54 protein-coding genes and 1 riboswitch are annotated in these 57,671 nt (G+C 26.7%); of the genes, 50 read left to right on the plus strand and 4 right to left on the minus strand.

Annotation, left to right across the window (positions count from 1 at the left end; genetic code table 11):
* Nucleotides 1-280: 280 nt before the first annotated feature.
* The 3 genes from AYC61_RS00150 (at nucleotide 281) to AYC61_RS00160 (ending at nucleotide 3,623) form a co-directional block, all read left to right on the plus strand.
* Nucleotides 281-1,936 (plus strand): glutamine--tRNA ligase/YqeY domain fusion protein, encoded by a 1,656-nt coding sequence (locus AYC61_RS00150; RefSeq protein ID WP_066494893.1) that lies wholly within the window; start codon nucleotides 281-283, stop codon nucleotides 1,934-1,936.
* A gap of 132 nt (nucleotides 1,937-2,068) precedes the next feature.
* A complete protein-coding gene (locus AYC61_RS00155; RefSeq protein WP_066494902.1) occupies nucleotides 2,069-2,746 on the plus strand; it encodes a DinB family protein in 678 nt (225 codons plus the stop codon).
* 235 nt (nucleotides 2,747-2,981) lie between these two features.
* Nucleotides 2,982-3,623, plus strand: a complete 642-nt coding sequence (locus tag AYC61_RS00160) for a carboxylesterase family protein (RefSeq protein WP_066494915.1) — start codon at nucleotides 2,982-2,984, stop codon at nucleotides 3,621-3,623.
* 37 nt (nucleotides 3,624-3,660) lie between these two features.
* Here the strand turns inward: AYC61_RS00160 and AYC61_RS00165 are convergent, their stop codons facing one another.
* Nucleotides 3,661-4,170 (minus strand): DUF6512 family protein, encoded by a 510-nt coding sequence (locus AYC61_RS00165; RefSeq protein ID WP_066494923.1) that lies wholly within the window; start codon nucleotides 4,168-4,170, stop codon nucleotides 3,661-3,663.
* 207 nt (nucleotides 4,171-4,377) lie between these two features.
* Here AYC61_RS00165 and AYC61_RS00170 point away from each other — a divergent pair, with 207 nt between their 5' ends.
* Nucleotides 4,378-5,433, plus strand: coding sequence for a leucine-rich repeat domain-containing protein (locus tag AYC61_RS00170; RefSeq protein WP_066494925.1), 1,056 nt, complete (start codon nucleotides 4,378-4,380; stop codon nucleotides 5,431-5,433).
* A 178-nt stretch (nucleotides 5,434-5,611) separates the two neighbouring features.
* Here AYC61_RS00170 and AYC61_RS00175 read toward each other — a convergent pair whose 3' ends face one another.
* Complete coding sequence (locus tag AYC61_RS00175; protein WP_066494927.1) at nucleotides 5,612-6,133, minus strand: DUF2179 domain-containing protein; 522 nt, start codon at nucleotides 6,131-6,133, stop codon at nucleotides 5,612-5,614.
* Nucleotides 6,134-6,766: 633 nt separating this feature from the next.
* On the opposite strand from AYC61_RS00175, the gene AYC61_RS00180 reads away from it, so the two are divergent.
* From AYC61_RS00180 to AYC61_RS00375, 42 genes are all read left to right on the plus strand, one after another.
* Nucleotides 6,767-8,719 carry an HD domain-containing phosphohydrolase gene (locus AYC61_RS00180; protein ID WP_066494929.1) on the plus strand — a complete coding sequence of 651 codons (1,953 nt, stop codon included), beginning with the start codon at nucleotides 6,767-6,769 and terminating at the stop codon, nucleotides 8,717-8,719.
* Nucleotides 8,720-9,108: 389 nt separating this feature from the next.
* The gene (locus AYC61_RS00185) at nucleotides 9,109-9,987 is read left to right on the plus strand and encodes a helix-turn-helix domain-containing protein (RefSeq protein WP_066494932.1); all 879 of its coding nucleotides are present in this window, start codon (nucleotides 9,109-9,111) and stop codon (nucleotides 9,985-9,987) included.
* 54 nt (nucleotides 9,988-10,041) lie between these two features.
* On the plus strand, nucleotides 10,042-10,380 hold the full coding sequence (locus AYC61_RS00190; RefSeq protein ID WP_066494933.1) for a hypothetical protein: 339 nt from the start codon (nucleotides 10,042-10,044) through the stop codon (nucleotides 10,378-10,380).
* 105 nt (nucleotides 10,381-10,485) lie between these two features.
* On the plus strand, nucleotides 10,486-10,626 hold the full coding sequence (locus tag AYC61_RS21525; RefSeq protein WP_162265415.1) for a hypothetical protein: 141 nt from the start codon (nucleotides 10,486-10,488) through the stop codon (nucleotides 10,624-10,626).
* Nucleotides 10,627-11,421: 795 nt separating this feature from the next.
* A complete protein-coding gene (locus AYC61_RS00195) occupies nucleotides 11,422-11,652 on the plus strand; it encodes a hypothetical protein (RefSeq protein ID WP_156456275.1) in 231 nt (76 codons plus the stop codon).
* 29 nt (nucleotides 11,653-11,681) lie between these two features.
* Nucleotides 11,682-13,331 carry a MutS-related protein gene (locus AYC61_RS00200; protein WP_066494936.1) on the plus strand — a complete coding sequence of 550 codons (1,650 nt, stop codon included), beginning with the start codon at nucleotides 11,682-11,684 and terminating at the stop codon, nucleotides 13,329-13,331.
* Between the two features lie 551 nt (nucleotides 13,332-13,882).
* A complete protein-coding gene (locus AYC61_RS00205) occupies nucleotides 13,883-14,959 on the plus strand; it encodes a PRK06851 family protein (RefSeq protein WP_066494938.1) in 1,077 nt (358 codons plus the stop codon).
* A 390-nt stretch (nucleotides 14,960-15,349) separates the two neighbouring features.
* Nucleotides 15,350-16,093, plus strand: a complete 744-nt coding sequence (locus AYC61_RS00210; RefSeq protein WP_066494941.1) for a hypothetical protein — start codon at nucleotides 15,350-15,352, stop codon at nucleotides 16,091-16,093.
* A gap of 268 nt (nucleotides 16,094-16,361) precedes the next feature.
* The gene (locus tag AYC61_RS00215; RefSeq protein WP_066494944.1) at nucleotides 16,362-17,108 is read left to right on the plus strand and encodes an acyl-[acyl-carrier-protein] thioesterase; all 747 of its coding nucleotides are present in this window, start codon (nucleotides 16,362-16,364) and stop codon (nucleotides 17,106-17,108) included.
* Nucleotides 17,109-17,625: 517 nt separating this feature from the next.
* Complete coding sequence (gene aroF / locus AYC61_RS00220; RefSeq protein ID WP_066494947.1) at nucleotides 17,626-18,438, plus strand: 3-deoxy-7-phosphoheptulonate synthase; 813 nt, start codon at nucleotides 17,626-17,628, stop codon at nucleotides 18,436-18,438.
* A 10-nt stretch (nucleotides 18,439-18,448) separates the two neighbouring features.
* A complete protein-coding gene (locus tag AYC61_RS00225; protein ID WP_066494954.1) occupies nucleotides 18,449-19,345 on the plus strand; it encodes a glycosyltransferase family 2 protein in 897 nt (298 codons plus the stop codon).
* A gap of 49 nt (nucleotides 19,346-19,394) precedes the next feature.
* Nucleotides 19,395-20,876 (plus strand): B12-binding domain-containing radical SAM protein, encoded by a 1,482-nt coding sequence (locus AYC61_RS00230; protein WP_066494957.1) that lies wholly within the window; start codon nucleotides 19,395-19,397, stop codon nucleotides 20,874-20,876.
* A 4-nt stretch (nucleotides 20,877-20,880) separates the two neighbouring features.
* A complete protein-coding gene (locus AYC61_RS00235; protein ID WP_066494960.1) occupies nucleotides 20,881-21,570 on the plus strand; it encodes an ABC transporter ATP-binding protein in 690 nt (229 codons plus the stop codon).
* 14 nt (nucleotides 21,571-21,584) lie between these two features.
* Entirely contained in the window at nucleotides 21,585-22,667 is a 1,083-nt protein-coding gene (locus AYC61_RS00240) for an FkbM family methyltransferase (RefSeq protein ID WP_066494965.1), read from the plus strand.
* 42 nt (nucleotides 22,668-22,709) lie between these two features.
* On the plus strand, nucleotides 22,710-24,065 hold the full coding sequence (locus tag AYC61_RS00245) for a radical SAM/SPASM domain-containing protein (protein ID WP_066494969.1): 1,356 nt from the start codon (nucleotides 22,710-22,712) through the stop codon (nucleotides 24,063-24,065).
* The gene (locus AYC61_RS00250) at nucleotides 24,062-25,330 is read left to right on the plus strand and encodes a radical SAM/SPASM domain-containing protein (RefSeq protein ID WP_066494987.1); all 1,269 of its coding nucleotides are present in this window, start codon (nucleotides 24,062-24,064) and stop codon (nucleotides 25,328-25,330) included. Before AYC61_RS00245 ends, AYC61_RS00250 begins: the two co-directional genes overlap by 4 nt.
* 9 nt (nucleotides 25,331-25,339) lie before the next feature.
* Nucleotides 25,340-26,152 carry a CPBP family intramembrane glutamic endopeptidase gene (locus AYC61_RS00255; protein WP_066494991.1) on the plus strand — a complete coding sequence of 271 codons (813 nt, stop codon included), beginning with the start codon at nucleotides 25,340-25,342 and terminating at the stop codon, nucleotides 26,150-26,152.
* Between the two features lie 8 nt (nucleotides 26,153-26,160).
* Nucleotides 26,161-26,844, plus strand: a complete 684-nt coding sequence (locus AYC61_RS00260; RefSeq protein ID WP_066494997.1) for a hypothetical protein — start codon at nucleotides 26,161-26,163, stop codon at nucleotides 26,842-26,844.
* A gap of 12 nt (nucleotides 26,845-26,856) precedes the next feature.
* Nucleotides 26,857-28,221, plus strand: coding sequence for an efflux RND transporter periplasmic adaptor subunit (locus AYC61_RS00265; RefSeq protein WP_066495000.1), 1,365 nt, complete (start codon nucleotides 26,857-26,859; stop codon nucleotides 28,219-28,221).
* 8 nt (nucleotides 28,222-28,229) lie between these two features.
* Nucleotides 28,230-29,405, plus strand: a complete 1,176-nt coding sequence (locus AYC61_RS00270; RefSeq protein WP_066495003.1) for an ABC transporter permease — start codon at nucleotides 28,230-28,232, stop codon at nucleotides 29,403-29,405.
* A 24-nt stretch (nucleotides 29,406-29,429) separates the two neighbouring features.
* A complete protein-coding gene (locus AYC61_RS00275) occupies nucleotides 29,430-30,812 on the plus strand; it encodes a radical SAM/SPASM domain-containing protein (protein WP_066495004.1) in 1,383 nt (460 codons plus the stop codon).
* A gap of 24 nt (nucleotides 30,813-30,836) precedes the next feature.
* Entirely contained in the window at nucleotides 30,837-31,094 is a 258-nt protein-coding gene (locus tag AYC61_RS00280) for an acyl carrier protein (protein WP_066495007.1), read from the plus strand.
* Nucleotides 31,091-32,011: an SPASM domain-containing protein gene (locus tag AYC61_RS00285; protein WP_066495009.1), complete on the plus strand. Its 921-nt coding sequence runs from the start codon at nucleotides 31,091-31,093 to the stop codon at nucleotides 32,009-32,011. The genes AYC61_RS00280 and AYC61_RS00285 overlap by 4 nt, the downstream gene beginning before the upstream one ends.
* Nucleotides 32,008-32,982, plus strand: coding sequence for a peptidase U32 family protein (locus AYC61_RS00290; protein WP_066495012.1), 975 nt, complete (start codon nucleotides 32,008-32,010; stop codon nucleotides 32,980-32,982). The genes AYC61_RS00285 and AYC61_RS00290 overlap by 4 nt, the downstream gene beginning before the upstream one ends.
* A gap of 12 nt (nucleotides 32,983-32,994) precedes the next feature.
* Complete coding sequence (locus AYC61_RS00295) at nucleotides 32,995-34,347, plus strand: B12-binding domain-containing radical SAM protein (RefSeq protein WP_066495014.1); 1,353 nt, start codon at nucleotides 32,995-32,997, stop codon at nucleotides 34,345-34,347.
* A gap of 1 nt (nucleotide 34,348) precedes the next feature.
* Nucleotides 34,349-35,098 (plus strand): sugar phosphate nucleotidyltransferase, encoded by a 750-nt coding sequence (locus tag AYC61_RS00300; RefSeq protein ID WP_066495017.1) that lies wholly within the window; start codon nucleotides 34,349-34,351, stop codon nucleotides 35,096-35,098.
* A complete protein-coding gene (locus AYC61_RS00305) occupies nucleotides 35,095-36,333 on the plus strand; it encodes a DUF6365 family protein (protein ID WP_066495020.1) in 1,239 nt (412 codons plus the stop codon). Before AYC61_RS00300 ends, AYC61_RS00305 begins: the two co-directional genes overlap by 4 nt.
* A complete protein-coding gene (locus AYC61_RS00310) occupies nucleotides 36,317-37,096 on the plus strand; it encodes a hypothetical protein (protein ID WP_066495022.1) in 780 nt (259 codons plus the stop codon). The genes AYC61_RS00305 and AYC61_RS00310 overlap by 17 nt, the downstream gene beginning before the upstream one ends.
* A 71-nt stretch (nucleotides 37,097-37,167) precedes the next feature.
* The gene (locus tag AYC61_RS20865) at nucleotides 37,168-37,317 is read left to right on the plus strand and encodes a hypothetical protein (RefSeq protein WP_156456276.1); all 150 of its coding nucleotides are present in this window, start codon (nucleotides 37,168-37,170) and stop codon (nucleotides 37,315-37,317) included.
* A gap of 84 nt (nucleotides 37,318-37,401) precedes the next feature.
* Nucleotides 37,402-38,364 (plus strand): peptidase U32 family protein, encoded by a 963-nt coding sequence (locus AYC61_RS00315; RefSeq protein WP_066495024.1) that lies wholly within the window; start codon nucleotides 37,402-37,404, stop codon nucleotides 38,362-38,364.
* Between the two features lie 2 nt (nucleotides 38,365-38,366).
* Entirely contained in the window at nucleotides 38,367-39,167 is an 801-nt protein-coding gene (locus AYC61_RS00320; protein WP_066495027.1) for a hypothetical protein, read from the plus strand.
* 16 nt (nucleotides 39,168-39,183) lie between these two features.
* Entirely contained in the window at nucleotides 39,184-39,399 is a 216-nt protein-coding gene (locus AYC61_RS00325) for a hypothetical protein (RefSeq protein WP_066495030.1), read from the plus strand.
* An 11-nt stretch (nucleotides 39,400-39,410) separates the two neighbouring features.
* Entirely contained in the window at nucleotides 39,411-40,532 is a 1,122-nt protein-coding gene (locus AYC61_RS00330) for a beta-ketoacyl synthase N-terminal-like domain-containing protein (RefSeq protein ID WP_066495032.1), read from the plus strand.
* Nucleotides 40,529-41,053: a hypothetical protein gene (locus tag AYC61_RS00335; protein WP_066495038.1), complete on the plus strand. Its 525-nt coding sequence runs from the start codon at nucleotides 40,529-40,531 to the stop codon at nucleotides 41,051-41,053. Before AYC61_RS00330 ends, AYC61_RS00335 begins: the two co-directional genes overlap by 4 nt.
* A 13-nt stretch (nucleotides 41,054-41,066) precedes the next feature.
* Entirely contained in the window at nucleotides 41,067-42,779 is a 1,713-nt protein-coding gene (locus AYC61_RS00340) for an ABC transporter ATP-binding protein (RefSeq protein WP_066495047.1), read from the plus strand.
* A gap of 299 nt (nucleotides 42,780-43,078) precedes the next feature.
* Nucleotides 43,079-43,576: a hypothetical protein gene (locus AYC61_RS00345; RefSeq protein WP_066495049.1), complete on the plus strand. Its 498-nt coding sequence runs from the start codon at nucleotides 43,079-43,081 to the stop codon at nucleotides 43,574-43,576.
* Between the two features lie 4 nt (nucleotides 43,577-43,580).
* Entirely contained in the window at nucleotides 43,581-44,075 is a 495-nt protein-coding gene (locus tag AYC61_RS00350; protein ID WP_066495052.1) for a hypothetical protein, read from the plus strand.
* Between the two features lie 68 nt (nucleotides 44,076-44,143).
* On the plus strand, nucleotides 44,144-44,620 hold the full coding sequence (locus AYC61_RS00355) for a hypothetical protein (protein ID WP_066495055.1): 477 nt from the start codon (nucleotides 44,144-44,146) through the stop codon (nucleotides 44,618-44,620).
* The gene (locus tag AYC61_RS00360) at nucleotides 44,613-45,122 is read left to right on the plus strand and encodes a GNAT family N-acetyltransferase (RefSeq protein WP_066495058.1); all 510 of its coding nucleotides are present in this window, start codon (nucleotides 44,613-44,615) and stop codon (nucleotides 45,120-45,122) included. The genes AYC61_RS00355 and AYC61_RS00360 overlap by 8 nt, the downstream gene beginning before the upstream one ends.
* A 234-nt stretch (nucleotides 45,123-45,356) precedes the next feature.
* Nucleotides 45,357-46,076 (plus strand): 4'-phosphopantetheinyl transferase family protein, encoded by a 720-nt coding sequence (locus AYC61_RS00365; protein WP_242866716.1) that lies wholly within the window; start codon nucleotides 45,357-45,359, stop codon nucleotides 46,074-46,076.
* Between the two features lie 165 nt (nucleotides 46,077-46,241).
* A complete protein-coding gene (galU, locus tag AYC61_RS00370; protein ID WP_066495070.1) occupies nucleotides 46,242-47,120 on the plus strand; it encodes a UTP--glucose-1-phosphate uridylyltransferase GalU in 879 nt (292 codons plus the stop codon).
* Between the two features lie 463 nt (nucleotides 47,121-47,583).
* The gene (locus tag AYC61_RS00375) at nucleotides 47,584-48,000 is read left to right on the plus strand and encodes a PH domain-containing protein (protein WP_066495071.1); all 417 of its coding nucleotides are present in this window, start codon (nucleotides 47,584-47,586) and stop codon (nucleotides 47,998-48,000) included.
* A 219-nt stretch (nucleotides 48,001-48,219) separates the two neighbouring features.
* Here the strand turns inward: AYC61_RS00375 and AYC61_RS00380 are convergent, their stop codons facing one another.
* Nucleotides 48,220-48,972 carry a methyltransferase domain-containing protein gene (locus AYC61_RS00380; RefSeq protein ID WP_066495078.1) on the minus strand — a complete coding sequence of 251 codons (753 nt, stop codon included), beginning with the start codon at nucleotides 48,970-48,972 and terminating at the stop codon, nucleotides 48,220-48,222.
* Nucleotides 48,973-49,406: 434 nt separating this feature from the next.
* Between AYC61_RS00380 and AYC61_RS00385 the strand changes: the two genes are divergently transcribed.
* From AYC61_RS00385 to hypD, 3 genes are all read left to right on the plus strand, one after another.
* Entirely contained in the window at nucleotides 49,407-50,798 is a 1,392-nt protein-coding gene (locus AYC61_RS00385) for a sigma-54 interaction domain-containing protein (protein ID WP_066495080.1), read from the plus strand.
* Nucleotides 50,799-51,003: 205 nt separating this feature from the next.
* Nucleotides 51,004-51,897 carry a glycyl-radical enzyme activating protein gene (locus AYC61_RS00390; RefSeq protein ID WP_066495083.1) on the plus strand — a complete coding sequence of 298 codons (894 nt, stop codon included), beginning with the start codon at nucleotides 51,004-51,006 and terminating at the stop codon, nucleotides 51,895-51,897.
* Between the two features lie 3 nt (nucleotides 51,898-51,900).
* Entirely contained in the window at nucleotides 51,901-54,261 is a 2,361-nt protein-coding gene (gene hypD, locus AYC61_RS00395) for a trans-4-hydroxy-L-proline dehydratase (RefSeq protein WP_066495085.1), read from the plus strand.
* A gap of 329 nt (nucleotides 54,262-54,590) precedes the next feature.
* On the opposite strand, the gene pruA is transcribed toward hypD, so the two are convergent.
* A complete protein-coding gene (gene pruA / locus AYC61_RS00400; RefSeq protein ID WP_066495088.1) occupies nucleotides 54,591-56,222 on the minus strand; it encodes an L-glutamate gamma-semialdehyde dehydrogenase in 1,632 nt (543 codons plus the stop codon).
* Between the two features lie 236 nt (nucleotides 56,223-56,458).
* A riboswitch (molybdenum cofactor riboswitch) is annotated at nucleotides 56,459-56,580 on the minus strand.
* A 441-nt stretch (nucleotides 56,581-57,021) separates the two neighbouring features.
* Between pruA and AYC61_RS00405 the strand changes: the two genes are divergently transcribed.
* The gene (locus AYC61_RS00405) at nucleotides 57,022-57,603 is read left to right on the plus strand and encodes a class I SAM-dependent DNA methyltransferase (protein WP_066495092.1); all 582 of its coding nucleotides are present in this window, start codon (nucleotides 57,022-57,024) and stop codon (nucleotides 57,601-57,603) included.
* Nucleotides 57,604-57,671 lie beyond the last annotated feature (68 nt).

Consider the following 57,671-nt stretch of genomic DNA (forward strand, 5'->3'; position numbering starts at 1 on the left):
TTCGAATTCACTGAAATCTTCTAATTCAGAAACTTATAGCATATTATCGGGAGTTATACGAATAATCAGGGATTAAAATTAAAAACTTTTAATAGGGCAGAATCTATACTGTAAAATACAACATGGAAATTTATGTTCTATTATTAAATTCGATTATTGAGGATGTGAGGAATAAATGGGGCAAGTAAATTAATATATATAAAAGTATTAATAACCCTTCAAATTTACCAGCAGAGCTAATACAAAACTCATAATAATCTATTAAAAAGGAGAATGTATTATGTATGATGGTATAGTAAATAGTAATTTTATTGATAAAATTGTAAAGAAGGAATTAGAAGATGGTACTATAAAAAAAGTAATAACAAGATTTCCTCCCGAACCAAATGGATATCTTCATATAGGTAGTGCTTATGCTATAAATATTAGTTATTCACTAGCTAAAAAATATAATGGAAAATTCAATCTTCGTTTTGATGATACTAATCCTGTAAAAGAGGATATAGAATATGTAAAAGCTATTGTTGAAGATTTTGATTGGATGGGTATTGATTATGGAGAGCATCCTTACTATGGTTCTGATTACACGAAGCAAACTTATGAGTATGCCAAAGAGCTTATAAAAAAAGGCAAAGCATATGTATGTGATCTTTCACCTGATGAAATTAGGGAATATCGTGGTACATTAACAGCAGTTGGTAAAAATAGTCCATATAGAGAACGTACTATTAAGGAAAATTTTGAGCTCTTTGAATTGATGAAAAATGGGAAGTTTAAAGAAGGAGAAAAAGTTCTTAGGGCAAAAATTGATATGAGTAGTTCTAATATTGTTTTAAGAGATCCTGTTATATTTAGGATTTTACACAAAGAACACTATAGAACAGGGAACAAATGGTGTATATATCCAATGTATGATTTTGCTCATCCGATACAAGATTATATTGAAGGAGTAACACATTCATTATGTTCGAATGAGTTTATCAATAATAGAGCTCTTTATGAATGGACTTTAAATAATCTTGACTTAGAAGGGAATATACCAAAGCAAATTGAATTTGGCAGAATGAATTTAACAGGAGTTGTGACAAGTAAAAGATATCTAAAAAAATTAGTAGATAGTGGAATTTTAGAAGGATGGGATGACCCGAGACTACCAACATTAAAAGGTTTAAAAAGAAGAGGTTATACTAAGGAAGCAATTTTTGATTTTTTAAATGAAATAGGTGTTCCTAAGAGTGAAAGTACTGTTGATGTAAGTATGTTAGAACATGCAATAAGGCAAGACCTCAATAACAAAGTTTGTGGAGTTATGGCTGTTATTAATCCACTAAAAGTTATTATAACAAATTATGATGAAAATAAAATTGAGCAATTAAAAGCTGAAAATAATCGAAATAATGACGAACTAGGATATAGGTATATGCCTCTTACTAGAGAAATATACATTGAGCGAAATGATTTTAGTGAAAATCCACCTAAGAAATATAAAAGATTAGTGCCTGGGGGAGAAGTAAGACTAAAACATGGATATTTTATAAAATGCAATGAAATTATTAAAGATGAAGAAGGAAATATAACAGAACTTCATTGTACCTATGATCCAGAGACAAAGAGTGGAACAGGGTTTAAAGGTAGAAAAGTTAAAGGAACAATACATTGGGTAAGTGCTAGTAAGGGAATAAATAGTACTATCCGATTATTTGAAGCTTTATTCAAAGAAGCACCTTCTATGGATAGATTACTTGATACTATAAATCCAAATTCAAAAAAAGTGGTTGATAATGTTATAATTGAACCAGCTGCAATTGACTTAATAAAAAATGGAGAGAAAAGATTTCAATTTATACGAAATGGTTATTTTATAATTGATGACAAACTAACGACTCAAGATAAAATGATTTTTAATGAAATAGTACCATTAAAAAGTTCTTTTTAATATAGTAAAAAGCATTCTCATAAGTTTCGAAGAGGATGCTTTATTTATTTCAATGTTTTTCTAAATTATGCCATAGAGGTGTCATATTTATGGTAAAATAGTTTTATATTATAAAATTATGGAGGGATAAATATGTGTGATAAAAAAGCCGTATGGAATTCAAACCAAAAAAAATTAAAAGAGCTGCTAAAAAATAAACAAAGATTTAATGAGTTTATGGATTCATGCTTGTATCAGCATAATATGGTTCATTCTTCTGAAATGTCTGGTATTGAAGAAACAACCTTGGAAGATGATTTGTGGGAAGGATTGACTGAAGCTGCTTTTAGAACAAAAGTTAACAACAAAGGCAGAACTATAGCTTATGGAATATGGCATTCTTCAAGGATAGAAGACATAACTGTAAATATATTATTAGCTGATGATACACAAGTTATTAATTCAGATAATTGGCTTGATAAAATGAATGTAAGTATATGTGATACTGGCAATGCTTTGTCACCAGAAGAAATTCTAGAATTTAGTAGAACTATTAACATGAACGAATTAAAAAAATATAGGCAGGCTGTTGGAAGAAAAACAATTGAAGTATTAAAAAAACTAACAAGAGATGATCTTAATAAGAAGATTGAAAAGGGTAGATTAAAACGTGTTTTAGATGAAGGTGCAGTTTTAAATGTAGAAGCTTCAATGTGGCTTATTGATTTTTGGGGCAAAAAAAATGTTGCAGGAATATTGCTTATGCCTGTTACAAGACATAATTTAGTTCATTTTAATGAGTCAATGGCTGCTAAAAAGAAAAAGCATTAATGATTATATAATAATATATAAAACTAAATAAAAATGTGGTGAAAATTAATTGCATACTTTTGAGTATGCGTTTTGTATAGATTTAAAACTATTTTGAAATTAAAAATAAAATATGAATAGCAAATAATAATAAAAGGTTTTTTGCTAGTATAGAATTATATATAATTTACAAAATAAACAGGCAAAAGAGATAGAAACAGTAATAAAACCAAATTTTTAGGGGGGAGCAAAAAAGATGCTTGAGGAAAAAAGATGTTTAAACAAAATGATAAATCAAACTATGAATTATCTAATTCATTTACCAAGTGATTATGATGCTCTTAATAATAGAAAGTGGCCTGTTATTCTTTTTTTGCATGGAGCAGGAGAGAGAGGCGACAATTTAGATGATATAAAGAAGTATGGTATACATAGATATTTAGATGAAAAAAATCTACCATTTGTTGTTGTATCACCTCAGTGTCCTAAAGACACTTTTTGGGATGTTCATATAAAAGAATTAAATGCTATTATTGATGAAATAAAAGAAAAATATGATATAGATTCTAATAAAATCTATCTAGTAGGCATTAGCATGGGAGCATTTTGTGCATGGAATTTTGCCATGCAGCAGACAAAGTTATTTTCAGCTATGATAGTAATAGCTGGTGGTGCAATGCTACCTAAATATGCTTATAGAATAAAGCATATCCCTATCTGGGTTGTACATGGAAAAAACGATAAAGAAGTTCCTGTTGAAGAATCCAGAAAAATAGTTACTGTCTTAAAGGATTTAGGTGCAAATGTGAAATATACAGAATATCCAAATGCAGGACATGAACTTTGTACGACAATATTTGAAAATGATGAAATATACAAGTGGCTGTTGTCAAAATGATATTTTAAATAAAAAAGCACCTAATAAGGTGCTTAAATTAAGATTCAGGTATAAATATCTTTAGATTAGGTGGGTAATATGTAAAATATGAAAATAATATCACAATAAGAATTATTAATAAAAATATTAACTTGTTATACTTCTTAAAACTCTTAGGGTTGGTAATAATTTTTCTAAAAATAAGCTGACCTATAAATACTATTATGTAGGTTATTAGAATATCAACCCAAACGATGCTTCTACCAGTAAAATATGTATAACCATAGTGAAATAAGGGTATTAAAGCTGTCATTATAATAGTTGATATTCCTCTAGCAACAAAGAAATTTTCATAGTTCCTAAAACTACGTAAATATTCTATGACACCATAAACTAAACCAGCATAAAATATCATCTTTAGATGTTCCCAAACACTTTCATTAACTGGAACAAAAGGCTTTAGAAAGCCAAAACCTGTTAAATCATAAAGACTGTGAATGCATGATGCTAGTATGAAAATGACAAATGAACTTTTTATTATATACCATAAATTAAATTTATTCTTCATGTTAATATTCTATGCAAAATTTCAGGTGTTATTATATTATTTTGTTTTTTTAATATTTAAATACAATTTCAATATTCTTAATCTTTATTCATTTACATTTATCGAGAAAAATACTTTAATTGAAACAAATTCGATATGGATGTATAATTTTACTATATGCTGTTGATTTGAACTAACTATTGAGCATTTCAAGAAGGAGTTGTTTAGATGGACAAAGATCAATTAAGTGATTATAAAAAAAGTTTTTATTTTTATTCTATATCTTTAATAGGATGCTTATGGTTATATATTGTTAATTATAAATACATATGTAAAGAAAATCTTGTGGTTATAGCTTTAGTAACATTAGCTCAAAATATTGTTTTATGGAAGGAACATAAAAAAGAAAAAGTTGTATTGTCCGTATTATTTTTATTTAAATATATTATCATAAATAATCATATAAATTTTAGAGATCATATATTATTATGTATATATTTAACTATAATGGCAAGTATTTATTTATATAAATATTCTTCTAAGCATAGGTTATCAAAGGTGTTGACAGTGATACTAATAGTTTTATTAGTTTTTTACTTTGATATAAATTCTCATAAACAATCTTTAATAAAAGATATCTATTTAGAAAATATTGTACAAAAGCATCTTAAAGATTATTATCCTGGTAGAAAAGTTGAATTAACTAAGGAAAATTTAGATAAAATAACAAGAATTTACATTAGTGAACATGATGCAATTATTAATTTAGAGGGGTTAGAGAGTTTAACAAATTTACGCTCATTATATATAAAATGTAATAAAATAGAAAACGTCTATGTTTTAGGCAAACTGTCTCAATTAACTAATTTAGATATTTGTGATACATCAATAGACTGGTCTGAAATTAAAGAATTAAAAGCATTGGAATATTTAGATTTAAGTTATATGGAGTTTGAAAAATTAAATCAGGATGCTTTTCCCATTCTAAAAGAAATACATATTCAAGGCTTAGAAGCTAATGATTTATCATTTATAAAAGACTTAAATACACTAGAAAAAATAGATATATGCTTTTCACAGTTAGAAACATTAGATTGTTTAGAATGTTTAACTAATCTAGAGATGATAGATTTTTATAAAGTGAAAGTATCAAATATAGATATATTAAAAGAAATGAAATCTTTAAAAAAGATAGAAATTACTGAATGTGAAATAAACGGTATAGATGAATTTAAAAAGGAGTCAAAGGTTAGAGTAATCAAAAGAAGAAAAAATAGATTTTAGTAATCAGAATAAAATAAGAAATTATTAGAAATATCATATATTTTATTATTGTAAAATATTAATTTATTATAAAAAAGATATAAAAATAGACCACTAAATTAATGCGGTCATATGTGTAAAAGAAAATAAAACAATAATAATATACTTTTGTAAACCAAAGAGAAAATTGTTTCTTAAATTATTTTTTTAATATACCATATCCACCATATACAGCTTTGATTTCATTTACAGTAATAACAATATTTTTTTGATGATTTTTAACTGTTTCTATAAATTCATTAGTTCTTTTACGTTTTACATGAGAAATCAATACATATCGGTTATAGTTCATACCTTCGCCTTGAATTAAAGTTACGGCAAAACCATGATTACGAATAATTTCAGCTAATTCCTTTCCATCCTCTTCTTTAACTATCATTTCAACTCTTGCTGTGCCTACACCAATCTTTTCTTCAACAATAGATCCTACATAATTGCCTAATGCAAAGCCGATTGCGTAAATAATTACCTTTATAGGATCTTCAGTAACATCTTTTAACACTGTAGAAACAAGTATGACCCATATAAATACTTCAAAAAAACCTATAATAGCTCCTTTTATTCGCTCTCCTTTTGTGATTAACACAATTCTAGTTGTACCTAACGTAACTTCAAAAATCTTAACAAATAATATTAATAAGTATGTTAGTATTTTAATCACCCCTCTTATTTTCTAGTAAAATTTTTATTGCTGATGGTATTATATTATCTTAATTTGTACATGTCAACATATTTAGTATTAAAACTATATTATGATTTTTATATATATTTTTTTTCTCTTATTCGAATAATGAGTATAAAGTTAATTTGATAAAAAATATCATTTTATCTTATAAAAGTACAATTATTTTATTATATTTTATATAAATGAACAGTATATAATATTTTTATGTTGAAGCGAAAAATTAGTAAAAAAGTACTAAAATAACCCGTTTTGTCAAAGAAAATTTTAATTAAATAAGATATAATTAACAATTATATTGTTTTAAAACATTTATTGAAAGATATAGAATTTTAATAAAGTTATAGTTCGACATAATAATACGATTATAGACAGAATTTTCATTTTATTAGTATCTTTAAAGATTTTGCTAGAAACATTTAAAAATCAACTATATCTTATATAACAATATATCAAACTGCTATTCTTGTGATAAAGAAGAATTATAGAGAAGATAAATTACATAAATTGAGACCAAGAACCTAAAAATTGCAGCTATATAGAGTATTTTTGAGGTTATATTTTTTATTTAATTGCTACTAATTTTTAAACTAGATAAAAGGAGTACTAATAATGATAAAGAACATTATGGAATATTTAGATAATACGATGATTGAATTAGATTACGATAATAAAGTTCATAAGATAACGCTTAACTACAAACATGAGTGCAGTGACTTAAATTATTTTATTGGTAAAAAAATAAGTGATATTTTTCCAGAGTTGTATGCAAAATATATTACAGATTTATTAGTACAATCAATATTTTGTGGTAATGTAGCATGTGGGGAATTTGACTATACTTGCGGTGAATTCACAAAAAATATAAAATTTAAATTTATAATTAAAGACAGCAAAATATTGATAGTTTTTAATAATGAAAAAACTATAAAAAATAAAAAAGTGGAGAAGTATGTTGAGAATTGGAAAGAGCATATATATATAGATAATATTGATTATAATACTCTAATGAACAAGATTTTAATATTAGTAGGAAATGAAGAAAGTATGCATAAATGTTTTAAGCTTATTGGAGAAACGATAGGAGTTAACAGAATATTTGCATCTGATTTTAATATACAAAAATGTAGTATTAGTAACATTTTAGAGTGGACAGACTGTAAAGAATTTTATGGAACAAAAGATTTTCAAAATATTTCACTTGACTCAATTAAGTGGTTTAGTGATGAAATGAAGACAAAAAAAATAATTAAATACACAGATGTTAAAAATATAAATAATGATAATATAAAAAAACTATTCTTAAAGCAAAATATTAAATCTACTTTAATAGCACCTGTATATATTGATAATAAATATAAAGGTTTTGTCGGATTTGACCAATGTGACATGTGTAGGCATTGGAATGATAGTGAAATTAATTTACTATATATATTGGCAGCTATTACCACTAAAAGTATAAAACAAGAAATAGCAAATGATGACTTTAAAATAAAACATGAGCAACTACTAACAATAATTACGGAAGATAAAAAGAAAGAAGAAAAGATGAAATATATAAACAGTGTTGATTTTGTTACTGGACTTTTTAATAGAGTGTATTTTGAAGACATAATAAAAAATATTGATATCGAAGAAAATTTGCCAATATCTATGATAATGGGAGATGTTAATGGTCTTAAAATGACTAACGATATATTTGGACATCAAGAAGGTGATAAATTACTAAAATCGATTGCTGATGTTATAAAAGCTTCATGTAGAGAAGGAGATGTAGCTACAAGATGGGGTGGTGATGAATTTGTTTTGTTACTAAAAAACACATCAGATAAAGAAGCATTAAAATTATGTAAATCTATTAAAGAAAAGTGTATTGATTCTAAAAAAAATTTGTCGAAGTATAGCATTTCTTTAGGTTATTCAACAAAGAATAAAATAGATGAAGATATTATGATGATATTGAAACAAGCAGAAGATTTTATGTATAGGAAAAAACTATTAGAAGGCAAGAATTTAAGAAGTTTAGGAATAGAAACTATGCTAGAAACTTTATTTGAAAAAAGTTATGAAACTAAAGGACATGTGGCTAGAATAAGAGAAAATTGTACTAAGATTGGAAAGTTGATGAATTTCTCCTCAAGTGAAATTCATCAATTAAAAATGTTAGCAATTTTTCATGATATAGGAAAAATTGCTATAAGAAAAGAGGTATTAACAAAACCATCCAGACTTAATAAAGAAGAATGGGATGAGGTGAAAAGACATTCGGAGATAGGATATAGAATTACACTATCTGTACCAGAGTTATCACAAATAGCAGAAAGTGTTTTAAGTCATCATGAAAGATGGGATGGTAAAGGATATCCTCAAGGATTGAAAGGTTATGAAATTCCTATTCTTGCTAGGATAATTTCAGTTATAGATGCTTATGATGCTATGACTAATGATAGACCTTACCGCAAAGCGTTGTCTTTTAATGAAGCAAAACGTGAACTTAAGAAAAATGCAGGAACACAATTTGACCCAATGATTGTACATACATTTTTAGATAAAGTTATTATCTAGACGATCTAATATAGACAATTAGTTAAGTAAAATATATTGAAGCTTTTGTTATAGAGTTGAGTAAAAGAAAAATTAGTTTAAATTTATCTATACTTACTGTTATTAATTCTAGGTAACATAATAATAGTATTTAATAATATACCCTAGTATTAAAACTATTAATGAACAGATATATTATATTGATTCAGGGGTTTGTCTACAAAATAATATGATTAAATTTTTTTACGAATAGACTAACCACCCGGTACCCGGGTGGGCTATTTATGGATAATTGTTAGTAAGAGAAATATCATTATTAATTTTGTACTTGGTAGGATGCATGCAATTCCTAGATTATAATATAAATCAGTGCATATATTATTGTTCTAACAAGGGAGGGGCATTGCTGAATGATAGATGGTAGTCAAAAATATATACAAGCTGTCATAAGGAATATTAATAAGCATGCATTTTATTGGCATGATTCTATAGCAATTATAAATGTCTTAAAAGGAACTATAAAATTAAACAAGAAGACAAAAGAATATACTCTTAAGCGAAATGATATAGTGATTATAAATGTAAGGGAAGTTTATGATTTAGAAGGTGTTAGTAAAGATAATATGGTTTTGTTTATTTTTATTAATGAAATATTTTGCAGAGTCAAAATAAAAGACTTTGACAATATAGTAATAAATTGCAACACTGTAGTTAAGAAAAATCACAATCAACAACAATATAAGAAATTACAAAATTATGTTTTAGAGTTAGTATTTGCATTGACTGGCAAAAAAGATAGTAAATATAATAAAAACATACTTGTGATTACTAAAAAATTATTGATATTTATCGTAGAGCAATTTGACTACATAAAATTTGGTTTGAATTTTAAGAAATTTGATAGTAAACATATTGAAAGGTATAAATGTATATATGAATATGTTTTTACTGTCAATGGACAATTAAGAGAAGCTAGTCTTAAAGAGATAGCAGATTATTTTGGTATGAATTATGATTATTTAAGAAAAGATATTAAAAAAAAATTCGGACATCCCTTCAAATGGTTAAAATTCTCAATTATGGTTGAAAATGCTTTTAGGTTACTGTTAACTACTGATGCAAATATTATGAATATTGGATATGATTGTGGTTTTTCAGACCCAAAATATCTGATAAAATATTTTAAGATGTTTTATAACTGTACTCCATCTACGTTACGTAGAAAATATAAAAATAAGTATGAACAAAATTATCAAGAGTTTTTTAACAGTGAATATAATCTGAATTAAAACATTACATAACAATTATCAATAATAATAATTAGAAAGGAATAATTAGAAAGTATGATTAACAATAGTATAATGCAATATTTAGATAATGCAATAATTGAACTAGACTTCAATTATACTATATTAGATATGTTTTTTGCAGATGAAGCTCAAAATAAGCATATTAACTATTTTTTAAATAAAAAAATAAATGATATTTATCCAATAGAGTATTCAGTATATTTGATAAATTTACTACTTGAATCAGAACATAATCAAATTTCAAGGGGAGAAATTATATATAATAATGGAAAAATAACAAAACATATTCAAATTAGAATTATCAAATTCCAAAATAAATTTTTATTAATGTTTAGAGCGAGTAGAACTGAAATTAACGAAAAGCTAAGTTAAATTTTATTTAAATTTCAGATTGAGCAAATGGATAAATTCAAATAAGTTGTTTTATTTGCAGACAAATAGAATAAATAGTTTTAATAGAGGAATGCTAATTTAGAGGTGAAAAATATGGCTAAAAATAAAAACAACAGTAACATACAGAGAAAGTTAAACAATGCAGTTAATTCTGTTCCTGGAGACAACCGTAATCAAAATCATAATACGAAAAAAGAAGCGTTAGGACCTAATACTAAAAGATGATAAATATAACTTAGAGATTTTTTTTATATTATTGTCATTATCTAAAATGAAACAAGTAGCAAAGTTTTTGCAATTTACTAAGAAGACTAACGAATAATTTTGTGTAAAAAATATTAAATATCTATATGCCATTACTAATATGTAAATCCCTTCTGTAATAAGAAGTATGAAAACTGGTATAAATAAGTATACTAGATTTTATTATAAAAACTCCTTTATAATTTTCCATATAATTAATCTTATCCATTAATACCAAATATCAATCTTATTAATTATTCATCTTCACGCTTCATTAAAGTATAGTAATGGCTAAATATTATCATTTGAACAAGATTCGGAGAAATAAATTAACTACATGTTAGTAGTATATGCCTACTACTACCGTTTATATTTTAACCGCCTCGTTATCCCCCCCATTACATATGTAACATGTATGAACAATATAGATTAATCAAGTGAAAGATATTTATTAAAATGGAAATTAAATTATAAGCTTAATTTTTAGATAGTAGACAAACTTATAAAAATCTTTGCATTGGTTATTAATCTAGACTTTCTAATATCTTTGTATTTCTACATTTATATTTAATTTCTTAGTACTTCTCTTGTAATGTTTCTTTTAATTTTTCATATATTTTTTTGAGTTTTATTAATTCTTTACCGAATAGCATTTTATTGTTGTGTACATTTTTTCACAGCATTTTTTATTGCCCTTTTGTATCATTCATTACATTTCGTGAAATAGTTGGTAAAAATACAAATGATACAACTAACTTAGAATTATTTTATGATATAATGAAGTATCAAATACCGTCAGTTTTGATTATAAATTATGGTGAACCGTTTTCAGAGGTTAAAGATATAAGAATAGTAAAAGAAATAAAAGGTTGTAATATTCATGTTACACAAAGAAAGTTTAGTATTAAGGGATTTGTTAATGAGAACGCTATGAATTTGTGGATGCTGGCTTTTGGTAAAACAGAAGAAAATGTAGAAAAGTGTTTAGAAGCTTTTTTGAAAATATAAATAGTTTTTTATTAATAGGAGGAAAATATATGCAAGTAGTAACTATCATTAGTATACTTATTATTGTATATCTTGTAATGAGGCTGCAACGAAGAAATAATATTAAAAAATTACGAGCTAGGATAAGAAAACAATATGGTAAAAAGCCTGTATCAGCTAAATACAGTGAAAGAATTAGTTATCATTGGAGTGAATACACACAATCAATATTAGATGATGAAAAGATAGATGATGTAACATGGAACGATTTGGAAATGAACAATATATTTTGCCGAATTAATAATTGTTGTTCCTATGTAGGTGAGCAGATATTATATTCTAAACTCCATTGCCTGCCTAAAAATAAATTATATAGAGAATTATTTGAAAAAAAAGTTTCATTTTTTAAATCTAATGAAAAGGAAAGAGAAGAAACACAGATTTTACTTAGTTGTCTCGGGAAAAAAAATAACGACTATTATTTACCGCAATTTATGGCAAAATTAGATTCAAACAAAATTTCGGGCATATTGAAATATAAGGTGATGCAGATATTGTTAGTATTATCAGTAATTCCAGCAATTGTCCTATTAGATCCGAAATTCTTATTTATTTCGCTTGGTATTCTTTTTGTGAATATGATAATTTATGCCACAGGAAAGATTAAGTATGAGGTTCATCTTGAAATGTTAAAAACTATCGTTGGTGTTATAAATACTGGAAATAAAATTGCTGATACTAAGAAGCTCTCATATGAAAATAAATTTTTTGACTTAAAGAAAAAAGTTGTTCCATTTAAAAAATTATTAAATATGATCAGCATAATTCAAATGAAAAAGGATGCTGGATTTTCTGGAGATTTTCTAGGATTGTTATACGATTATCTAATTGGTGCGACTTTATGGGATTTTGTGAAGTATGACCAAATTGTATCTAAGTTGAAGGATAAACAACAGGAATTTATGGAGTTATATAAAATACTTGGTGAGATTGATATGGCAATAACTATAGCTTCATTTAGGGAAAGTCTTCCTCTATATTGCACGCCGACATTTAGGGAAGAACATGTACTACAAATGAAGCAAATATATCATCCATTGATTGACGAACCTGTTTTTAATACAGTTAATTTAGATAAGAGTTGTATTATTACTGGTTCTAATGCATCGGGTAAATCTACCTATATAAAAACTGTTGCAATAAATGTAATTCTCGCACAAAATATACACACCTGCATGGCTAAACAGATGGTTTTACCATATGCAAGAGTTATCACTTCAATGGCTGTACGTGACGATTTAATGGCAGGAGAAAGTTATTACATAAAAGAAATTAAGTATTTGAAACGGATTATTGAAAATTTAAGCGAAGAAAGATTAATTATTTGCATAATTGATGAGATTTTACGGGGAACCAATACTGAAGAAAGAATTGCAGCTTCAGCTTCGATACTAAAGTTTTTATACCAAAAGAATTGTTTTGCCATTGTTGCTTCACATGACTTTGAGTTAACACAAATTTTAGATAATGTTTATGATAACTATCACTTTACTGAAAAAATACAAGAAAGAGACATTTCTTTTGATTATAAAATATATAATGGAGCATCAACTTCAAAAAATGCAATAAAACTTTTGAAGTATGTAGGATTTCCTGATGAAATAATTGCAGAAGCGCAAAATATTGATTGGTGTGTATAACTGTATGATTGATTAGAAATCATAAAATATATTACACTAAAAAAATAGAGAGATTCATTATTTGAACTTAAAAAGTACAAACAAGAAATTTAATCAAATTTACAAAGAGAAGGCTTTAAAATGCTTTCTCCTTTTTATTTTATAGACGAATGTTGAACAAGTATTAGTAAGAATTAGGCCTCTAGCTACCTTTGTAGGCGTATTTTTCTTTTTTATCAGGTGATTACAATGAAGGTTCTTATGCAGGAAGTTATTCATATAACGGCTAAATAATATGCTGTATAGTTCTGAATTAGAAGGTTTCAGTGAATTCGACGGCATACCAATTGGCATGTCATCCATTTAATGGATACATTATAATCAGATCTTAATAAATGAATCTCCTATTCAATTTTTCATAGGGATTAAGCGATTCTCATAAAATCATAAATTTTAGTTCTCTACTTATAGTTTTCTATGAATAATCTAGGTTTAATAAAACCAAAATGAATACAATAGGATAATATGTAATAAATATAATTATAGTATTAATAAAAAAGGGGAGATAATACATGGCTAAGGTTAGAGATATGTTTCCAGGAGGGAATACAGCAGAAGGATTTTACTCATATTATGACTATATTATTGAGAAAGATGCAAATAGGAAAATCGTTATAAAAGGTGGACCTGGAGTTGGTAAATCATCATTGATGAAGAAAATTGGTGCTGAGATGTTAGATAGAGGATATGATATAGAGCTACATCATTGTTCTTCAGATAATGAGTCACTAGATGGGTTAGTGATACCAAAGCTAAGAGTAGCATTTTTAGACGGAACAGCACCACATGTTGTAGATCCAGTTAACCCTGGTGCGGTTGATGAGATAATAAATCTAGGTAATTATTGGAATTTTGAGAATATGGAGAAAGACAAGAATGATATAATTAGATGTAATAAAGAAGTTGGAAGACTTTTCAAGAGAGCTTATAAATATCTAGCTGCTGCGAAATATAGTTATGAAACTATAGAAGATAAAAATAAAGAAGCTTTAGAATTTGGATTATCTAATGTAGTATGTGATACATTGATTAAAGAAATATTTTGTGGTCAGGACCCTAGTGTTATCCAAGGTGAACAGAGACATATGTTTGGTAGTGCGTATACACCAAATGGCTGGATAGAGTATACAGAGTCTTTTTTACAAGATGCAGAAAGAGTGTATTTTTTAAAAGGAGATATAGGTACAGGTAAAACTACTATAATGCGTAAGGTTTATAAACGTGCAATTGAGTTAGGGTATTTTGTCGAGGTTTACCATACACCATTAAAACCACACAAGATTGAATCAATATATATACCTAAGCTTAAAGTAAGCTTAACCAGTAGCAATAGTTATAGAACTAACAATTTTAAGGTTATAGATTTAGAAAGCTTCTTAGTTGAAGATATTGTAAGTAAATATCAAAAGGAGATAGAAGCGGATAGAAAAATATTTGAGTTTTTGATATCTACAGCAATATCAAATATATCTACAGCAAAAAAAATGCATGATATTATGGAAAAATATTATATTCCTAATATGGATTTTGAACAAGTTGATAAACTTAGAGAACGACTTATCCAAAGAATATTAAAATATGAGAAATAAATTGAGCTTAAAATACATGGTTAGAAATATTTAAAGACAGGAATTTAAAATTAATCGTCGATTCCCAATAGTACAAAAAGTCCTTGGGATCGACGATTGGTTTGAAATAGAAAAAGCATTAATACTACATGATATTTACATGCTTACAAAAATAAGAAGCTTGTAATGTTGGAAAAAGTTTTTTGAAATTTCAATAAAAAAGTATATGGGTCAAATACAGTAGGAAAATATATAAGATAAAAGAGGGAATACTAAACATAAAATAAAAAGAATGAAGAGTATCATATGAAAGTATTTAAAAAATTAAAAATTATTTTATTGATAACAATTATATTATTTTATATTTTCACAAAAACTCCCTTGTATTATCAAGTAAGGAGCTATGTAGTAATGTATTTTTTTAGTAACTATGAAAAGCAAAATAGCTTATTAACAAAGGAAAATATAGAAATTAAAATCCCTGGTGGGTTAAGTACATCAAAAAAAGATTGGTATCCTTTTGTTTTATTTTTTAATGATGATGTAGGTTTTTCAAGATATATGAAGAAAAATTTATCATTAACTATACTTTATAATTTTGGCGCATTTGATACAATTGAAGGTTCTTCTAATTATTATAATCCACAATCAGATTATTACAGCAGTTTTTATGGTAGCTATATTGTGAAAAATAATGGAGATGACAAACCTTTTGCATTTACATTAAATAATGAACCAATACTTAATGAAATTATAGCTGTACCCAAATATGATCTTAATTATTTAGTTCTTCAAAGCTTAGGGTGTGAAGAAAGTAAAATTAAAATTGAGTATAGTATTGATAATATTAAGAACAACGAACTATATGCAGGGTATGGAGGTTGGACGATAATTGATGCGGTTATTAAAACTAATAGTCCAATACATAAGTTTATAGAGAAAAAAAGAGCATATATTCAGTATGGAAAACCTATGAAAAAATATGTTGTAAAAAATGATTTTTGTGAAATAGAGCTTAAAGGTAGAATTGTTGCAAAATATTTCAAAAAATGGGGTGTAACTATATTCCTATATGTTATGGCACCTGATAATAAAACTGTTAACGAATGTGATGAAAATATATTATCAAAAACTGTTATTAAGAAGCAGTTGTAGGGGACGGTGGCGTTGTTTTCACCACAATAGATTTTTCATTATTAGAGTACCTAAAAGAATAAGTCTGAGAGAATGATATATACTAGATAAGTGTTTTTAGAATAATTTATTAATTTAGTTATAGAGGGATTACACTGTTTTTTAATGGTGGATTTTGACATTGATTTGAGATATAATTATGTTGATTAGGATAAAATTTAAGATTGTTTGGGAGAATTGTATAGTGATATTTTCACTAACAAGTATTACATAAAAGGGGTGGCAAAATTTGAAGCAAGAGTGGGAAGAACAGTTTAAAATACGTGGTTATGAAGTTGATTATCATAATGAGCTAAAGGTTAGCTCTATATTTAATTTCATGCAAATAGCAGCTGCAAAACATGCAGATAATTCGAATTATGGTATTGAGAAACTTAAAGATAGCGGTATATATTGGGTACTATCTAGGATGAAAGTAAGAATATATTCCTATCCTACATATGAAACTAACTTGAAAGTTTCGACGTGGGCAAAAGGTACTGATAGACTTTTTGCTTTAAGAGATTATGTTTTGACAACTGATCAAGGTATAAAGGTAGCTGAGGCATCATCAACATGGCTTGTTATAGATAGTGTAAAAAAACGTCCTCAAAAACTAAACAAGCTTCCTTCAGAATTTATAATGATAGAAGGTAAACATGCTATTGATGAAATACCAGGGAAAATAAAAGAACCAGAAAAGTTAGAACATTCTTATGATAAGCATGTTGGATATACTGATATTGATATGAATAAACATGTTAATAATGAAAAATATGTGGAGTGGGCGTTAAATTCTTTTGATCAAGATTTTTATAATAAGAAAAGATTAAGTAAAATACATATTAATTTTTTGTCAGAGTGTCAAATGAATCAAAATATTCAATTGAACAGAGGTAAATATCCCGAAAATACCGACTCATGGTATGTAGAAGGAGTTAATTGTATTTTAGATAAAAAAGTATTTCAAGCTAAAGTAGAATGGGAAAATAGATAGGTAAATACATTAAAAGTCATGATTTTTTAAATAAAAATCATGACTAATTTTTTTACTTTTTTTTCATTGAACACATCTTCAACATATAAGTTTTATAAAAATAACATACATTATTTACGTATATTTTATCATTATTAACATTTTGTAACAATTACAAGAATGGCTAATTTGTAAAATTTCATACAATATTAACATAATAAATAAAAAATGAAATAATTAATCATTTATTACTTAAAGTTTAATATTATAATGTAAAAAAAAGTTTTATATGCTAAAAAAAATGTAAAAATACAAAATATTTTAATAATAAAAGAAATTTTATGAATAGGTTAAATTTGAATTAAAAATAATAACATGTTAATATAGACATGAAATTCATAAAAAACCATAGAAATATTAATATTACATATTTAGCTTAAATTAATAAAATTAATAAAATTAATATAATAATTAGAAAATACTATAAAACGGCATTAACAAGAAATATTAACAAATAAAATCTTAAGTGGTGAATTAAATGGAAAAAAGAATTATTCACAGTACACATAGAAAAAAAGTAAATATTGGTCTTGGCGATAATCAATTAGCAATATCTCAAGGTGGAAAACCAATAATAATTTCAGGTCCATGTGCAATTGAGAACGAAGAAATGATTTTTGATATTGCAAAGGCTTTAAAGAGAATTGGTTGTTCAGTCCTTCGTGGAGGTGCGTTTAAGCCTCGAACTAGTCCATATTCTTTCCAAGGGCTAGGTATTAAAGGCTTAAAATATTTATATGCTGCTGGTAAAAAATACGACATGCCTGTAGTATCAGAAATCATGGAAGAAAAATATTTAACAGAAGCTATTGAGTATTTGGACATTATTCAGATTGGGTCTAGAAACATGTACAATTATCCATTATTAACTGCTGTAGGTAAAACCGGTAAGCCTATTTTATTGAAACGTGGGATGAGTGCAACCATTGATGAGTGGATTTTAGCAGCTGAATATATTGCTAAAACGGGTAATACAAACATAATTATGTGTGAGCGTGGCATAAGAACATTTAATACTAGTACAAGAAATACTTTAGACTTATCAGCTGTTACAATAATAAAGCAAAGAACTCAATTACCTGTAATAGTAGATCCAAGTCATGGAACTGGAGATAGAAGTCTAATTATGCCAATGTCAAGAGCTGCACTAGCATGTTATTCAGATGGTATTATGGTAGAAGTTCATAATAACCCATCTAAAGCAATGTCTGATGGTGAACAATCACTAAATTTACATGAATATGAAGTTTTAATTAATAATGTTCAAGGAATATCAAAATTACAAATATAAGGAGGCTACAATGGATATTTCTATAGTCATTCCAACATACAATAAATACAAATATTTAGAAGCTACTTTGAAAAGCTTAGAAAAACAGAATGTTATTGATTTGAAGTATGAAATAATAATTGTTGACGATGGATCTACTGATGAGACAAAAGAAATAATAACTTCTTGCATGGATAAGAATCCCAATATTAAATACTATCATCAAAAAAATCAAGGAAGATCAATTGCAAGAAATACAGGAATTAAGGTGTCAAAGGGAAAATACATATTGTTTTTAGATGATGATCGAATTGTTTGTGAGGATTTTGTCCAAGCTCACTATGATTGTTTAAAACAAGGTAGCAATAAAAAAATAATAAGTTTAGGTGCTAGATATAACATTTATAGATCGAATTTTGAAAAGAAACACAAAGAATTTGTTGATATGATAGATAATAATACATCTGAATTCACGCAAAAATCAAGACTTGCATATTATTGGAGAAAAATACAAAAAGGCTTTGAAAATAAAGAAATTGCTTGGATAACTTTTACTACTGGAAATGTTGGTATGTCAAAAGAATTTCTGTTACAAGTTGGATCGTTTGATGAAAGATTTAAAGGATGGGGTCTTGAGGATACAGAATTAGGATATCGCTTATTTAAAGCTGGAGGAATATTTGTTAAGAATGATTGTGCTAAAAATTATCACATTGAACATGCAAGAAACAAAAAAGTTAGAGAAGAAGATGAAAAGAGAAATCATGAGTTATTTTATGATTTGCACAAAGATAAACAAATAGAATATTTCAAGAAATTAGTCAGAGCTGAAATAGGCATTGATGAATTTATAGCTTTGTCCAAAAATGAAATAGATGATATTGAAACAAATGAACGTGAACGTGATATAATTTTTAACTTATCTTAAAATCAATATATAGCTTAAATTATTATAATTAAACATTAGAGGTGTAAAAATGAATATATTATTGATAATGATTAATGCACTTAATTCTCAATATCCGCCAATTGGACAGTATAATATTGTAGATTATTACAAAAAAAAATACCCAGATAGAGATGTTAATTTTGATGTAAAAGTATTTTCGAAGTTAAATGGAATGAAAATATTATCATTATTAAAAAGCAAGAAATATGACGTAGTTGGATTTGGATGTTACATATGGAATTTAAGTAGCATATTACCTTTTTGTAGAATTATTAAAAAGAAATTTAGAGATATTGCTCTTATACTTGGTGGACCAAGTATAACTTATGATGAAGATGAACAATTAGAATTATTAAGAAAGGGATTTGTTGATTTCTTAATCATTGGTGAAGGGGAATTAACTATGATGAATATAATCAACAAATTATATTTAAAAGAGGATATTAAATCATCTAATATCAAAATTGAAGGAGCAGTATATAAGAGTAAGAACAATGAAATTATTAAAAACTTGAGGACAAAAGATAATATTGTTGATTTAGATGAGGTTGTAAGCCCATTTATTTTACACGATGAACTAAAAAGTTACTATAAAAAATTTGGTGTTGTATATGTAGAGGGTAGTAGAGGTTGTCCTTACAAGTGTTCTTATTGTGCTGGTTCAAATCCTTTTTTTAGATGTAAAGATAATGATAAAATTGTTGATGAATTGAAAACTTTGGTAAAAAAAGGGTACAGTAATTTTTCATTCTTAGATGGTACATTAAATTACAATATTGAGAGAACAAAGACATTATTCAAGAAAATATTAAAAGAAGGTTTGAATATTAATATTGGGTTTGAATTAAAGATTGAATTAATCGATGATGAATTATTAGATTTAATGAAAAAAGTAGGGGTTAATAACCTTGAAATTGGACTTCAAACATCTAATACTAAAACATTAAAACTTATTAATAGGTATCATGATGAAGTTGCTTTTTCTAAAAATATTAAAAAAATTGTAAATAAAGGGATTAGCAGTGTAATTGATTTGATAATCGGTTTACCTGGGGAAGCACTAAGAGATTATTTTAATTCTTTGAATTATTGCTTCAATTTAGGGAATTTAAACATAACTGCGAATCTATTAAAATTATTACCAAATACAAAGCTATATTCACAAAAAGATATTTATGGATATGAAATTGATGTTAATAACTTAAATAAGGTTGTTTTATCTAATACTATGACCAAAGAAGATTTGATTTTTTCACAACGGACTATATTCGTAATTAGAAGGTTTTGGTCTATGGAATCTATGAAATTTAAAAATGTTATTAGAAATATTGTTAATGAAAAGTTTCAAGGTGACTTTGCAAAGTTCATCATTATATTAACTAATCATATTTTCATGTCAAATCATGTACAAGATGTGTTAAGTATGAAAAGTAAAGAAAAAATTGAATATTTGTATAAGCAAAATTTAAGTAACTCTAATATAACTAATCAGAATAAGGATATAGGATGAGCATATGATAATTGTTCAAGATTTAGTAAAAACTTATGGACAGGAAAATGAAAAGCTCGTTGAGGTTATAAAAGGAATGACATTTGAAATTAAAGATGGAGCTTTTGTATCTATAGTAGGACCATCTGGATCTGGAAAATCAACTTTATTAAGTATGCTTGGAGCTTTAAATACACCTACATCTGGGAAAATAATATTTGATGGAATTGATATATCAAAGCTATCCGAAAATTCATTAGCAGAATTAAGACAAAAAACCATTGGTTTTGTTTTTCAAAGATTTCATTTACTTCCTGATGATACAGCACTTGAAAATGTGCAATTACCAATGCTTTATAATAATAAAATCAGTCAAAAAGAATCAATAAAAAGAGCAAAACAATTACTTAATCAAGTTGAATTATCTCATAGGATAGATCACATACCGATGAAAATGTCTGGTGGAGAATGTCAGAGAGTTGCTATAGCTAGAGCACTTGTAAATAATCCTAAGTTTATTTTAGCGGATGAACCTACAGGTAATCTAGATACTGAATCAGGGTATAAAATTATAAATTTATTAAAAAAAATAAATAATGAAAAAGGAATAACAGTAATTGTTGTAACACACAATATGGAAATTGCTTCTCAAACAGATAAAATGATTGTGATTAAAGATGGGTTAGTAGAAAGGATTCAATTTAATGATAAGTAGAGAGTTGGTGTAAGATGAGTTTAAATCATACTATTGAATTGATAATCCGTTTAATTCAAAAGGATAGGGAAAAAATAATAAATCAACAAAAAAAGCTACAAGAAGAATTAGCACAAGTAAGTTTAAAATATCAAAATTCAAAAGCAGTAATAGATCGTAGTAAGATTGATGCTTTTGATGAAATAAATAAAGTCTGTGAATATTATATTTCAAGAGAATATGTTAAAACAATTGCAAGAAATACACTAATAATGTATATGTCTAGAGCTAAAGATTTTCAAAATGTATATGACAAACTTGCTGATATTGAATCTAAAAATGTTTATAAATGGAGATTAACATATCTTTTAGCATTAAATTTTTTAGAATTAGAGCAGGTAGATAAATATATACCAAGACCTGTACATAAAACTAAATTGAATAATGAAAAAATAGTTATAAATGAAAAAATAGTACAAGTATCTAATTATAAAATTAGATCTAATGAGTCTGTTGTAAATGAAATTTGGAGAAATAATCAATACTTATTAGAAGATATTTTATACCCTCAAAAGGGTGATATTGTATTCGATTTAGGCGGCTATCATGGAGAAACAGCTATTTGGTTTTACGACAAAATAGGGAAAAATGGACATGTGTATGTCATGGAACCATTCAATGAAAATAGGAAAATTATATATGAAAATATTAATACAAATAAGTTGTCAAAGAATATTACAGTAATTCCTTATGGAATTTGGTCTAGTAGCTGTAAATGTAAAATGGATGGAAACGGATTAAATATGAAGGTAGTTGATAATGAAAGCTGCAATTCTGTTATTGAAATGACAACACTAGATTTTTTATTTGAAGATAGAAAAATCGATCATATAGATTTTATTAAAATGGATATTGAGGGAAGCGAACTTGAAGCTTTAAAAGGAGCAGCAAAGATTATTAAACGTTTTAAACCAAAGCTTGCAATTTCTATATATCATAAAGCTGAGGATTTAATAGAAATACCAAATTTTATATTAGAGCTTGTACCAGAGTATAAGTTATATATATCGCATAAATGCAATGATTGGTGTGAAACTATTTTATTTGCAAAAGTATAATTTACTATTTTTACTTTTGTAGTGTTATTCATAGGAGGGCGTATGAAAATAGTCAAAGATAAAAATACTGATGAAATTAAATATAATTCACATGTATTGCTTTTTAATACTTACATGGGATCATGGGTGAAGTTATCACAACATGCATATGAAATGGCGAGTAGTATATTAAACAAAAATCAAGATGAAGCAATAACTACGCTGAAACAGGATTATAATATTTCTGATGAAACAGCAAATAGCTTTTTACAATTTTTATTGAAGAACTATTTTATTTCTAAAGAAACTGAGAATATTAAGAAAATCCACGGCACTAAAACTGATGCTATAAGAGTGAAAATGTGTTATTTTCACATTACAGAAAACTGCAATTTTAAGTGTTCTTACTGTTCATATGATGCAAATAGCACGAGTAAAAAAGAATATTCTACAAATCAATATAAAAGTTTAATTAGGAAATTACAGTTAGATGGAATTGAAGAATTGGTGTTATCTGGTGGAGAACCACTATTAAGAAAAGATTTAGAAGAATTATTAAAGTTTTCTGAGGGAAGATTTAAAAGCATTGGATTAGTTACCAATGGCTCGCTAATTGATGAAAAAAAGGCTGAGTTATTAACAAAATATGTTAACAAAATTCAAATTAGCATTGATAGTGGTATTGAAAAAATAAATGATGCTACAAGAGGAAAAGGTTCTTTTAAAAGAGCTATTAAAGGTTTAAAAAAACTCAAATCAGCTGGACATAAAAATATCTTAATATCTCCAACTATCACAAAAATAAGTTTAGAGAATATTGAGTCTATTGTAGAACTAGCTAATGAGTTTGATGTTTATTTAGAGTTAAATTTCTTTACACCTTATGGAAGAGGTATAGAAAATTACGATAAACTTAAAATTAATAACGAAGATAAGGTAGAAGCTCTTATTAGATCTTGGAAAAAAGCAGATGAATTAAATTATACTAGATACAACATCAATACTTACTATAAAAAGAAATCAAAGATTTCTCTTTCATGTGGTATTTGTAAAGATCAAATAACTGTTGATGCAAACGGTGACATATATCCTTGTCCACTGTTAATGTCAGATAAATTTAAGATAGGTAATTTATTTAATGAAAAATCTTTAAACAAAGTTATTGAAAAAAGTGTTATATCAAAACAAATATTGACTAGAAATGTTAATTCTATAGATGAATGTAGTGCATGTGAAGTTAGATATTTCTGCAAAGGTGGATGCATGGCATACGATTATCAGCAATCTGGTAATCTGTTTGAAAAAGGTGGAGATTGCAGTGCAATAAAGAATTTATATGAAGAATTAATATTAAATACTGATAGCAAAAGAGACTTATCATTGAAGTTAAAAGATATAAGTTCGAGGGTGATGAGATGAATTTATTAAAAGAAATTATCAAATTAGATAATTATAAAAAATACCCATTACAAAATGGAATGTTATATATTGATGATAATAATAAAAAATGGTTTAAGCTAGATTCTAAAACTGCTCAGACCTTTGAAAAGTTTAATGGAAAACGTTTTAGAGACTTTTATAAAGATTTAAACCCTCAAAGTAGACTAAGAAGGAAAAGAATTTTAGCATTAGCTTCAATGTTGTTTACTGAAAATAAAGAAACAAAAATAGAAAATGTTAACAAAAGTGCATTTTTCGTAATAACAAGAAAATGTAATCTAAAATGCATACAATGCTATATTGCAAATGATAAAGTTTCAGATGAAGTAGAGCTTAATGTTGATGAAATTGAAAATGTATTTAAAAAACTAAAAGAATATAATTTTACTTCGTTAGTTATTTCAGGCGGAGAACCCTTGTTAAAGGATGAAATTGAATACATTTTAAAGCTTGCTAATCAATACTTTGAACATGTAAGTATTAATACAAATGCAACTTTACTTACACCTAGATTATGTAAATTAATATATGAATATAAGATAAGCGTTATGGTTAGTCTAGAAGGAATGTCTGAAGAATTAAACGACCAAATAAGAGGTAAAGGAACAAAAAAAAGAATATTGGCAGGCATAAAATTACTTAAGGAGCATCTGGTAAAAGATATTACTTTAGCAATGACATTAACAAACATCAACATTAATGACAACCTTAACTTATATAGATACTGCTTAGAAAATAATATTAAGTGTTATTTCTCAGTATTTTTCGAAAGTGGACGAGGACGTTGCAACAGTGAATTATTAAGCGTTGATCCACTAGTGCTTGCAAATAATTTTGAAAAAATGATGGCATTTGAAAATAAGGTATTAGATGAACTAGGTGTTATTGTTGAGGAAGATACGATAAATCCTTTACTTAGAGGATGTAAGAGCAAGTGTGGTGCAGCTTTGAGTATGTTAAATATTATGCCAAATGGAGATGTTTATCCTTGTCCTAATATGATAGAAAAAGAACACTTACTAGGAAATATAAAAAATAGTTCGGTTGAAGAATTAATGACTTCTGAGGCAGCAAAGGTTTATCAAGCAAGGGATTTATATACTGTACAAGAGTGTTCTGATTGTGAAGTAAGACTATTATGCGGTGGAGGATGCATGGCAAATTCTTATATAGATACAGGTTCTATATACACTAAAGATCCTTTGTGTTTATTTTACAAAGAGGTATTTAGTAAGGCGTTATAAGGGGGATATATGAATAGATTGCAAAAGTTATTTAAAATTATAGCTATTATAGTATTATCATTTATTGGTTTTATAATAATAGATAGTATTTTTAGCATAGCGGTACATTTTTTATTAAATAAATCAGGAATTAAAGTAAAAAATTATTTTAGCTGGTGGAATTTTGCGATACTTATAACTAGGACTTGTATAACATTTTTGTACATAAAAATTGTATTTAAGATAGTAAAGGTTAATAAAAAAAGTTTCCATACAAATAAAAAGAATTTATCAGTAGTAATTTTATCAAGTATAGTTTTTGGTATGCTGTTGATATCAATAATAATTGGGTTGAGATATTCATTTGACATGATAGACAGTATACATATAAAAATAATCTCTGCTGAAAGCATTTCACTTGGAATAATATGTACATTAGTTTCAGTGACTTATGAAGAATTAATTTTTCGATTATTTTATATTAATATTTTAGAAAACATTAAATTAAATGACAAAATCATTATGTTTGTGACATCAGCATTATTTACTGTTTTACATCCATTAAGTGTACAAGGATTACTAGGATGGATTACATTATTCCTATTTGCATTAATTCTATATTACGTATACAAAAAAATTAATTTCTATGCTTGCGTAAGTATACATTTTGGATGGAACTTTATAAGCAGTGGTGGAAATATAATAAAAATTAAGTATTTAACAAATACAGACATACAACTACTATTTTCAAAAGGTATATCTATAATTGTTTTATTAACTGCGATTATTATAATTACTATTTATAATAAGAAAAAGAATGTTTATGAAAAATTAGAAGCGTGAGGTGTAATATGGAAGAAAAAATTGTTTTAAGTAGCAAAAAACCTAAACTTAATAAGATAATGCAGGGCATATTGCTATTACTAGCAATTGGAATTACTGTAATACTATCGTGGAAACTATCAGTTTCGCAAATGGATAAGCTACTTAAAAATACAGAATGGAACAATTTGGGATTCGAGTACATTGCTAGTTTTTCAAAAGTAATATTTATGACATTTATTTATTTTATAGCTGTAATTATTGTATATGCAATTACAGGAGTATACAGTAAAATAAAAAATTTGGATACAAAGACCATTGGTCTAAAGCGAACATATAGTACTTTCTTATTAATTATTTTAATGAGTATTTTAGTTCCACTATTGCTAGGTACTTTAATTAGTAGTGATCATTTAATAAGTATTGGTAATTCTTACGATGTTGTATTAACTCAGCTTCTAGAATATAACGATTTTACAATGGGGTTAGATTTATTTACTAAGAATATAAATATTCAAAGTGATACTATTAATTTTATTCTTAAAACAATTAATTTTTTTACAGTATTAGCGTTTATCTACTTATTGAACAGACTAAAATTATTAGGTATTACTAATAAAAGTTATGTTTGGATTCAAGCACTTGTATTTATTTTCATAGTGTGGGCATTATCTCATATTAATATTTTAAGCTTTGTTACTTGGGTCAACTAACGGAGGTAAATCATGAAAAAGAAGTATTACTATTTTATTATAACTGTATTAATACTAATACTAATAATTTATCTGAATAATTCAAATAAAACTAAAAACTATAATGTTAAAGAAGTAATGGTGGAAAATGTAGAAGTAAAAGATTATGTTGAGACCTCAATAAATGCAAAAGGCACACTAAAATTAAAAAACAACTCAATATTTAGTATGTCTTTAGATGAAGCGCTAACTGTAGATAAAATATTAATTGATGATGGTATTTATGTTAATGTAGGTACACCGTTTATTAGAGGGCATTATATAGATGAAGTAGCTTATAAGGATAAATTATCAAAGGTAGATATGAATTTAAATTACGCAGAACAAGAAATTAAGACATTAAATTCAAAGATATTGTTAAAAAAAGATGAAATTCAAAACTATGGAACATTAATAAACGAAAAAAATAAATTAATTGAAGAGCAAATAGTTCAAGAAAAAAACAAATATGATGTTCAATTAATTCCAAAGGCAGAGTATTTGAGAGAAACAGCTTCATTGAACATAAAATTGAAAGAGCAAAATATTGAATTTATTAAAACGCTAGAATTACTAAAAATAGAACTAGATGGTTTAATGTTTGAATTAAAGAATCAACAAGCAGATAAATTATCATTAAGTGAAGATAAAAAAAGATTAATAGAGCAGCAAGATATCGAAATAAAAGCATGTTCTAATGGATATATTTACTTAGCTCAGGATATCAAGATAAATACGATATGCAATAAATATGAAACAATAGCTAATCTGTATGATGTAAGTAAAAGTGAGAATTTCTATGTAGAAATTAAGCTAACAGCATCAGAATACAAAAAATTAGCAGATAATGCATCAGGTATTATATATTTAAATGATTTTGAAGGTACAGAACTTAATGGAACAATTTCAGAATATACACCAATAGTTTATCAAAATAACGGTTTGAATTATTATATCATTCGTATGAATGTTAACAGAGACAATGATACAAAGCGATTATTGAATAACATGCCTGTATCTGTAAAAATTGATTCTAAAATTAAGGCTACAGCAGAAGAACAGAATTGTAGTGATGATAAAGGATATTTAATGCTTCCAGCAACTTCAGTAGTTAATAGAGATGAAAAAACAGTAGTATTTGAATGTAAAAAATCTGAATCAGGAGAAGAATATTTTGCAAAAAAACATGTAGTTGATATTGTTTTTACAGTAGCAAATAATGTCTTTATAAAATCAGATAATTTAGATAAAAATGCTTTGGTTATTACAACAGGTAATTATGATTTGATTGGTGGAGAAAGAGTCATTATAGACAATGGTACTGAAGGTGGTAATTTTAAAATTGATATTGGAGACTAGGAGATCATATGAAAATTATTAATATTGTAAAGATTGCATTCAAATCATTTAGTAAACATAAGATAAGATCTGTGTTATCTATTATAGGCATAATAATTGGGATTATTACAATAATAGTGGTTATGACTATAAGTGAAAATTTAAAAATTTTTATTTCAAATGAATATGATAGAATAGGGACCAATATGCTTTGGATTACAATATCTAAAAATACAAATATTGAAAATTCTATTTTAACAAATGCAGATTTAGATTCTCTTTCTAAAATACAAGGTATAGATAATATTTCTCCAAACTTAATTGAGTACTCTACAATTAATCAGAATAATGCAAATGGAGATGTACGAATTATTGGTGTTAGTGATGAGTTTGAGCATATAAGAAAATTACCAGTTAATGGTCAATTCATTAGTAAGAAAAATATTGTAAATGAAGAGAATGTTTGTGTTATTTCAAATAAAATAAGAGAAAAATTTCTATATAAGAATATAAATCCAATTGGTGAAAAAATAATGATTAAAAATCATGAGTTTGTTGTGATTGGATATATTGATAAACCTGAAACTAATACAGTGACAAACTTTGATAATCCATATGATGTTTATGTACCATACAGCATAATGGAAAAATACTTTGGCATTAATGGCATAAACTACATTTTACTGTCAGTTGATGATGAAAATAAAATTAATCAGTATAAAGTTGTGTTAACACAAAAACTGCTGATTCTAAAAGGTAAAGATGCAAAATATGATATTGATAGCTTAATTGAGAATAAAGAAAGGTTTGAATTAATTTTTAATATTGTAATTGCTGCTACTGCATTACTTACTTCAATTAGTTTGATAGTAAGTGGAATTGGTATTATGAATGTGTTGTTAATGTCAATTAATGAGAGAAAATGGGAAATTGGACTTCGAAAAGCCGTAGGTGCAAAAAATAATGATATTGTTTTGCAGTTTCTATTTGAAAGTTTAATATATTCGGTTGTAGGAATTTTTATTGGTATATTAATTAGTATACTTCTAATAATGATTATTAATCAGATATCACCTGTAACTTTAAAGATATCATATTTATCTTTAGTTTTAAGCACTAGCTTTTGTACAATAATAAATTTAATGTTTGGATTATTACCAGCTATTAAAGCATCAAAAATGGATCCTTTAGAATGTTTGGAATAAAACTGGAAAAGAGGTGAATATTAAATGGAAAAGATTAATTTTTTATTAACACAAGTTGAAGGAAAAAATATTGTATTTGATGGAGAATCTTTATCAATATTTGAAATTAGTGATCAGATGGTTCCATTTTTTCAAACTTCTGAAATTCTAGATAATAAAACAAAAGAATCTTTTGAAGAAGAAATAGAGTATTTACAAAACCAAGGATATTTAAGAAAGTTAAAATCATTTGATGCTAAAAAAATAAATACTAAGAATTATTATCTTAGCATTCAAAACACGTTAGAATGTCCATTGAATTGTTCTTATTGTTTCAGTAAAAGAATAAAATGTTTACCTAGAAAAATGGCTAAAGAAACTTCGGTAGAAATTGTTGATTTTTTTAGAAATGGTATTGGAAAGGATGCAAATAATTTTGAAATCTATTTCACAAGTGGTGGAGAACCTTTAACTAACTTTGAAGTAATTAAAGAGGTATACAATTACTGTAATAGTCTTGATGATTTGATTAAATATGATATTGGATTTACAACTAATGGAGTATTAATTAATGAAAAAGTATTAGATTTTATAGAAAAAACTGATATTAGAGTTGCTATGAGTATAGACGGTGACATAGAAAAACATGATAAAAATAGAAAATACATAGATGGCAGAGGCAGTTATAAAGACACAATGAAAGCTAGTAGGATGATTATAAATGCTATGAATAGTCCTGAAAGGAAATTATACGTTTTTTCTGTTATAATGCCGGAGGATAATGATTATGTATCACGGTTGAAATATATGGTTGATTCTGGATTTGAAAAAGTTCAAATGAAAGTTGTTAGAGATTGTGATAATACAAACAAAATAATAAACAAGGAAAATATTGAAAATATAAAAGTGAACTATACTAAATTAGCAGATTTTCTTAAAGAAGAAATTTTAAACAATCGATGGAAGTATGTTATGGCTCTTTTGGATTATAATAATTTTTTAGGACAAGCAATGATTAGGATAATATCAGGGAAAAAAGCATTATATCGTTGTGAAGCTGGGAAAACTAAATTTTCAATTTTACCAAATGGTGATATTTATCCATGTGATTTTTATTCAATGTATCCAGAGACTAAGATGGGGAATATTAAATCTGGATTTATAGATGATAGTGTTGTTGGCAAATGGTATGAAAAAACTTGTGATTCATATGAGGTATGCAGTACTTGTTGGGCTAAATACATATGTGGAGGATCATGCTATTTTAGTAGATATATTAATAAGGGTAAACAGAATGAGTTAGTTTGTGAAATAAATAAACACATAATAACGTTAGTAATTCAAATGGTAAGCAGTTTGAAAATTAATAATAATGCAATATTTAAAAGGCTTGAAAAAGTTGTAGAAAGTATAATTTCATATAGGTAATAATAACAAAATGGGGGGATAAGAATGGAAGTTAAACAAATCTTAAAAGATATTAATACTATTTTAAATGAGAAAATGGAAATAAAATTGGATAATGATATAAATGAAGAAACTTCATTTTTAGAAGATGGATTAAATTTTAATTCAGTTACAATATTAGAATTTATTATCGAATTAGAATTATTGTACAGCATAGAAGTTGATGAAGACGAACTGGAAGTGAAGCACTTTAATAAGGCAGCTAACTTAGCAGAATATATAATTGGAAAAATAGATAAATGATGGATATAGATATTCATGCCATAACATTTAGAGGAGAAATCTTTGGCTTTTCTCCAGCTAATGGAGTTATTCTTCGCTTAAACAGACAACTAGAAGAAATAATAAGATCAAAAAAAACTGTTGATTTAAATATAGATGATAATTCTATAAAAGCTATGGCATTATTGAATAAATGGAAAGAAAAAAATATTATCAAGAATTATGATGATATAGGAACAATCTATGATTTTAGTAATTTGATTAAGATAAATTGTATAAAATTCAAAAAGAACAAGCTAACTGCATTAAAAACATCTAAAAAAATAATGAAATACTGGAATACCAAACCAAATCAAATTAGATTTGCTTCAATGAAAAATGATTTAGAGGTTATGAATGATAGTAATTCAAATAGTATTACATATCATTTAAATGATGAGATTGATGATAGTATGATTTGTCAAATAGATGATGAAATAAGCAGGTTGGTTAGTAATTGTTATATTATTCCTAGTAAAAACTTAATTGATAATATTAAAATTCTTTCTAAAACATTTAGCAAAGGTAATAATATTGAAAAAATAATTAATATGAAATCCTTAAAAAAAATTATAAACTGTATTAAGCAAAATAAAAGAAGGGTTAGAAAATGTGACTCGGGAACAACCAGCTGTTTCGTAAATGATGATGGTCAGTTATATAAATGTGAAAAGTGTATTTCAAAGCAATATCAAATTAGTGATTTAAGTCAATTCAAAAAAACAAATACAATATACGAGAATGAAACATGCTCAAGATGCTATGCACGTTTTATATGCGGCGGAGTGTGTCCTGTTGTTTGCAAACATGATGATTACTACTGCCAATGCATGAAGGAAACATTAAGTTTGGCTATAAAAATATTAATTTTTTTAGAAATGGATGAGATAAAATCATGAAGATTTGTACTGGAATAAGTTCATTAGATAACCTTAGATTAATTATTGATAGTGAAGCAGAAGAATTCTATTGTGGTGTATACAATGAAAATTGGGTAAAAAGATTTGGATCTTTTTCAGCAATTAATAGAAGACCTTGGAAGAATTCAAATCTATCAAGTTTCTATGAACTAGAAAACGTTATAAAAGAAGTTCATTTAAAAAAGAAAAAAGTATTTTTAACATTAAATGAACATGTATATACTAATCAACAAAAACCTCTACTAACAGAATATATTAAAAAAGCAACTGATTTGTCTGTAGATGCAATAATTGTTTCTGATATTAGTATTATGCAATTAATCAGAAATATTTCAAAAGACATAGAAATACATGTTAGTACTGGAGGTGCAGCCTTTAATACAGAAAGTATATCTTTTTATGTTAATAATTTTGGTGTAACAAGAATTATTCTGCCAAGATCAATCAAACTTTCTGAAATAGCGTTGTTTAAAAAGAAATTTCCTAACATAGAATTAGAAATTTTTATACTTAATGAAGGTTGTACTTATATAGATGGTTTTTGTAATCAGCTTCATGGCATTCGTTATGTAAATGAGAATGGTGATAATTTATATGGTTATTCTCCAACATGTCAAATTAGATTTGACACTATTAAAGCACAAATGAATGAATTTAATTTAGATGAAAAACAACTGCTACATTTAATAAATAAAAATCTTCATAAGAATATTAATTGTGGAATTTGTTCTTTATATAAAATAAATAAAATTGGAGTGGATAGCCTTAAACTTGTATCTAGATCCACAAATATTGTAAACACAATGAGCGATATTAAAAGGTTAAGTAAAGCTATTAATTTATCAAAGAGTAGTATTAATGAGAAAGAATTCCTATTAGATGTAAAAGAAAATAAACTTGTTTGTTCTAATTTTCCTAATAGTAAAGAGTGTTTGTACTCAGATAATTGAAAGGAGTAACCAATGAGAGATATATGTTTTATTCATTCATCAAGTGGAAAAGGTGCTGATCATTGGGTAATACCTGCGGGAATATGTGGAATTGCTGATATACTTAAAAAAAGTAATATAAAAATGGTAGGTATTAATCTTGCTCTAGAAAAATTGTTAAATCATGATTTTTCGTTTTATGATTGGCTTACTAAAAATAGATTTGAGTATTTTCTTATAGAAATTCATTGGTTTGTTCATTTAGAGCAAGCATTTAAGAATATTGATCTAATAAAAAAAATATATCCATCAAGTAAAATTATTGTAGGTGGTCTTACAGCTTCACTATTTTGTAAAGAAATAATTAACAGCAATAATAATATAGATTTTATTATAAAAGGAGATAGTGAAGAACCATTGTTGGATTTATTAAAGAAGCTAGATAAAGGTAAAGACATATATGATGTTAAGAATTTGATTTATAAAAAAGATGACAAAATAATTATTTATAATTCCGAATACATCTTAGAAAATTTTAAAAATATCTCGTATGGAGATATAACATTCATGAAAAATTACAAATATTTACTGTACTATCCATTTCCTAATGCAAGCTGTAAAAGAAGTAGTTATTGGCTAGTGAATGGACGTGGGTGTATATATAATTGTAAAACATGTGATGGAGCTAAGGAAATTTGTAATAAATATTTAGGTAGAAGCAGATTAGTAAAAAGATCTTCAGAAGATGTTTTAGAAGACATCCGTAATATTAGTAAAAGATTTGAAGTTGAAAATATTAATCTAACCCATGATATATGTTCTTTTGGAAAAGATTATTATACTAAATTCTTAACTGAATTTTCTAAAATAAATAAAGTAAAGCTGTATAATGAATTTTGGCAGATTCCAAGCACAAGTTTTAATAATATTATAGAAGAATTTGATTTAGGCAGTAGGATGCATTATGCAATAACTGCACATTCAGGTAATGAAAAAATAAGAAAAGAATACGGTAAAAAGTATACTAATAATGAATTAATTAAAGTTTTGGAATTTTGTAGAAAACACAATATTGAAGTTACATTGTTTTTCTCTAGAAATATTATTGAAGAAACAAAAGAAACAATGTTAGATACTCTTAAACTAATAAGAAAATTAAAAATGATGAAAATAAAAACATTAAAATTAGTATATGATTATATAATTATTGATCCTATGTCTTGTATAAAAGAAAGATTAAGCAATGGGTTAATGGAATTCACAAAAACTGACAATGATAAATTGAAATTTTGTTATAATGACGAAATTAGAAAGATGGTAGTTAATAGAAATAATAGATTAAACATTATTGAGAACAAAATAGTAAGTGAAATTTTGGAGGCGTAATATGAATGTGAAGACCGTTGTAATACTTTCAGGAGGAGATGGGAAGCGGTTATATCCATTAACTGATTATATTCCGAAATTCGCAATACCTGTTATAGATGAGCCGCTATTGATTAAGCAATTAAAATGGATAGTACCTTTAGGAGTAGAAAAAGTGCTATTAGTTATTAATAAAAAAGATAAATTTTGGGCTGATAAAATTAGTAAAAATGTCAAAGAAAAATTTTCATTTGATTTGATAATACGACTAGAACAAGAAAAAAAAGGACTTGTAGAAGCATTAACTAATGTAGAGAATGATATTGATGAAAATTATTTTATGATGATTTTTGGAGATGAATATTTCAATAATCCAAATTTCTTTACAGATGTTGCCGAAATTAATAAAGGATCATATATAGGAGCAATGAGTACAGATAATCTTGATGATATAAAAAAAGGCTGCAATGTAGTAGTAAATGATGAAGGTAGAATAATTAAACTCATTGAAAAACCAGATGATTATGATATTAAGACTTCTTATTATTGGAATGGTATTGCAGTACTGAATAAAAGCTTTTTTTCCGAAAAAAGTACATGTTCTTTATCAGATACAAAAAACAACATTACTTTTATTAATTGGCTTAATAAATTCATTATGAAAAGTGAGGTTAATATGCTTATCGAAAATGGGTTTAATGTAAATATAAATAATTTAAAAGACTATGAAAAATGTTTATCCATAGAATTAGAAAGCCGGGTAACGATATGAAGATACTAACTATTATATATCCTTCTACTGGTATTGGAGAGTCGTATACGGCAGTTAGTTTTTCAAAACAAATGAAAAGTTGTGGGCATGAAGTTATTTATATAGGACATGAAATGTTAAAATTTATTTTAGCTAATAGTAGTGATAAAATATACTATTTTAAAAATAATCTGATGGCTAATAAAATCCTATTTGAAAAAGTTATTAAAAAATTTGAACCTCATGTAGTTTTATTTACAGATTATCATATGTACAAAAGAAATCAATTAATAAAGATTCCATTTTATTTTGAATGGTTAAAAAATACCAATGCTAAAACTTATATTATAGATACTATAGGGAATTGCTATAAAAAATCAGTTGAAGGTTCTATCTTTGGATCAGATTGTTTAAGTCTACAAGTACCAAATTGGGTTGAAAAAATTCTTAGACCAGTACCATTACATGATCCAATACAAAATTATGTAGAATATGTTAGTTATTGCGCTTTGAAAAATCGAGTATCATCAGCACCTACAGTTGATAAAATTTTACATAAATCAACTAATGATGATTCTAAAATAATACTTTTTCCTATAGGAAATTGGATTGATAAAATAGGTAATATTAACGAGAAGAAAAGTCTTAAATTAATTATAGATACTATATTAACTTATATTGACGATTTAAATATTAAAGCAAAAGTTTTTACTTTTGGATATTGGGATTATAGTTTTAATTTTAATAACATAGAAATTGATCAAAGTTTTTCTCAGCTATCGATTGAAGAAACAGATTATTTGATAAAAAAAAGTAATTTGGTTATTACAATTAATGCAATATCAAATATGGCTTCAAGAGCAATCCAAAGCAATGTAAAAGTCGTAACTTTTGTTAATTCAAAATCAAGGACGCTTGAATCGTTAAAATGTGAATGTAATATTTCACAGAAAAATAAAAAAAGAATACTAGAGTATTTTGATGATAAATTCAATGAAGTATCAAGATATATGATATTTCCAGAAACAGCTATAGAAGTGTTGAATAAATTTTATTCAGTTAACAAAGTTACAAAATCATTGATGAATATAGTAGAAATTTTTAATGAAAAAGAAGCAGCTGAAATATTAAGATCAATTTTAATAGAAAATGATAAAAATAACAGTGATTTGTACTCTAAATATATTGAAAGTTGTAGAAAATTACCATGTCTAAGTAAAATTATTGAGGAGAAACAGAATGAAAAAAGCTATTAGAATATCACAAATTAAAGAGTTGGAGCTTATACAGAATAAATATGACCATATTTATTTTGGAGATTATCATTGTAATGAATATTTGATTACTAAAGCTGAAATGAATTATTTACTAAAATATTGCAAAGAGAGAAACATAGGTTTATCAGTTATTATACCATTTTTATTTGAAGAAGATTTTGTTAATCTAAAAGAAATATTACAAATAGCAGAATATAACTATAAAATAGGTATAGTTGTTAATGATTGGGGAGTATTGAAATTTATAAATACTTTATATGGTAGTGATATAGAGGATAAATTTAGAATTGAAACTGGTATTCTTTTAAATAGAAAGAAAAAAACTCCAATAACTGAAAATGTATATTTTAAATTAGAAGAGAGCATTAGAGAAAATTTACAAAATACATCTTTAAATATGAGAGAGTGTTGGGGTTTATTAAAACAGTATCATGTTAGTGGAGTGCACTTTGAAAATACATATAACAAGAATAATATAGAAGAAAATTTTCCTTTTAACAAAATATTGGTATATCCATATGTGAATGTGACTTTAATTCGAAGTTGTCCTTTAAAATCTATAATAAAGGAAAATATACATTCTTGCTGTAGATATTGTAATAATAATGATATTTATTTAGGTAATAGTACTGTGAATTATAATGTTATTTTAAAGGGAAGAAGTATCAGATATACCAATACTTCAAATGTGGACATGCATATGTATGACTGCATAATAGAAGATGCTAATAAAAAAGGTTAAATATACATTAGACTGATTGTAAAAATAATGCTTGTACCTAGATTTTGGTTTTCTTATAAATTAAAAATCTAGTGACAATAGAAATTTACTATGAAGGGGGGCTAAATATCATGAAAGAACTTGAAAACTTAGGTATCGTAGTAGGAGCAGAAGTTGAAGATGAGGCTTGCTTATCAATATGTCAATGGGCAGGTTGGAATTTCGAACATAACCACTGCTAATAAAAAGATGTATAAATGCGTCTGATTGGCTTTAGCTAATCAGACGACATTTATATAAAAAATTCTAATTACGAGGTTATAATTATGAAAATATTAGCACCAGTAAGTAATGTTGAATCAGCCAGATTATTTATAAAATCTGGAGCTGAAGAAGTTTATTTAGGAGCAGATGATGAGTTGTTTTCTCAAATGTCGATGACAGGAAGAGGTAAATCAGCTTATGATGGAAGGCAGATATTATGCAGTTTTAAAGAGTTGAAAGAAATTGTGAAAGTTTGTAAAGAGAGCAACACTACTGTCAATTTTTTATGCAATTTTCCTTTTATTAATGATGAAATATTTAAAGGAAAGAAATTCATTGACCATGCAGTAAATTATATCGAACGAGGAATAGATGCAGGAGTAGATGCAATAGTAGTTGGTGATATTGGGTTATTAAATTATTTAAAAGAGAGAGAATATAATATAGAAGTACATGCAAGTGTTTTTTTGAAAACGCTAAATGTTTATCAGGTTGAATTTTTTAAGAAACTTAATGTAAAACGTATTGTAACTTCTTATCATATTACGATTGATGATATTAGAGCTATTAAAGAAAAGACCAATATTGATATTGAAACGATTGGATATTTAGGATGTTCTTTTTATAATGGTATGTGTAGTTTTAAACACGATATTGGAGAAAGGTATGATGCAGATTTTATCCCAGGAGTTACTTGTAAAAATACATATCGTGTTAAAAAGAATGGAATAGAAATGAATGATAATATCCTTGATGTTGAAAGCGGTTGTAGTATATGTTCCTTGAAAAAATTAGAAGAAGCAGGGGTTGATTCACTAAAAATTGTTGGGAGAGATAGAAATCCAGAATATATAGCTAAAGTTATATCATTATACAAAGAATCACTAGAAAAACTAAGGAATGAAGTTGAGCCAAAAACTTTGCAGGAAAATCTTCCATATTGGTGGAAAAGACAGTGGTGCAGAGCTAATAAGTGTAAATTTATTGATAGAAATAGTGATTTAAAGTATATGATTGGGAGGTAAAGATGGAAGTTTTTAATTTGGTACAAGGTATTCAAATTGAATCTTGCAATAATATAGTTTTAGGACATGAAACTTGTGCTAATGCTTTTATAAGTAGTATGGGAACTTTTAATTTTGATAAATTTGAACAAAAGAATATTAGAATTGTGACACCTATGGTTCCACAAAAACTTATAGATAAAATTTTTAATATAATTAACGAAATAGCAGCTAAAAAAAAGATAAAAGTAGTATTTAATGATGTAGGGTTACTTTATATGTGCAAGAACTTAATTGACAATAATAAAATTAATCCAGTAATAGGACGTATTTTAACACATTCATTTTTTGATTGTCCTTGGAGTTCCAAGATATTAGAATGTGAAAACAATGATGTAAAATCTGCTTTTAATCAATATTTTTGTCTTGATCATAGTAAAAAGAAATTATTTGAAGAATATAATGTAAAAGAATTTGAGTTAAACTATCACAAAGGTGATGCAGCATATAATTTAAAAAAGAATGGATTCAAAGTGACTACATATAATTTTAATAAATTGCTGTCAGTTGGAAGAATCTGTTTTGCTGCAAGGTTTTTTCAGTTATATTATCCTAATTGCTACAATGAAAATATATGTAAAAGAAAAGTACACTTAGATGTTGTAAAAAAATGGGGTAAAAATCGAATTATTAATGATGAAATATCAAGTTTAGATAAAGCTTATTTTAAAAATAATTATCTGATTGGCAATGCTGTTTATGAAGAAATTAATATTGGGCAAAATACAGATGTTGATTTGTATGACAATGTAATTTTAAAATAGGAGGTAATTTATAACAATGGAAAAGTACATTCTTTATATATTATTAGGAGCGCTAATTCTATTTTCAATAATTATTATAGTAAAACCAACAGTTTTTATTACATTTTATAATACTGTATTAGGATTATTTGGTTTGCAAACAAAAAGTATTGATGGATCTTATAAAAAAATAAGAATATTAGGAAGTGTATTATTGATATTTTATGCTATTATTTTAAAATATCTGGTTTAGCATGAGGAGTGATGAATATATATTGTCAAAGCTATGGTTTAATTACACCATTTGGTAATGGAGTTAATAAACTTTGGGATGCAATAAAGTATTCTAAAACTATAAAAAATACAAACGAATATGGGAAATTATTTATTAGAGATAATAAATCAGTAACTGAAGTAATAAATCTATTGTGTGAGGATTCTATTAGAGAGACACTTAGACGAATAGATATTTCAGAAAAATCTATTGCAAATAATAAGAGAGTTGGTCTAATAGTAGCTTCAAGTCTTGGAGCAGTAGATTTAGGCTATTCGAGTGAGAACAAAAAAATAGATGATAGATTAAAAAATTATGGAAGAATTAATAGTATTACTGCTAATTTAGTAGCAAAATTTAAAATAAGCGGGTATAGTACTACAGTTACAAATACATGTGTTTCAGGCGCATCAGCATTATTAATAGTAGAGCAGTTATTAAAAAATGATATTTTAGATCAGTGTTTTATAGTTGGATTTGATTATATAAGTGGGTTTATATCTGATGGACTAGAATGTTTAAAAATATTAAATAAAGGTAAAACAATGAATTATTTTTCTGATAATAAACAAGGAATATTATTAGGAGAAGGAGTGGGTACTTTATTAATTGGTAAAAATTATTTACCTGATTCAAATTTTAGAATAAAAAGTTCAGTAATTACAAATGACAGCTATGATATTTTAAAACCATGTAAATCAGGACAAGGGTTAAAACTGGCTATAAAAAAAGCTATAAAAAAATCAAAATACAAATGGTCAGATTTAGACATCATATGTTTTTGCAGTAATGGAACAAAAATAATAGATGAGGTTAATGATAAATTATTAAACTATATATTTGATTGCTATAATGTACAGGCTAAAGTTACTTCAATAAAGCATTTAATTGGACATACATTAGGAGCTTCAAATATTATAGAATTAATTGCATTATTTTTAATGATGGAAAATCATTATGTTCCTACTATCACTGCAAATATCACTAATACAAAGATTAGTAAAGATATTTATTCCAATAAATTTGCAAATTCTCGTTTTGAAAAAGCTATGTTATTTTCCTCTGGTTTTACAGGAGTAAATTGTTGTATTGTTTTGGAGGGTATAAATTGAGTAGGATATTAGCATCTAAGTCTTTAACTGTTAATTGCAAAAGTAAAGACTATAGAGAATTAAATGATTATAGATATATAAAAAATGAAAAATTGATATATCAAAACAATTTAGTATTGGAAGCAATAATAGTCGTTCAAAATTTATTATCAAAAATAAAATTTGAAGAAAAAGAACTTGAAAATACAGGAGTTTTAGTAAATGTAGATAATGTAATGGAAGTTTTTCAAGATGAGTTTGTTGAGAATATCTATAAAAGAGGTATTAAATCACCAATGAAGTTTATGAATACCGCTCAAAATTTGATATCAGGGATAATAGCTATAACTTTTGGTATTGAAGGGTTTAATTGTAGCATATCTGATACTAACCCTAAAAATGGAGAAATAATTGCTGAATCTCTAATAGCAAATAAAGAATGTAAATATGTAATCTTATTAAATATGAGTTTACAAAATAATTTAAATGCCATATTCAAAAAAAAGACAGTCAATATATGTGGTCAAGTATATGGGTATTAAATGGAGGTATGAAATGAAATATAAAAATTCAGATTTAAAAAAAATATCATGTATTTTAAAACTTATGCTTCCACTAAAAAAGTATGCAATTTTGGCTGCAATTGCTACTTTGCTAATCATTTTATTATCTATGGTAGTACCGTATTTTAATATGATATTAGTTGATGAAGTTATATTAAATAAGAATATTTTAATGTATAAGAATGTAATGATACTATGGATTCTTTTAATTCTTATAAAACCTTCAATAGAGATAATTAAAAATAGAAATCTGGCGTTATTTGATATTCATTTTGACAGACAAATAAGGAAAAAGATGATGGATAAAATAATGTATCTACCTTTATCCTACTTTGATAAAGAACAAAAAGGATATATTCAAGCCCGAATGAATGGTGATATAGCAGCACTTTATTCAATTGGTGCTGGCGCTGTTATAAAAATATTTAGTGACATAACAAAATTAATAGTGGGATTAATAATGCTGTTTAAAATCAATAGTTTTTTAACTCTTATAACATTATTGTTAATTCCATTGGTTATTATTAATAACAGGATTTTTTTTAAAAAAATAAAAAAGATGAGATCTATTATTCAGGAACATTTAGCAAATATTAGAGGATTTACTGTTGAAAACTTAATGTCAATTGAAATAATAAAATTTTTCAACTTTGAAAGTTTAAGAATGAATCAATTTGATCAATTGTATGATGAAAACGTGAAGCTAAATAAAAAAAATGCATATTTAAATATTAAGATAAATTTTATAAAACAATTAATATCTAGTATCATTCCTTTTGCTATTTGGGCTGTTGGAGCATGGATGGCTATCAAAGGAGAAATGACATTGGGTGAAATTACTGCTTTTGTAGGATACATGGGGTTAGTTTATGGACCAGCTATTAGTATATTTAGTTTGAAGTTGAACTTACAAGGTGCTGTAGTTGCATGGGAAAGGATTAATGAAATACTAAAAATAGAAGATGAAAAATCTGATAATGAGAATAGATTAATTCCTACTATAGAAAATGGTGATATAGAGTATAAAAATGTCAGTTTTAAATATTCGGATCAAAGTGATTATATAATTAAAAATTTAAATCTAGCAATAAATAAAGGTGAAAAAGTAACTATTATTGGTGCTAATGGTTCAGGTAAATCAACTATGCTTAAATTATTGTTGGGTCTTTATAATCATTATGAAGGTAGTATAACCATTGATGATCAAGAGATTAATCAATGTAATGTCTTTGAAATAAGGAATCAAATTGCTTATATGAGCCAGGATATTATGCTATTTAGGGGAAGTATATTGGATAATATTAGATGTTTTAATGCTAAAATAACTTGTGAAGAAGTAAAGCAGTTAATCAAAAGTTTAAATTTAGAAGATATATTTCAGGAATATGGTTTTACATTAGATAAGATGGTAAATGAACAAGGAAAAAATCTTTCTGGAGGACAAAGACAATTAATTAGTTTTTTAAGGGTAATGATAAAAAAACATTGTAAGATAATAATTTTAGATGAGGGTACATCCGCTTTTGATTCTAAAATTGAAGAACTTATATATGATAGAATGCAGTTTTTGTGTAAGGATAAGACAATAATAAATATTTCTCATAAGAAAACATTTATTGATAGTAGCAGTAGAATACTAGTTCTTAAAGATGGTAAATTATCTAAAAAGGATTATAGCACTGTATTAACTGAAAGTAGTATTTGAAATGTTTGTCGATAAGTGACTTTGCAAATAGTTTGTATAAAAATATTGTAGGGGGGTAAAAACATGTATAACGAACCTGATGTAATAGTAAAAGAAACTTGCTAGTTATTATGAAGATGTAATGTGTTACTTATAATAAAAGTTATTAAATAAAGGACTAAACTGAGGAGAATTTATAACCTCTAGTTAAGAAAAGCAAATTGTGCAAAATAATTAATAATACAAACTATTGTAGAATCACTTATCGTCTTTTATAATCTTTATTATATAAATAATAAAGTATACAAGAGGAGTATAATATGGATGAAAAAAATAAAATGTTGTACAAATTAGAGAAAGTTAACTTAGAGAATTTTGGAGAGGTAGAGAAATTATTTGATGATAAATTTTTTTTCCAAACATCATATCCAAGTATAGTACCTATTCAAGTATTAGAATTTTTTCTAATGAAATCAGTTGAAAGTTATATTTTAAGATATGGAGATAAAGTTATTGGACTAACATATTATAAAGTTGTTAATGATGTGAAAATTCAGTTTAAATTCATGACAATTGATAGTATTGATTTAGAAATAAAAAAGAATTTTTTTAATATATCAATAGAGTTTTTTAAAGAGAAATGTGAATTTTTAAAAAGGTTAGAAACAACTGTATTTGAATTTTCTAATAAAGAGATTGAATTTTATAATCAAATTGGATTGAAAAAAACTTTTGTAAGAATGAATGAAATATTATATAACCAAAAGCTATACAAAACTATTAAATATATGATAGATTTACCAGTATGTAAGGGGTGAATAGATGGGGAAATTAAGTATTAGGAGATATCAACATATACACAACTTGTTAGTTAATGAAGCGTTTAAACAAATAGAAGTTATAAAATTTAAAAATGTAAAAAATTTTTTAAAAGCTGATAGTGAAATTGAATTACAGCAACTCCCAAAATTATTGAATCAAACATTATTACCGATTAGTCTGTATGATGATGATTTATGTGCAGGTATATGCTGTCTACATGACATTGATTGGGAAAATAGGAATACTAAGGTCAAATTTATTTTTGATGAAAAATATAATGATTTAAGTAAAAAAAATTATATCAATGAGTACATAAAGTTGATTTGTAACTTTATTACAAGTCATTTTTACATAATAAAAATAGATGGAGTAGTAATAGATAATAATGAAATTATAGACAAAATAATAGATGATAACTTTTTCGTTCAAAACCATATAAAAGGAAATGGTGTTATATATGTTACGAGGTTTTTGAAAAAAAGTGAAAGTATTTAGATAATTTGATAATGAAAGAAAGTTATTCATTATTTTATTTATGGCAAAAAAAGAGGTGAATAAACGAAATGTGGGATTTTGATAAAGTTACTGAAAAAGAGCTAAGAGAAATTGTCAATTATTTTGATGAAGAAAAATTGTTTTACAAAACTAAGCGACCAGCAACTCTGAGAACTCTTGAAATAAAAAAATTATTAACAGGTACTGTAGGAATATTTGAAGATGGTAAAATAGTAGGTTTGGTTTCAGATAAATTAAGCGATCTTGACAGTAAAACTTTAGATGTTAATTTGAGTATAGTTGAGGATACAGATTATAAAAACAATGCAGAGAGGGTATTTGATTACTTAGTTAGCCGCGCAGAGGATAGACAATGTAAATATATAAAAATAACGATTTTTAGTTTTGATGAAAATACGAAAAAATTCCTTGAATTAATGAATTTCAAAAAAAATGCTACATTATATGGTTCTGTATACAAAGCGGGTAAATATCATAGCAAAGAAATATACATATATTGTTTAGGAGATAAAAAATATGATTAATTATAGAGGATGTACTTTGAAAAATATGAGAGTTGAAGATGTTGATAAAGTAGCTGAGTTATTAATGAAAGATTATGCTAAAGTAATGTTTTCAAATGAATTAATGAAATATCATAAATTTGAAGAAATTAAATCATTTCTAATAGATAGACTTAATCAGAGTAATAATAATTTATATTTTATAGGTTATTCTAGAAATAATAATATGATGGGTTATGCTTCAGTAATGAATGTTAATTGGGTTCAGGGTAATGCAGAGTTTAGTATTGTATTAAATGATAAATACAGAAATACAGGTAGTGGACAGATATTAGGGAAAATGGTTTTGGATATGTGTTTCAATGAATTAAATTTAATTAAAGTCAGTATATTAATTAAAGAGGAAAATATTAATCTATTAAGTAAGATAAATAATAAATTAAAACTACAAAAAGTTGAGAATATATCAAAAGATAATGTTGTTGAAACATATTATTTTGATGAAATATATAGATGTAATTAGGTATTTAATTAAGACGCATATTATAATATGGTCATAGTAATGCTAATTAATTAAATTTGAATTTTTAATTTGTTTCATATTAAGATGTGTTGTTTTCATAATATATTTATATGAATTTAAACATAGTTATTTTAGTATTAATATACTTGTAAAGTGAAACAAACTTTGATGAATGTTTGTTTTTTTGTAGTATATAAAAAACGTCAAATTTATCATATAAATTTACATAAGGTGGTGAGAGAAATCAAAGTAGAAACTTATGCTGTCAGACTTGACAAAAATTTTAATGAAAGTAAATTTCACAAGTTAATTAAGCATACAATGAGTGAAAAAAGTAGAATAAAAAAGTTTTGCAGCTATGAATGTGCACAAAGTACATTAATTGGTTGTATTTTGATTAGATATCTACTTTGTAAGAAACTTAACATTAGAAACAGCGAATTAAAGTTTAAAAAAAATGATTATGGGAAGCCATCATTAAGTATGATAGATAATATGCATTATAATATATCCCATTCAAGAGAATGGGTAGTGTGTGCGATTAATAATCTACCTGTAGGAATAGATGTTGAATATATTAATTCAACTGACTTAAAAATAGCTGAGAGATTTTTTTCTAGAATAGAGTATAATGATCTTATGTCTAAAAAAGAAGAAGAAAGAAAATTGTATTTTTACGAATTATGGACATTAAAAGAAAGTTACATTAAAGCTATTGGCAAAGGTTTGTCTATTAAATTAGATTCTTTTTATTTTAGAAGTAATAACGGCAATATAACAATGACAAATACTGACGAATACAATAATACTGATGATTTCTACTTTAAACAATATGATTTGGACAAAGAATATAAATTGGCTGTATGTGCTTGTAAAAATAGCTTTTCTGAAAATATAAGAATTATTAAAATTGATGAATTGTATGAAAGCGTAAATTATAGCAATATTTCATAAATTAGCGAATTAATTATGCTCTACAATATTGCTTTATTAAGGTGTATAATTTAATGTAGTGAAAACATAAATTTTGTGTTATATGAATGATACATCAATTAGGGAGTTGTCTTAGATTTAAATTTGATTACATGTACTTATGTATAAAATGATGGGGGGATTCTTTTGAAAATAAAAAAAGCTATAATACCAGCTGCTGGACTAGGTACAAGATTTTTACCAGCAACAAAAGCACAGCCTAAAGAAATGCTACCTATAGTAGATACACCTACTATTCAATATATAATTCAAGAAGCAGTTGAAGCTGGAATAAAAGATATTTTAATTATAACAGGAAGAAATAAACGAGCTATAGAAGATCATTTTGATAAAAGCATTGAATTGGAGATGGCTTTAAAACAAAAAGGAAAAACAGATGTATTGAAGATGGTACAAGATATATCCAATATGGCTAATATACACTATATTAGACAAAAAGAACCTAAAGGTTTAGGTCATGCTATTCATTGCGCAAAATCTTTTATTAAAGATGAACCATTTGCAGTACTATTAGGAGATGATGTAGTATGGTCACCTCAAAAACCATGTATAAAGCAACTTATTGAAGTATATGAAGAACATAACACGAGTATTATTGGAGTACAGCAAGTACCTCATGATCAGGTATATAAATATGGAATAATGGCAGGCAATAAAATAGAAAATAGGCTTTACAAAATAAACGATTTAGTTGAAAAACCTTCTGTGAATAATGCACCTTCTGATATAGCTATATTAGGCAGGTATATAATAACACCGGAAATCTTTGATATACTTGAGCATACTAAAGTGGGACAAGGTGGAGAAATACAATTAACTGATGCTTTAAGAACTTTAAGTAATATTAAAGACATTTATGCTTACGTTTTTGAAGGCAGAAGGTACGATGTCGGAAACATGATGGGATTTTTGTCTGCAATGGTTGAATTTGCTTTAAGAAAAGACAATATAAAAGAAGAATTTAAGGAATATTTAATAGATTTATTGAAAAATGAGGGCGTGTAAATAACGGACTGATCTAAAGAATATAAAATATGAGCAATAAATGAATTAAATATACATAGTTAGAAATGAAACAGGAATCTAAATTTTGTCGTCGACCCCCAATAGTGCAAAAAACCCTGGGGGTCGACGACATTAATAAATGGCTTAAAAAGAAGAAAGCATTAAAATTAGATGATTTTAGTACATGTTTACAAAAAATAAGAAAAATGTTACAATAAGGGAGAAATGGGTTTTTAGAGTATCTATAAGGAATTGAGATTATTCTAATTGCTAACAAAGCATATTACCTTGAATACTTCATACTTACATTATCTTTTCCAGTTTTGTCGCTTATCTTACAAAATAGTAGTGCGAATATAACAAACATTATTTGTATTTATTTGTTTACCATATGTGCATCATTATTATCAGTGATGTTATTTATGCTAATCAATTACAAAGAGTAATTAGAAAGGGAGTTAATATGAAATATAAAGGGAAAATAGGACTTTGGTGGTTTGTATTGATTATTTTATTTAATATTTTTATAGGTTATATTACCTATATAACTTATGTAAGTGGTAGTAGTACATGGGTATTAATACTGAACATAGCAATCGCATTGATTACTAATATTTTCATAATACCTTTTACCATCAATAATTATGTTACTCTGGAACTTGATAAGCTGATTATTCATTTTGGCTTTTTTAAGACTCATATTGCTTATAGTGATATCCTTTCACTAGAAGAAACTAAAAGTCCCATTGCTGGTAGTGCTTTATCTTTCGATAGAATCATGATCACAACCAAACAGAGCAAAGCCATCATTTCAATAAAGAATAAAAAACAATTTATTGAAGAGATAATAAAGCACAATACTAATGTTCAATATAAATAATCTTTTTCCAAACAAAGGGACGGTTCATCTGTTTGCGAAAAAATAGAAAAATTTAATAATATAAGAAATTAAATAGAATTTTTAAATAGTTAAAGGGGATGACTCAATCATGAGTATCCCCTTTAAGTTGTTGCAGAAATAAATTCTTTTTCGGAATAAGCTATTCCACCGAAGCATTAGTTATTTGGACTAAGAAATTCGTGGCTTTGAGGTAGTTTTTTATTTTTTCGCAATCACCAAAAATCTATGGCAGATAATATCAATATAATCTTCTTTTTCAATTATATTGTTAATATGAACTAAACGATCAAAATATTTATCTACAGTGAAATCTTCTATTTGCCAAGGTATACATTTTAAATAATAAGCTATTGCGCCAACATCATAAAATCTTGTTTTGGTTATGCATTCTTTATTTTTTAAAACTGTTAACCCGTTATTTTCAATATCAACTACAGCTTGTTTCATGCACCATTCATTATAAATACTTTGCTTTGCACCAAATAGTTCATTGAGATCAGAATCATTTAGACCGCCTACTTGTTGAGTGATGAATATTCCATCTTGTGATAATATTCTTTGCACTTCACTTGGATCGTAGGCTTCATGTTTGTTAATGATTAAATCAAATTTTGAATCTTTAAAAGGTAGTTTGCTGTCATCTTTAACTTCAAAAACTTCGATACCTAATGGATTCAGTCTATTTCTGGCTACTGGTATATTTGGTTGATAGCCTTCTGTTGCACATGTAGACTTTGGTAGCGGCTTTAATGATGAAAGAAATTCACCTCCACCTGTTCCCATGTCTAACATAGAAGAACTAGCTTTTAAATATTTATTTAATGCAATAGTATAGTTCCATGTCAAAGGGAATTCTTCCACTCTACCTGATAAATGACTAAAATCCCAACCTTCAAAGTTTGCTTCTACCTCAGCAATAAGTCTATTGTATAATTTTTCATTTTTTTTCATTTTTAATTCCTCCATAATAAATATTTTTATCCCTGACTATTTATATAACTCGCCATTGTGTGCTATATAATTTTCTATGAATAATCTGGGATTGTAGTTAATTAAATTTAATATATTTGGAGGACCTCTAATCTTATGTTACAACCCGTACAAAATATTATAAAAATACATTTTAAAACCCCTTAATATTAGTGTTTTATAGTAATTCTAACATAATTTTTTTTATTGTTCAATATAATTTTAGTTGAGACTTTGATTTTTAATATAATAGATTTTAGTTCACTGCTTAAAAGGATTATGATATAATTCATTGAATGTTAAAATTGTACATATTTAAATTAATAAACATAAATGATATATTAACAGTATACTGATAAATAATATTGTTAGTCCTGTGCTTTTTACATATAAATAAACTAAAAGGGGTAAAGAATATGGATTATAAATATCTTTTAGAATCAATATTGGAATACTTAGATGAAGGAGTATTAGTTGTAAATACAGAGGCTGATGTGACTTTTTATAATGAGCCAACAACTGATATTGCAGGTATTGAGCCAAAAGATGCTGTTGGCAAGAATATACTAGATATTTTTCCGGATTTAACACCTGAAACGAGTACTTTTTACTATGTACTCAAAAATAAAAGGCCGTTAATTAATTATGTACAAACTTACATGAATTATAGAGGTGAACAGGTTTCTACAGTTACGAGTACTATACCATTATATGAAAATGGTGAGATTTGTGGAGCGCTTGAGATATACAAAAGTCTTAATGATATGAAGAATTTATCAGAGAAAGTTCTTTTATTAAGAGAAGAATTATTCAAAAAGAATAAATTGAAAAATTATATTGGAAACGGCACAAAGTATACTTTAGATGATATATATGGTCAAAACAGTACTATACAGAATTTAAAAGCTAAAGTCAAAAAAATAGCAGACAGTAGTTCGCCAGTATTAATATATGGAGAAACAGGAACAGGTAAAGAGTTGTTTGTACAAGGGATGCATAATGCCAGTTTAACCAGAAAGCATAAACCATTTATTGCTCAAAATTGTGCCGCTATTCCAAGAGATTTGCTAGAAAGCTTAATATTCGGGACTAGTTTAGGTAGTTTTACAGGGGCTAAGGATAAACCTGGTTTATTTGAATTAGCTGATGGTGGGACTCTTTTCTTAGATGAAATAAGTTCTATGGATATGGAATTACAAGCGAAACTGTTAAGGGTTTTACAAGATGGAGTTGTTAGGAGAGTAGGTGGTGCTAAAACGATAACTGTAGATGTTAGGGTAGTTGCAGCTACCAATCAAGATCCTTTAATAGCAGTTAAAGATAAAACCTTGAGGGAGGATTTATTTTATAGATTAAATGTTATATCCTTAAAGCTTCCTCCACTACGAGAAAGAAAAGATGATATAGAACTGTTAACAAATAAGTTTATAAAGCTTTATAACAAAACGTTACACAAAAATGTAAAACATGTTACAAATGATTGTATAAAATGCTTAGTGAAATATAACTGGCCTGGGAATATTAGAGAACTAAAATACACTATTGAAAGTATTATGAATTTTACGGATAAAACACAGATTGACGTAGAAGATTTACCAATGCATATTATTAATTTAAATCATGTACAGAAAAATGACGATAAAGATAATATGCCATTATTGAAGGATGCTATGAATCAATATGAGAAAGAATTAATAGAAAAAGCAATTCATAGAGCTAAAGGAAATTATTCAAGGGCTGCTAGAATGTTAGGAGTACCAAGACAAACGTTATATAACAAAATAAACAAACATGGAATTGATGTGTAAAAAAAATGGGACAAAAACTGTCAAAAAAATGATACAAAAAATGAGATGTAAGAGCATAATAATAAGTCGTTTTAGCTTTGATAGCTACAACTACTTATTATTATGCTTGTTTTTTTGGAAAGAAATTTGGGTTAAATATTGGTATTATTTATGCATTATAAGTTATTAAAAAGCTCCAATAATAAAAATTACTAGGGGTGATGAAGTGAAAAATGGAGTTGTTTTTAACATTCAAAGATATTGTATTAATGATGGACCGGGGATAAGAACAACGATATTTTTTAAAGGTTGTCCTTTAAACTGCTGGTGGTGTCATAATCCAGAGAGTCAAAATGAAAAAAAAGCTATTATCTATAATAAAAATAAATGTATTCATTGCTATACATGCATAGACATGTGCGAAATGGATTGTATAACTAAAGAACTCAAAATAGATATGAATAGTTGTACTTTATGTGGTAAATGTACTCTTAACTGTCCTACAGAAGCTTTGGAGATGGTAGGCAAGCAAATGAATGTAGAAGAAATCATGAATGAGATTGTTAAAGATAAAGTTTTTTATGAAGAATCTGGCGGAGGGGTTACTTTTTCTGGAGGTGAACCTTTAATGCAAGCAGATTTTTTAGAGGAAGTTTTAAGCAGGTGTCATGATAAGGGGATTCATACAACAGTTGATACTTCTGGCTATTGTAGTTGGGAAGCTTTATTAAAAGTTAATAATAATGTAGATTTATTTTTGTATGATATCAAACATATGGATGAAAGTAAGCATAAAAAATTTACTGGAGTAAGTAATAAGCTGGTATTGAATAATTTAAAGAAATTATCAGCTTTAAACAAAGATATTTGGGTTCGTTTACCGATTATACCTACTGTAAATGATGATTATAAAAATTTATCAGATACTGGTGAGTTTTTGGAATCATTAGGGTTAAAGAATGTTTATATATTGCCTTACCACAACATGTTCATGGATAAATATAAAAGACTAGGCATGAGATATAAATTAAAAGATATTAAACCTCCATCCAAAGTAACTATGGAGAAAATAGCTTGTTATTTAGGAAAGTATCATTTAAATATTAATATCGGGGGATAGAATATGAATGAAAGAGTAAAAAAACTAAGAGAGCAAAGTTTATCATCAGTACCGTGTATTACTATTGAGAGAGCCAGAATTGTTACAGAGGCTTATAAAAAATATGAAGGTAAAGTTTCTGTTCCTGTTCTAAGAGCACTTACATTTAAATATCTGATGGAAAACAAGACTATTTGCATAAATGAAGATGAACTTATAGTAGGAGAAAGAGGAACAAAGCCACAAGCTACACCGACATATCCGGAATTATGCTGTCATACTGTAGAAGACTTAGAAGTTATGAATGATAGAAAAAAGATATCATTTAAAGTAAGCGACGAAGTAAAGAAAGTAGAACGTTTAGAAATCATGACGTTTTGGCAGAACAGATCAATGAGAGATCTAATATTTAATCAAATGAGTGATAAATGGAAGGCTTGTTATAATGCAGGCATATTCACAGAGTTCATGGAGCAGAGAGCGCCTGGACATACTGTTGCAGATGACAAGATATACAAAAAAGGATTTTTAGGTTTTAAAGATGATATTAACGAAAAACTCAAAGAACTAGATTATATAAATGATATAGATGCTTATGAAAAACAAGAACAATTAAAAGCTATGAGCATATGTTGTGATGCTCTAATAATATTTGCTAAACGTCATGCTGTATTAGCTAATGAGCTTGCAGGCAAAGAAAGCAATGAAAGAAGAAAACGAGAATTAGAGGAAATAACAAAGATATGTGATTACGTTCCAGCTAATCCACCTAGAACTTTTAGAGAAGCCCTACAAATGTATTGGTTTGTTCATTTGGGTGTAATTACAGAATTAAATACATGGGATTCATTTTGTCCGGGTAAATTAGATCAACATTTATATCCTTTTTATAAAAAGGATATAGAGCAAGGTACTTTAACCAGTGAAGCTGCAAAAGAGTTATTAGAGTGTTTTTGGATTAAGTTTAACAACCAGCCAGCTCCACCTAAAGTAGGCATAACTCTAGAGGAGAGCGGCACATATACTGATTTTTGTAATATAAATATTGGTGGAATAAAACCAGATGGCTCAGATGGAGTTAATGAAGTTTCATATTTATTACTTGAAATAATAAAAGAGATGAGACTTTTGCAGCCTAGTACTAATGTACAAATAAGTAGAAAAAATCCTGATGAGTTTATAATAAAGGCATGTGAAGTTATAAGGGAAGGAATGGGATTTCCTTCTGTATTTAATACAGATGCTGTTGTTAAAGAGTTAATCAGACAAGGTAAAAGTATTCAAGATGCAAGGTGTGGAGGAACTAGTGGTTGTGTAGAAGTAGGATGTTTTGGCAGAGAAGCCTATATATTGACTGGATATTTTAATCTAGTTAAAGTATTAGAAATTACACTAAATAATGGGTTAGATATAGGGACTGGAAGATTGATAGGTTTAGAGACAGGGAAAATAGATGAATTTAGTACACTAGATGAATTATTAGAAGCTTTTGAAAAACAGGTTAAATACTTTATTGATATAAAGATTAGAGGAAATAACATGATAGAAAAGCTTTATGCTAAATACATGCCAGCTCCTTTTATGTCTATTATTATTGATGATTGTATTAGCAAGGGTAAAGACTATAATGCTGGTGGTGCTAGGTATAATTCAAGATATATACAAGGTGTAGGAATAGGAACTATAACAGATTCTTTATCAGCTATTAAGTATCATGTGTTTGATAATAAAACTATAAAAATGAGTGATTTAATGACAGCTTTAAAGCAGGATTTTGTGGGTGATGAAAAATTAAGACAGATATTATTAAATAAAACACCAAAGTATGGTAATGACAATGATTATGCTGATGATTTAATGAAAAAGGTTTTTGATATTTTTTATAATGCAGTAGATGGTAGAAATACGATAAATGGAGGAACTTACAGAATAGAAATGCTTCCAACGACATGTCACGTTTATTTTGGTAGTGTAATAGGGGCTACTCCAGATGGAAGAAAGGCAAAAGTACCATTATCAGAAGGTATTTCTCCAGTTCAAGGTGCTGATAAGAATGGACCAACAGCTGTTATAAAATCGGCATCTAAAATGGATCAGCTTAGAACTGGAGGAGCATTATTAAATCAAAAATTCACACCACAAATATTGAGAGGGCAAAAAGGTCTTAGTAGAATGAAAGATTTAATACGTGTATATTTTAAATTAGATGGGCATCATCTTCAATTCAATGTTATTGATGCTGAAACGTTAAGAGATGCACAAAAATGTCCTGATAAATATAAAAATCTTATTGTACGTGTAGCGGGATATAGTGATTATTTTAATAATCTAAATAAAGCACTCCAAGATGAAATAATAACTAGAACTGAACATAAAGAGTTTTAACTTTTAAAACCGGGTGACTAACATTTTTTAGTCATCGGGTTGTTTTAAAATATTTTGTGTCCTTGGGTTGTATCAAAATGAGTGAAGTTCAAGGCATTTTTATATTAATTGAAACTCAGACTCATTCTTCCTCTGAGTAAGCGATTCATACTAAATCAAAGATTTAGGTTCTCTGCTTACAGATATGAGCGTACTATGATGTAGCTCACTACTCACTTCGCTCCTAGGAATAAGTGATTCACAAGAAATCATAGATTTCTGTTCTCTACTCATGATTAGTCGTGAAATATTTCATTAACGCAGAAATTTACCATTTTGAGACAACCCTTTTATTTTTCGTCCATAAATGGATACTTATAATCCTTAGCTGGATTAAAGGTTTCTTTTATAACCCTTGGGTTTGTCCATCTTAATAAATTCAATTTGCTGCCAGCTTTATCATTTGTTCCTGAAGCCCTTGAGCCTCCAAATGGTTGCTGTCCTACAACTGCTCCTGTAGGCTTGTCATTGATGTATAAATTACCCGCTGCATAGTAAAGTAGATTTCCCATTTTAATAATTGCATTTCTATCTTGAGAAAAAATAGACCCTGTTAATCCATAAGGCGTTGATTCATTACATAACTTAAGAGTTTCTTCGAGAGCATCATCCTTATAAACATATATAGTAAGTACTGGGCCGAAAATTTCTTCTGTTATTGTTTTGAAATTCGGATTAGTTGTTACTATGATAGTTGGTTTAACAAAATAACCAATACTATCATCACACTCTCCACCACATATTATTTCAGCTTCATCAGAAGCTTTCGCATAATCTATATATGATTTAATATTATCAAAGGATTTTTTATCTATTACAGCGCTCATGAAATTAGTGAAATCATCAATATCACCTATTTTAATGGTTGAAACTTCATCAATTAGTTTATTTTTTAAAATAGGCCATATGCTTTCAGGTATATAGGCACGAGATGCAGCTGAGCATTTTTGTCCTTGATATTCAAATGCACCTCTAATCAAAGCAATACTAAGAGCATCAATATCTGCTAGATTATGTGCAAATACAAAATCCTTACCTCCAGTTTCTCCTACAATTTTGGGATATGATCTATATTTAGAAATATTTTTACCAATAGACTGCCACATTGTATTAAATACACCAGTTGAGCCTGTGAAATGTACTCCTGCAAACCATTCGCTATCAAAAACAATGTTTCCAATTAAGCTTCCAGCTCCAGGTATAAAATTGATAACGCCATCTGGTAATCCTGCTTCCTGCAATAATTTCATAAATAAGTAATTAGAATATACTGCTGTATGAGATGGTTTCCAAAGTACTACGTTTCCCATCATAGCAGGGGATATACATAAATTCCCTCCTATGGCAGTGAAATTAAATGGTGTTACAGCGAAAACAAATCCTTCAAGACCTCTGTATTCTAATCTATTCCAAGTATTGATAGAAGAAGCAGTCTGATCGCTATAAATCTCAGACATAAAATAAGTGTTAAATCTTAAAAAGTCAATTAATTCGCAAGCTGAATCAATTTCTGCTTGATAGGCAGTTTTGCTTTGTCCAAGCATTGTAGCAGCATTTAAAGTATATCTCCATGGTCCTGCTAATAACTGAGCAGCTTTTAAAAATATTGATGCTCTATGCTCCCATGGCATTTTGTCCCATTCTTTTTTTGCTTTCATAGCAGCTTCAATTGCCATTTTTACTTCCTTTTCGCCTGCCATATGATATGTAGCAAGTACATGATTTTTATCATGTGGAATTACACATTGTCTTGTATTACCAGTTTTTATTTCTTTTCCCCCAATTATCAAAGGAATTTCAATTTCTTTTTGCTTTAATTCTTTGAGTTTATTCTTAAGTTCAATTCTTTTGGTACTTCCCTTTGCATATGAAAATACTGGTTCATTTTTTGGTTTTTCTAATTTAAAATAAGCATTAGACATAAAAAAATCCTCCTTTATAATAAACTTTAAAGTGATACACCAGTTGTCTATCAAAAAGAAGATAATATTTGAGCAATACAAATAAGGCTAAATACAATGGCTAATTTAAAAATGTTTAGAAAATATTTAAGCAAAGACAAGAAAATATAAACTACATATATTACGATATCTATAAATACAAATTAATAGCAAACAACTTATTTAACTAAACATCAATTTAGTCCTTATATTAGTCATACTCTATTATTATCTCTTCTTTCCACACTGGGAGGCACAATCATTTCTAATTGTACCCTATCGGTTTCAGAATCATGGACGTGTTGTCTTTAGATAGAGAAACTCGAAGAGAAGTATTTATTAAATTTTGTTAATATTTATTAATGTAGATGTGTAATTGTAACTTACTCAAGCTTTATTTACGATAATGCTTTAGAAATATTGTTCAAGATATGTTGTATAGTAATCTAGCTTACTCAAGTTAGTTACTTAGGATCTGTTTAAAACACATAAACATTATATATTTTTATTGCTACATATTCAATAACTTTTGAGAATATTTACAGTATAGATAAAAGAGCCCATATTTTAGTACGAAATTATCTGCCTGAATTTATTGTCTTGATAAAAATATATAAGAGTATGATACAAAACCTATTTTTATAAATTTCTATAGACCTATTGTTATAATATGTTATACTTAGATAAGTTACTTTGAGTATTATAAATAGAATAATATCAAATTAATAAGTTGAATTCTTAAAAACAATTAAAGAAAGGAATATATACAAAAGGGTGAAGAATGATAGAAAATCAAAAAGAATATTTTAATCAAACTTACAAGAAATGGACTAAAGATATATCAAATGAAAAATTAGAAATTATGAAAAAGTTAATATCAGATATAAATGTGAGTGAAGGTTCAGCTTTATTAGATGTAGGTGCAGGAACGGGAGTATTATATGTTGTATTAAAGGATATAAACTTAAAAAGATATCTAGCAATAGATATTTCTGAAAAAATGCTTGAGGAATTGAATAAAAAATTCCCTAATGTTGAGAACATATGTTGTGATTATGATAAGGAAATAAAATTAAATGAAACATTTGATTACATAATTATTTTTAATAGTATTCCTCATTTTAATAATTTAGATGTAGTATTTGATAAATCATATAAACATTTAAATAAAGGTGGAAAATTTGTCATTGCACATGCTAGAACTAGAGAAGGTTTAAGATTATATCGTCAAAAAATTGGATATCATGCTGACGAGGATGGAATACCAAATGATTTGACTATAAATAATTTATGTAAAAAATATAATTTTACCAATGTGATTATAGAGGATACTGAATTTTTCAGTTTTAGATGTGAGAAATAAATTGACTTTTTTTATGAATAAATAAAACAAAAAGATATTTACTTAAAAAAGTTGAACTTTTCAAATTT

Origin of the sequence: Abyssisolibacter fermentans (assembly GCF_001559865.1) — a bacterium.
GTDB lineage: Bacteria > Bacillota > Clostridia > Tissierellales > MCWD3 > Abyssisolibacter > Abyssisolibacter fermentans.

Coding starts and splice junctions, on each gene's coding strand:
- AYC61_RS00255 (WP_066494991.1), top strand. CDS start 25,340: ATGAATAGATTGCAAAAGTTATTTAAAATTATAGCTATTATAGTATTA.
- AYC61_RS00225 (WP_066494954.1), top strand. CDS start 18,449: ATGGATATTTCTATAGTCATTCCAACATACAATAAATACAAATATTTA.
- AYC61_RS00285 (WP_066495009.1), top strand. CDS start 31,091: ATGATGGATATAGATATTCATGCCATAACATTTAGAGGAGAAATCTTT.
- AYC61_RS00305 (WP_066495020.1), top strand. CDS start 35,095: ATGAAGATACTAACTATTATATATCCTTCTACTGGTATTGGAGAGTCG.
- AYC61_RS00385 (WP_066495080.1), top strand. CDS start 49,407: ATGGATTATAAATATCTTTTAGAATCAATATTGGAATACTTAGATGAA.
- AYC61_RS00340 (WP_066495047.1), top strand. CDS start 41,067: ATGAAATATAAAAATTCAGATTTAAAAAAAATATCATGTATTTTAAAA.
- AYC61_RS00235 (WP_066494960.1), top strand. CDS start 20,881: ATGATAATTGTTCAAGATTTAGTAAAAACTTATGGACAGGAAAATGAA.
- AYC61_RS00345 (WP_066495049.1), top strand. CDS start 43,079: ATGGATGAAAAAAATAAAATGTTGTACAAATTAGAGAAAGTTAACTTA.
- AYC61_RS00375 (WP_066495071.1), top strand. CDS start 47,584: ATGAAATATAAAGGGAAAATAGGACTTTGGTGGTTTGTATTGATTATT.
- AYC61_RS00170 (WP_066494925.1), top strand. CDS start 4,378: ATGGACAAAGATCAATTAAGTGATTATAAAAAAAGTTTTTATTTTTAT.
- AYC61_RS00180 (WP_066494929.1), top strand. CDS start 6,767: ATGATAAAGAACATTATGGAATATTTAGATAATACGATGATTGAATTA.
- AYC61_RS00160 (WP_066494915.1), top strand. CDS start 2,982: ATGCTTGAGGAAAAAAGATGTTTAAACAAAATGATAAATCAAACTATG.
- AYC61_RS00325 (WP_066495030.1), top strand. CDS start 39,184: ATGGAAAAGTACATTCTTTATATATTATTAGGAGCGCTAATTCTATTT.
- AYC61_RS00290 (WP_066495012.1), top strand. CDS start 32,008: ATGAAGATTTGTACTGGAATAAGTTCATTAGATAACCTTAGATTAATT.
- AYC61_RS00315 (WP_066495024.1), top strand. CDS start 37,402: ATGAAAATATTAGCACCAGTAAGTAATGTTGAATCAGCCAGATTATTT.
- AYC61_RS00355 (WP_066495055.1), top strand. CDS start 44,144: ATGTGGGATTTTGATAAAGTTACTGAAAAAGAGCTAAGAGAAATTGTC.
- AYC61_RS00210 (WP_066494941.1), top strand. CDS start 15,350: ATGTATTTTTTTAGTAACTATGAAAAGCAAAATAGCTTATTAACAAAG.
- AYC61_RS00310 (WP_066495022.1), top strand. CDS start 36,317: ATGAAAAAAGCTATTAGAATATCACAAATTAAAGAGTTGGAGCTTATA.
- AYC61_RS00265 (WP_066495000.1), top strand. CDS start 26,857: ATGAAAAAGAAGTATTACTATTTTATTATAACTGTATTAATACTAATA.
- AYC61_RS00380 (WP_066495078.1), bottom strand. CDS start 48,972: ATGAAAAAAAATGAAAAATTATACAATAGACTTATTGCTGAGGTAGAA.
- AYC61_RS00245 (WP_066494969.1), top strand. CDS start 22,710: ATGAAAATAGTCAAAGATAAAAATACTGATGAAATTAAATATAATTCA.
- pruA (WP_066495088.1), bottom strand. CDS start 56,222: ATGTCTAATGCTTATTTTAAATTAGAAAAACCAAAAAATGAACCAGTA.
- AYC61_RS00165 (WP_066494923.1), bottom strand. CDS start 4,170: ATGAAGAATAAATTTAATTTATGGTATATAATAAAAAGTTCATTTGTC.
- AYC61_RS00230 (WP_066494957.1), top strand. CDS start 19,395: ATGAATATATTATTGATAATGATTAATGCACTTAATTCTCAATATCCG.
- AYC61_RS00195 (WP_156456275.1), top strand. CDS start 11,422: ATGAAGTATCAAATACCGTCAGTTTTGATTATAAATTATGGTGAACCG.
- AYC61_RS00280 (WP_066495007.1), top strand. CDS start 30,837: ATGGAAGTTAAACAAATCTTAAAAGATATTAATACTATTTTAAATGAG.
- AYC61_RS00155 (WP_066494902.1), top strand. CDS start 2,069: ATGTGTGATAAAAAAGCCGTATGGAATTCAAACCAAAAAAAATTAAAA.
- AYC61_RS00295 (WP_066495014.1), top strand. CDS start 32,995: ATGAGAGATATATGTTTTATTCATTCATCAAGTGGAAAAGGTGCTGAT.
- aroF (WP_066494947.1), top strand. CDS start 17,626: ATGGAAAAAAGAATTATTCACAGTACACATAGAAAAAAAGTAAATATT.
- AYC61_RS00405 (WP_066495092.1), top strand. CDS start 57,022: ATGATAGAAAATCAAAAAGAATATTTTAATCAAACTTACAAGAAATGG.
- AYC61_RS00185 (WP_066494932.1), top strand. CDS start 9,109: ATGATAGATGGTAGTCAAAAATATATACAAGCTGTCATAAGGAATATT.
- AYC61_RS00250 (WP_066494987.1), top strand. CDS start 24,062: ATGAATTTATTAAAAGAAATTATCAAATTAGATAATTATAAAAAATAC.
- AYC61_RS00190 (WP_066494933.1), top strand. CDS start 10,042: ATGATTAACAATAGTATAATGCAATATTTAGATAATGCAATAATTGAA.
- AYC61_RS00300 (WP_066495017.1), top strand. CDS start 34,349: ATGAATGTGAAGACCGTTGTAATACTTTCAGGAGGAGATGGGAAGCGG.
- AYC61_RS00360 (WP_066495058.1), top strand. CDS start 44,613: ATGATTAATTATAGAGGATGTACTTTGAAAAATATGAGAGTTGAAGAT.
- AYC61_RS00240 (WP_066494965.1), top strand. CDS start 21,585: ATGAGTTTAAATCATACTATTGAATTGATAATCCGTTTAATTCAAAAG.
- AYC61_RS00350 (WP_066495052.1), top strand. CDS start 43,581: ATGGGGAAATTAAGTATTAGGAGATATCAACATATACACAACTTGTTA.
- AYC61_RS00320 (WP_066495027.1), top strand. CDS start 38,367: ATGGAAGTTTTTAATTTGGTACAAGGTATTCAAATTGAATCTTGCAAT.
- AYC61_RS00330 (WP_066495032.1), top strand. CDS start 39,411: ATGAATATATATTGTCAAAGCTATGGTTTAATTACACCATTTGGTAAT.
- AYC61_RS00205 (WP_066494938.1), top strand. CDS start 13,883: ATGGCTAAGGTTAGAGATATGTTTCCAGGAGGGAATACAGCAGAAGGA.
- AYC61_RS00150 (WP_066494893.1), top strand. CDS start 281: ATGTATGATGGTATAGTAAATAGTAATTTTATTGATAAAATTGTAAAG.
- AYC61_RS00275 (WP_066495004.1), top strand. CDS start 29,430: ATGGAAAAGATTAATTTTTTATTAACACAAGTTGAAGGAAAAAATATT.
- AYC61_RS00260 (WP_066494997.1), top strand. CDS start 26,161: ATGGAAGAAAAAATTGTTTTAAGTAGCAAAAAACCTAAACTTAATAAG.
- hypD (WP_066495085.1), top strand. CDS start 51,901: ATGAATGAAAGAGTAAAAAAACTAAGAGAGCAAAGTTTATCATCAGTA.
- AYC61_RS00270 (WP_066495003.1), top strand. CDS start 28,230: ATGAAAATTATTAATATTGTAAAGATTGCATTCAAATCATTTAGTAAA.
- AYC61_RS00200 (WP_066494936.1), top strand. CDS start 11,682: ATGCAAGTAGTAACTATCATTAGTATACTTATTATTGTATATCTTGTA.